Annotated in this window: 48 protein-coding genes; 34 read left to right on the top strand and 14 right to left on the bottom strand. The window is 73.1% G+C overall.

The window, feature by feature from the left end:
• The 5 genes from IF30_RS0130750 to IF30_RS0130730 all read left to right on the top strand — a co-directional run.
• On the top strand, positions 1-870 hold an 870-nt coding region (locus tag IF30_RS0130750; RefSeq protein WP_324605671.1), incomplete at its 5' end, for a hypothetical protein.
• Between the two features lie 40 nt (positions 871-910).
• On the top strand, positions 911-2,146 hold the full coding sequence (locus tag IF30_RS0130745; RefSeq protein WP_030244552.1) for a hypothetical protein: 1,236 nt from the start codon (positions 911-913) through the stop codon (positions 2,144-2,146).
• A 7-nt stretch (positions 2,147-2,153) separates the two neighbouring features.
• Entirely contained in the window at positions 2,154-3,743 is a 1,590-nt protein-coding gene (locus IF30_RS0130740; RefSeq protein WP_051711592.1) for an SCO6880 family protein, read from the top strand.
• Between the two features lie 87 nt (positions 3,744-3,830).
• On the top strand, positions 3,831-5,180 hold the full coding sequence (locus IF30_RS0130735; protein ID WP_030244547.1) for an ATP-binding protein: 1,350 nt from the start codon (positions 3,831-3,833) through the stop codon (positions 5,178-5,180).
• Positions 5,181-5,361: 181 nt separating this feature from the next.
• A complete protein-coding gene (locus IF30_RS0130730; RefSeq protein WP_030244545.1) occupies positions 5,362-7,161 on the top strand; it encodes a bifunctional metallophosphatase/5'-nucleotidase in 1,800 nt (599 codons plus the stop codon).
• A 135-nt stretch (positions 7,162-7,296) separates the two neighbouring features.
• On the opposite strand, the gene IF30_RS0130725 is transcribed toward IF30_RS0130730, so the two are convergent.
• The 5 genes from IF30_RS0130725 to IF30_RS0130705 form a co-directional block, all read right to left on the bottom strand.
• Positions 7,297-8,745, bottom strand: coding sequence for a sensor histidine kinase (locus IF30_RS0130725; protein ID WP_030244543.1), 1,449 nt, complete (start codon positions 8,743-8,745; stop codon positions 7,297-7,299).
• 59 nt (positions 8,746-8,804) lie between these two features.
• Positions 8,805-9,575 (bottom strand): response regulator transcription factor, encoded by a 771-nt coding sequence (locus IF30_RS0130720; protein ID WP_030244541.1) that lies wholly within the window; start codon positions 9,573-9,575, stop codon positions 8,805-8,807.
• 67 nt (positions 9,576-9,642) lie between these two features.
• Positions 9,643-10,881 carry a S1C family serine protease gene (locus IF30_RS0130715; RefSeq protein ID WP_324605670.1) on the bottom strand — a complete coding sequence of 413 codons (1,239 nt, stop codon included), beginning with the start codon at positions 10,879-10,881 and terminating at the stop codon, positions 9,643-9,645.
• Between the two features lie 139 nt (positions 10,882-11,020).
• On the bottom strand, positions 11,021-12,079 hold the full coding sequence (locus tag IF30_RS0130710) for a LacI family DNA-binding transcriptional regulator (RefSeq protein ID WP_030244538.1): 1,059 nt from the start codon (positions 12,077-12,079) through the stop codon (positions 11,021-11,023).
• Between the two features lie 145 nt (positions 12,080-12,224).
• Entirely contained in the window at positions 12,225-12,956 is a 732-nt protein-coding gene (locus tag IF30_RS0130705; RefSeq protein ID WP_030244535.1) for a response regulator transcription factor, read from the bottom strand.
• A 685-nt stretch (positions 12,957-13,641) separates the two neighbouring features.
• Between IF30_RS0130705 and IF30_RS0130700 the strand changes: the two genes are divergently transcribed.
• From IF30_RS0130700 to IF30_RS0130675, 7 genes are all read left to right on the top strand, one after another.
• Positions 13,642-13,935: a MoaD/ThiS family protein gene (locus IF30_RS0130700; protein WP_051711590.1), complete on the top strand. Its 294-nt coding sequence runs from the start codon at positions 13,642-13,644 to the stop codon at positions 13,933-13,935.
• Between the two features lie 5 nt (positions 13,936-13,940).
• Positions 13,941-15,470: a hypothetical protein gene (locus IF30_RS0130695; RefSeq protein WP_051711588.1), complete on the top strand. Its 1,530-nt coding sequence runs from the start codon at positions 13,941-13,943 to the stop codon at positions 15,468-15,470.
• A 193-nt stretch (positions 15,471-15,663) separates the two neighbouring features.
• Positions 15,664-16,398, top strand: a complete 735-nt coding sequence (locus tag IF30_RS0130690) for a DUF2993 domain-containing protein (RefSeq protein ID WP_051711586.1) — start codon at positions 15,664-15,666, stop codon at positions 16,396-16,398.
• A 301-nt stretch (positions 16,399-16,699) separates the two neighbouring features.
• Positions 16,700-16,780, top strand: coding sequence for an Ms5788A family Cys-rich leader peptide (locus IF30_RS50850; protein WP_350517234.1), 81 nt, complete (start codon positions 16,700-16,702; stop codon positions 16,778-16,780).
• Between the two features lie 230 nt (positions 16,781-17,010).
• On the top strand, positions 17,011-17,847 hold the full coding sequence (locus tag IF30_RS0130685) for a sulfurtransferase (protein WP_030244527.1): 837 nt from the start codon (positions 17,011-17,013) through the stop codon (positions 17,845-17,847).
• A gap of 39 nt (positions 17,848-17,886) precedes the next feature.
• Positions 17,887-18,177: a DUF1416 domain-containing protein gene (locus IF30_RS0130680; protein ID WP_030244525.1), complete on the top strand. Its 291-nt coding sequence runs from the start codon at positions 17,887-17,889 to the stop codon at positions 18,175-18,177.
• A gap of 63 nt (positions 18,178-18,240) precedes the next feature.
• Positions 18,241-18,579: a DUF3099 domain-containing protein gene (locus tag IF30_RS0130675; RefSeq protein ID WP_078891844.1), complete on the top strand. Its 339-nt coding sequence runs from the start codon at positions 18,241-18,243 to the stop codon at positions 18,577-18,579.
• 40 nt (positions 18,580-18,619) lie between these two features.
• Here the strand turns inward: IF30_RS0130675 and IF30_RS0130670 are convergent, their stop codons facing one another.
• Positions 18,620-18,982: a DsrE family protein gene (locus IF30_RS0130670; protein WP_030244521.1), complete on the bottom strand. Its 363-nt coding sequence runs from the start codon at positions 18,980-18,982 to the stop codon at positions 18,620-18,622.
• A 348-nt stretch (positions 18,983-19,330) separates the two neighbouring features.
• On the opposite strand from IF30_RS0130670, the gene IF30_RS0130660 reads away from it, so the two are divergent.
• The 3 genes from IF30_RS0130660 (at position 19,331) to IF30_RS0130650 (ending at position 21,514) form a co-directional block, all read left to right on the top strand.
• Positions 19,331-19,933, top strand: coding sequence for an FABP family protein (locus IF30_RS0130660; RefSeq protein WP_030244518.1), 603 nt, complete (start codon positions 19,331-19,333; stop codon positions 19,931-19,933).
• 116 nt (positions 19,934-20,049) lie between these two features.
• Positions 20,050-20,532, top strand: coding sequence for a Fur family transcriptional regulator (locus IF30_RS0130655; RefSeq protein ID WP_051711584.1), 483 nt, complete (start codon positions 20,050-20,052; stop codon positions 20,530-20,532).
• A 19-nt stretch (positions 20,533-20,551) separates the two neighbouring features.
• Positions 20,552-21,514: a YgfZ/GcvT domain-containing protein gene (locus IF30_RS0130650; protein ID WP_030244514.1), complete on the top strand. Its 963-nt coding sequence runs from the start codon at positions 20,552-20,554 to the stop codon at positions 21,512-21,514.
• Positions 21,515-21,535: 21 nt separating this feature from the next.
• Here IF30_RS0130650 and dtd read toward each other — a convergent pair whose 3' ends face one another.
• Entirely contained in the window at positions 21,536-21,976 is a 441-nt protein-coding gene (gene dtd / locus IF30_RS0130645) for a D-aminoacyl-tRNA deacylase (protein WP_030244512.1), read from the bottom strand.
• A 704-nt stretch (positions 21,977-22,680) separates the two neighbouring features.
• Here dtd and IF30_RS0130640 point away from each other — a divergent pair.
• The 3 genes from IF30_RS0130640 to IF30_RS0130630 all read left to right on the top strand — a co-directional run bounded on the left by IF30_RS0130640 (position 22,681) and on the right by IF30_RS0130630 (position 24,712).
• On the top strand, positions 22,681-23,301 hold the full coding sequence (locus IF30_RS0130640) for an ABC transporter substrate-binding protein (RefSeq protein WP_234322905.1): 621 nt from the start codon (positions 22,681-22,683) through the stop codon (positions 23,299-23,301).
• A 74-nt stretch (positions 23,302-23,375) separates the two neighbouring features.
• The gene (locus tag IF30_RS0130635; protein ID WP_030244509.1) at positions 23,376-24,335 is read left to right on the top strand and encodes an asparaginase; all 960 of its coding nucleotides are present in this window, start codon (positions 23,376-23,378) and stop codon (positions 24,333-24,335) included.
• A gap of 167 nt (positions 24,336-24,502) precedes the next feature.
• Positions 24,503-24,712, top strand: a complete 210-nt coding sequence (locus IF30_RS0130630) for a dodecin (RefSeq protein WP_030244507.1) — start codon at positions 24,503-24,505, stop codon at positions 24,710-24,712.
• Between the two features lie 109 nt (positions 24,713-24,821).
• Here IF30_RS0130630 and IF30_RS0130625 read toward each other — a convergent pair whose 3' ends face one another.
• Positions 24,822-25,313 (bottom strand): inorganic diphosphatase, encoded by a 492-nt coding sequence (locus tag IF30_RS0130625; protein WP_030244505.1) that lies wholly within the window; start codon positions 25,311-25,313, stop codon positions 24,822-24,824.
• A 76-nt stretch (positions 25,314-25,389) separates the two neighbouring features.
• Between IF30_RS0130625 and dacB the strand changes: the two genes are divergently transcribed.
• From dacB to folE, 6 genes are all read left to right on the top strand, one after another.
• Entirely contained in the window at positions 25,390-27,018 is a 1,629-nt protein-coding gene (gene dacB / locus IF30_RS0130620) for a D-alanyl-D-alanine carboxypeptidase/D-alanyl-D-alanine-endopeptidase (protein WP_051711582.1), read from the top strand.
• A 140-nt stretch (positions 27,019-27,158) separates the two neighbouring features.
• Positions 27,159-28,331: a zinc-dependent metalloprotease gene (locus IF30_RS0130615; RefSeq protein WP_030244501.1), complete on the top strand. Its 1,173-nt coding sequence runs from the start codon at positions 27,159-27,161 to the stop codon at positions 28,329-28,331.
• A gap of 283 nt (positions 28,332-28,614) precedes the next feature.
• Entirely contained in the window at positions 28,615-29,742 is a 1,128-nt protein-coding gene (tilS, locus tag IF30_RS0130610; RefSeq protein WP_030244500.1) for a tRNA lysidine(34) synthetase TilS, read from the top strand.
• Positions 29,743-29,813: 71 nt separating this feature from the next.
• On the top strand, positions 29,814-30,368 hold the full coding sequence (hpt, locus tag IF30_RS0130605) for a hypoxanthine phosphoribosyltransferase (RefSeq protein ID WP_030059589.1): 555 nt from the start codon (positions 29,814-29,816) through the stop codon (positions 30,366-30,368).
• 222 nt (positions 30,369-30,590) lie between these two features.
• On the top strand, positions 30,591-32,648 hold the full coding sequence (gene ftsH, locus IF30_RS0130600; RefSeq protein ID WP_030244498.1) for an ATP-dependent zinc metalloprotease FtsH: 2,058 nt from the start codon (positions 30,591-30,593) through the stop codon (positions 32,646-32,648).
• Between the two features lie 111 nt (positions 32,649-32,759).
• Positions 32,760-33,365: a GTP cyclohydrolase I FolE gene (gene folE, locus IF30_RS0130595; RefSeq protein WP_030244496.1), complete on the top strand. Its 606-nt coding sequence runs from the start codon at positions 32,760-32,762 to the stop codon at positions 33,363-33,365.
• Between the two features lie 25 nt (positions 33,366-33,390).
• Here folE and IF30_RS0130590 read toward each other — a convergent pair whose 3' ends face one another.
• Together IF30_RS0130590 and IF30_RS0130585 are read right to left on the bottom strand one after the other, a co-directional pair.
• Positions 33,391-34,179 carry a ferritin-like domain-containing protein gene (locus IF30_RS0130590; protein ID WP_030244494.1) on the bottom strand — a complete coding sequence of 263 codons (789 nt, stop codon included), beginning with the start codon at positions 34,177-34,179 and terminating at the stop codon, positions 33,391-33,393.
• A gap of 115 nt (positions 34,180-34,294) precedes the next feature.
• A complete protein-coding gene (locus IF30_RS0130585; RefSeq protein WP_051711580.1) occupies positions 34,295-35,470 on the bottom strand; it encodes an alpha/beta hydrolase in 1,176 nt (391 codons plus the stop codon).
• A 355-nt stretch (positions 35,471-35,825) separates the two neighbouring features.
• Here IF30_RS0130585 and IF30_RS0130580 point away from each other — a divergent pair, with 355 nt between their 5' ends.
• From IF30_RS0130580 to IF30_RS50400, 7 genes are all read left to right on the top strand, one after another.
• Positions 35,826-37,667 (top strand): phosphatidylglycerol lysyltransferase domain-containing protein, encoded by a 1,842-nt coding sequence (locus IF30_RS0130580; RefSeq protein ID WP_030244490.1) that lies wholly within the window; start codon positions 35,826-35,828, stop codon positions 37,665-37,667.
• Between the two features lie 67 nt (positions 37,668-37,734).
• On the top strand, positions 37,735-38,661 hold the full coding sequence (folP, locus tag IF30_RS0130575; protein WP_030244489.1) for a dihydropteroate synthase: 927 nt from the start codon (positions 37,735-37,737) through the stop codon (positions 38,659-38,661).
• On the top strand, positions 38,651-39,148 hold the full coding sequence (locus tag IF30_RS0130570) for a nuclear transport factor 2 family protein (protein WP_078891842.1): 498 nt from the start codon (positions 38,651-38,653) through the stop codon (positions 39,146-39,148). Before folP ends, IF30_RS0130570 begins: the two co-directional genes overlap by 11 nt.
• A gap of 247 nt (positions 39,149-39,395) precedes the next feature.
• Positions 39,396-39,755, top strand: a complete 360-nt coding sequence (gene folB / locus IF30_RS0130565) for a dihydroneopterin aldolase (RefSeq protein ID WP_030059580.1) — start codon at positions 39,396-39,398, stop codon at positions 39,753-39,755.
• Between the two features lie 121 nt (positions 39,756-39,876).
• Complete coding sequence (folK, locus tag IF30_RS0130560; RefSeq protein ID WP_030244485.1) at positions 39,877-40,476, top strand: 2-amino-4-hydroxy-6-hydroxymethyldihydropteridine diphosphokinase; 600 nt, start codon at positions 39,877-39,879, stop codon at positions 40,474-40,476.
• Positions 40,477-40,648: 172 nt separating this feature from the next.
• Positions 40,649-41,137 carry a DUF3180 domain-containing protein gene (locus IF30_RS0130555; protein ID WP_030244483.1) on the top strand — a complete coding sequence of 163 codons (489 nt, stop codon included), beginning with the start codon at positions 40,649-40,651 and terminating at the stop codon, positions 41,135-41,137.
• Positions 41,138-41,259: 122 nt separating this feature from the next.
• On the top strand, positions 41,260-42,390 hold the full coding sequence (locus IF30_RS50400; RefSeq protein WP_030244482.1) for a hypothetical protein: 1,131 nt from the start codon (positions 41,260-41,262) through the stop codon (positions 42,388-42,390).
• 72 nt (positions 42,391-42,462) lie between these two features.
• Here IF30_RS50400 and IF30_RS0130545 read toward each other — a convergent pair whose 3' ends face one another.
• On the bottom strand, positions 42,463-43,038 hold the full coding sequence (locus tag IF30_RS0130545) for a TerD family protein (protein WP_030244480.1): 576 nt from the start codon (positions 43,036-43,038) through the stop codon (positions 42,463-42,465).
• A gap of 133 nt (positions 43,039-43,171) precedes the next feature.
• Positions 43,172-43,669: a hypothetical protein gene (locus IF30_RS0130540; RefSeq protein ID WP_420791168.1), complete on the bottom strand. Its 498-nt coding sequence runs from the start codon at positions 43,667-43,669 to the stop codon at positions 43,172-43,174.
• An 87-nt stretch (positions 43,670-43,756) separates the two neighbouring features.
• Here IF30_RS0130540 and arfB point away from each other — a divergent pair, with 87 nt between their 5' ends.
• Complete coding sequence (gene arfB / locus IF30_RS0130535) at positions 43,757-44,191, top strand: alternative ribosome rescue aminoacyl-tRNA hydrolase ArfB (RefSeq protein ID WP_030244476.1); 435 nt, start codon at positions 43,757-43,759, stop codon at positions 44,189-44,191.
• Position 44,192: 1 nt separating this feature from the next.
• Here the strand turns inward: arfB and IF30_RS0130530 are convergent, their stop codons facing one another.
• Complete coding sequence (locus IF30_RS0130530) at positions 44,193-44,720, bottom strand: flavin reductase family protein (protein WP_234322904.1); 528 nt, start codon at positions 44,718-44,720, stop codon at positions 44,193-44,195.
• Between the two features lie 381 nt (positions 44,721-45,101).
• On the opposite strand from IF30_RS0130530, the gene IF30_RS0130525 reads away from it, so the two are divergent.
• Both IF30_RS0130525 and IF30_RS0130520 read left to right on the top strand, forming a co-directional pair.
• The gene (locus tag IF30_RS0130525; RefSeq protein WP_030244473.1) at positions 45,102-46,895 is read left to right on the top strand and encodes a sensor domain-containing diguanylate cyclase; all 1,794 of its coding nucleotides are present in this window, start codon (positions 45,102-45,104) and stop codon (positions 46,893-46,895) included.
• A gap of 198 nt (positions 46,896-47,093) precedes the next feature.
• Complete coding sequence (locus IF30_RS0130520) at positions 47,094-48,092, top strand: hypothetical protein (protein ID WP_158835604.1); 999 nt, start codon at positions 47,094-47,096, stop codon at positions 48,090-48,092.
• A gap of 97 nt (positions 48,093-48,189) precedes the next feature.
• Here the strand turns inward: IF30_RS0130520 and IF30_RS44070 are convergent.
• The coding region (locus IF30_RS44070; RefSeq protein WP_158835601.1) for an amidohydrolase family protein at positions 48,190-48,574 on the bottom strand (385 nt) is incomplete at its 5' end.

Genomic DNA, 48,574 nt, shown 5'->3' with positions numbered 1-48,574 from the left:
CCCCCGGACGGAGGGCCCCCGGAGCCGCCCCCGGCTCCCCGCACCAGGAGGGCCGCCGTGCCGTTGTCCGACGACCAGCCGCACACCCGTACGCGGCTACCGGTCGCCGAACAGCCCACGCCCCAGCCGAGCCTGCGCCAGTCACGGCCCCTGCGCACCCTCCTGACCATCCTCGTGGTCGTCACCCTGCTCGTCGTGGCCATCGCCATCGCCAACCGCGGCAAACCCGACCCCGGCAGCGGCACCTCCGCCGACCACGCCACCCCCGGCGCACCCACCGGCGCAGGCCCCGCCCCCAGCGGCGACCAACCCGTCACCACCACCGCCAACGGCATCCCCACCGGCTACCCGCACACCGACCAGGGCGCCCAGTCCGCCGCGGCCAACTACGCGGTCGCGATCGGCTCCGCCGACATGTTCCGCACCGACAGCCGACACACCATCGTCGCCACCATCGCCGACCCCGGCGCGGCCCCGGGACTCCAGACCCGACTCGACCAGGGCTTCTCGCCCGAGACCGCAGCCAGGTTCGGAGTCGACGCGCAGGGACGGCCGCCCAAGGGGCTGACGTTCGTCAGCCGGACGATTCCGGTCGGGACCAAGAGCAACGGTTACAACGAGGACGGCGTCAAGGTCGAGGTCTGGTGCACCGGGCTGTTCGGGCTCGCTGGTGAGAGCTCGGTCAAACCGGTGTCCCAGGAGTGGTTCACGCTGACCCTCAGCCTGCGGTGGACAGGTACGGACTGGAAGCTCACCGACTTCAGCCGGGTGTCTGGGCCGGCCCCCGTTCCGCCGGACCAGCAGGCCGCGACCGCCGAGGAGATCACTGGTGCCGTCCAGCAGTTCGGAGGCTTCCGCTATGCCCGCTGACGGTAGCTCGGGCCTTGTTCGGCGTTCTGTCGGCCGCGTCATGGGACTGGCGCTGTTCGGCGCCGTTTCGGTCGTGGCGACGGCACATCGTGCGCTGGCGGAGCCCTCACCAACGCCTACTACCGGTGCGACCAACACGAGCTGTCCCGGTGTGCCGCTTCCTGGTAACGACGTCTACTGCGCACCGCCGGGTAGTGGTTCGCTCCCCGGGAGCGGCACCGTCGGGACGGTGACCGATCCGCTCGGGTCGTTGGCCAAGAGTTGTGCGCAGGCTGCGGCGTGGGTGGTGCGGAACCTGTCGGGGGCGATCGACGGGACGACGCAGGTGGACTTCACCAATGCGTCGTTCCTGCAGCAGTACGCCGTGGTGTTCGCGGTGTCGACGGTGATCACGCTGGTGCTGTGGTTGCTGGCGGTGACGAAGCGGGCGGTGCGGGGGGCGCCGTTGACGACGGCGTTCTCGGAGGCGATCGGCTTCCTGTGGCTGACGGTGGTGGCGTCCGCGTTCACGCCGCTGATCCTGTACACCGTGGTGAGCGTGACGGACGGGCTGACCAAGGCGGTCGCGGTCGGGACGAAGACGGACACCGGGTCGTACCTCGGCGGGTTCGCCGACACCTTGGAGAAGGGGAACGTCGGCGGCGGCCCGCTGATCCTGGTCCTGGTGTCGCTGGTCGCGGTGCTGGCGGCGGCGGTGCTGTGGATCGAGCTGTTGATCCGGGCGGCGATGCTGTACGTGGGCGCGCTGCTGGGCACGGCGGTGTACGCGGGCCTGGTGGACAAGCAGTTGTGGAAGCACGTGCGCCGGTGGGCGGGGGTGATGCTGGCGGTGGACCTGGCGAAGCCGATCATCGTGATCATCCTGGGCCTGGCGGGTGCGGTGGCGACCGGGGCGGGGGCGAGCGACGACTTCGCCCGTGTCCTGTCGGGGCTGGCGATCCTGTTCCTGTCGATCTTCGCGAGTGCCGCGATCTACCGCTTCGTGCCGGGCTTCGGCGACGAGATCCTGAACATGCGCCAGGCCCGGGCCAGCGCGGTGCAGGCGGGTTCGGCGATGATCAACGGCACCGCGAACCTGATGAAGCAGGGCATCAGCACGCACGGCGACCGCGGGTCGGCCGGTGCGGGCGGTGGCGGCGGGGGCGCGGGCGGCGGTTCGGTCGCGCCGGGCATCGCCGCGCACGCCGGCCGGACGCCGGCTCCGCCGCCGCAGGCCGGGCCGCCGCAGGCCACTCCGGTTCCGATCCGCGACAGCAATCCAGCGAAGGGGGGGTGACGGGTAAGTGAGCAGCGAACCGCTCGGCCAGTACGGCGCCCAGTACGCCCAGCCGTACGTGCACCAGCGCCGCACCTACCTGATCGGCAAGGCCCGCCCGAACGCGCCGATCGGCCGGAACCGGGAGTCCGGCGAGATCCTGCTGATCATCTTCGGGGCGTTCCTCGGCATGCTCTGGGGCCTGCTGATGCCGATCCTGCCGCTGCGGATCGGCGGTCTGCTCGGGCTGCCGCTGCTCGCCATCGCGGCGGTGTACGTGCCGTACCGCAAGCGGACGTTCTACAAGTGGGTGGAGATCAACCGGACCTACCGCCGGACGGTCCGCAGCGGGCGGGCGGTGTGGCGGTCGGACGTGATGGACGCCGGCACCCGGCTGGACGGGCGGGAGGTGGAGGTCGGGCCGCCGCCGGGGGTGGGGCGGCTGCGCTGGCTGACGGCGCCGTTCGGGCCGGACGAGGTCGGGGTGCTGATGCACCTGGAGCGGCGGACGGTGACGGCCGCGATCGAGATCGAGGGCCCGGGCGTCGGGCTGCGCGACTCGGAGGACCAGGAGGCGCTGGTCGACCGCTTCGGGACGCTGTTGAAGCACGTCGCGAACGGGGACGGCTTCGTGACCCGGCTGCAGATCCTGGCCCGCACCCTGCCGGCCGACCCGGACGCGCACGCCAAGGACGTGGAGCGCCGGGGCAACCACGATGCGCCGCGCTGGTTGCAGGACTCGTACGACCAGTTGCAGTCGATGGTGTCGACGTCCTCGGAGCAGCACCGGGCGTACCTGGTGGCCTGCATGCACTACACCCGTGACCTGGCCGCCGAGGCTCACGCGATGGGCCGCAGTGCCGACGGGAAGCGTGCCGGCGACCGGGGGGCGCGGGACGACGAGGGGCTGGCGGCCGTGATGGCGCGCGAGCTGACCGACATCTGTGCCCGGCTGGCGGAGGCGGACATCCGGGTGCGCCAGCCGCTGGGCCAGGCCCGGCTCTCCTCGCTGCTGCACTCGATGTACGACCCGGACCACCCGATCGACCACATCCAGGCGATGTCCCGGCGCAACGCGTGGCCGGCCGAGCTGGACGCGACCCACCCGCAGTACCTGCGGGCGAAGACGCGCGAGTCGGCTACCCGGGAGCCGTGGTGCCACGCCACCGCGTGGATCAAGGAGTGGCCGCTCACCCCGGTGGGCGTCAACTTCCTGGCGCCGCTGCTGGTGCACACCCCGGACGTGATCCGGACGGTCGCGGTGACGATGGACCTGGAGCCCACCGACGTCGCGATCGAGCGGATGCTGACGGAGAAGACCAACGACGAGGCCGAGGCGAGCCGCGCGGCCAAGATGAACCGCACGGTCGACCCGCGCGACCTGGCCCACACCGGCCGGGTGGACCAGCGCGGTGACGACCTGGCCTCCGGCGCGGCGGGAGTGAACCTGGTCGGGTACATCACGGTCTCCGCGCGCAATCCCGACGCACTGGCCCGGGACAAGCGGACCATCCGGGCCTCGGCCGGCAAGAGCTACCTCAAGCTGGAGTGGTGCGACCGCGAGCACCACCGGGCCTTCGTCAACACCCTTCCGTTCGCCACCGGCATCCGCCGCTGAGCGGGTCCGTCCCCGGACCACCCGCTCGTTCCCCGGACCACCCGATCGTCCCGCCAGACCACCCGCTGACCCGTCAGGAGGCCGCCCATGGCGCTCGGCAACCTCACCGAGGCCTTCACCAGCCTGATGTTCGGCAAGGTGGAGACCACCCGCCTGCCGGTGCGCACCTCCACCGGCCAGGCGCAGGCGGTCTACCTGCCGACCGCGGCGCCGGGGCTGGGCGACTCGGGCGTGATCATCGGCCGCGAGGTGTACAGCGGCAAGGGGTACGTCTACGACCCCTTCCAGCTGTACGGGCAGCAGCTGCCGGCCCCGCACTGGCTGGTGCTCGGTGAGTCCGGCAACGGCAAGTCGGCGCTGGAGAAGACGTACGTGCTGCGGCAGTTGAGGTTCCGGGACCGTCAGGTCGTGGTGCTCGACGCGCAGGGCGAGGACGGCGTCGGGGAGTGGAACCTGATCGCCAACGCGCTGGGCATAAAGTCGATCCGGCTGGATCCGATGGCGGCCCGGGACGGCGGGGTGAAGCTCAACCCGCTGGACCCGGCGATCACCCAGACCGGCCAGCTGTCGCTGCTGCGCACCATCGTCGAGGTGGCGATGGGGCGCGGGCTGGAGGAGCGGGCGGGCTTCGCGCTGAAGGCGGCGCACGCCCACGTGGTGGCGACGGTGAAGGACCGCCAGCCGGTGCTGGACGACATCATCGACACGCTGCGCAGCCCCGAGCTGTCCTCGGTGGAGTCCCTGGGCGTCGCGGTGGACGAGGTGCAGTCCTGGGGTCTGGACGTGGCCCTGGTGTTGGACCGGCTGGTCGACGGTGACCTGCGGGGCATGTTCGACGGGTCGACGACCGACGGCATCGACCTGGACGCACCGCTGATCGTCTTCGACCTCTCGCACATCGACCGCAACTCGATCGCGATGCCGATCCTGATGGCGATCGTCGGGGTGTGGCTGGAGCACACCTGGATCCGGCCGGACCGGAAGAAGCGCATCTTCCTGGTCGAGGAGGCCTGGCACATCATCAACAGCCCGTTCGTCGCGCAGTTGTTCCAGCGGTTGCTGAAGTTCGGCCGCCGACTGGGCCTGTCCTTCGTCGCGGTGGTGCACCACCTGTCGGACGTGGTGGACGGTGCGGCGGCCAAGGAGGCGTCGGCGATCCTGAAGATGGCCTCCACCCGGACGATCTACATGCAGAAGGCGGAGGAGGCGCGGGCCACCGGCCGGGTGCTGGGCCTGCCGCGCTGGGCGGTGGAGATCATTCCCACGCTGTCGCCGGGCATCGCGGTGTGGGACGTCAACGGCAACGTGCAGGTGGTCAAGCACATCATCACCGAGGCCGAGCGGCCGCTGGTGTACACCGACCGTGCGATGACCGAGGACGCGGTGGCCGAACGGGTGCGGGCGGAGAGGCAGTTGGCCGCCGAGCCGGGGGTCTGAGGGCCGGTCCGCGCAGCTTGCGGACCCCGCGGGCGGCGATGGTTCGTCAGGCGGTAATCCTCTCGTTACGTTGGACGTCCTGACAGCTACGCGCGTTGACCCTAGGCTGCACAGGCGCAACACATGCCCGAACGCCGATGCTGTCCGCAGCCGGTGCCCTCCGAGGTGCAGGGGACCCCTCATGCTCACCGTCAGATCACGACGGACGGCGCTCGCCGTCGTCGCCGCCGCAGGTCTGCTCGGCACGGTGGCCGTGCCGACGGCCGCCCAGGCCGCCGACGCCAACGCCAAGCGTCACAAGACCGTCAACCTCCAGCTGCTGGCGATCAACGACTTCCACGGCAACCTGGAGCCCCCGGCCGGCTCGTCCGGCACGATCAAGGAGATCGACCCGGCCACCGGCAAGGAGGTGGCCACCCCGGCCGGCGGCATCGAGTACCTGGCCACCGAGCTGCGCAAGGCCCGGATCCCGGCCGACGACTCGATCACCGTCGCGGCCGGCGACATCATCGGCGCCAGCCCGCTGACCTCGGCGCTGTTCCACGATGAGCCGACCATCGAGGCGATGGACAAGCTCGGCCTGGACGTCACCTCCGTGGGCAACCACGAGTTCGACGAGGGCGCGCAGGAGCTGCTGCGGATGCAGGAGGGCGGCTGCCACCCGACGGACGGCTGCTACGAGCCGGGCCGGACCTTCAAGGGCGCCAACTTCAACTACCTGTCGGCGAACGTCACCGACGAGAAGTCCGGCAAGCCGCTGCTGCCGCCGTACTGGGTGACCAAGTCCCAGGGCGTGAAGATCGGCTTCATCGGCGTCACCCTGGAGGGCACGCCGAACATCGTGACCGCCGAGGGCGTCAAGGGCCTGAAGTTCGCCAACGAGGTCACCACGATCAACAAGTACGCGGCCGAGCTCAAGGCCAAGGGTGTCAACTCGATCGTCGCGCTGGTCCACGAGGGCGGGTACCCGGCCAGCAGCGTCTACAACTACGACTGCGGTGCGGCCGGCCAGGGCATCTCCGGCCCGATCGTCGACATCGCGAAGAAGATCGACCCGGCGGTCGGCGCCATCGTCACCGGTCACACCCACAACGCGTACGCGTGCAGCATCCCCGACCCCAACGGCGTGCCCCGCTCGGTGACCAGCGCCGCCTCCTTCGGCCGGCTCTTCACCGAGATCGACATGAAGCTGGACAAGACCACCGGCGAGATCGTCCGACCCTCGGTCAAGGCCGAGAACCACGTGGTGCGGCGCACGGTCGAGAAGGCGCCCGACATGACGGCGCTGGTCGACCACTACTCCAAGCTGGCCGCCCCGATCGCCAACGGCGCGATCGGCTACATCGGTTCGGACATCAACGGCCGCGGCAGCAGCGACCTCGAGAAGCCGCTCGGCGACGTGATCGCCGACGCACAGCTGGCGGGGCTCTCCCCGGCCGACAAGGGCGGGGCGCAGGTCGCCTTCATGAACCCGGGCGGCATCCGCTCCGACCTGGTCTACAAGGCCTCGGGCGGCGAGGGCGACGGCGTGGTGACCTACGGCGAGGCGTTCACCGTCCAGCCGTTCACCAACATGATGCAGGTCAAGACGCTGACCGGCGCCCAGCTGGTCCAACTGCTCCAGCAGCAGGTCAGCGGATCCAACGACGCCGCGCCGAAGATCCTCCAGGCGTCGGCGAACCTGCACTACACCCTCGACATGCGCAAGACCGGCGCGGACCGGGTGCTGGTCGACTCGATCCGGCTGAACGGTGCGCCGGTCGACCCGGCCGCCACCTACCGCGTCGCGGCCAACGAGTTCCTGGCCGGCGGCGGCGACGGCTTCCCGGCCTTCGCGGCGGGCACCGACAAGCTCGTCGGCGCCTCCGACCTGGACGTCTTCACCGCCTACCTGGGTGCCCACAGCTCGGCGAGCGCGCCGCTGCAGGCCCCGGCGCAGGACCGCATCAAGGTCATCGGCCCGGGCAGCGACATCGACTGACCGTGAGCCGGTCGGGGCCGTGAGGCCCCGGGGACGGGCGGGGCGCTGTCGGGGCGCCCCGCCCGTCCGCTTTTCCGCCCCGCCGCTCCCGCACGCCGGCCGGGGCCGCTGGTCGGGGCCGCCGGCCGGGGGCCGCTACTCGGGGGCGGGGCCGCCGGGCAGCCGGACCGCGGCCAGCGCGCCGGGACCGCCGTCCGCGGCCGGGCCGAGCGTGACCTCGCCGCCGGCCTCCCGCACGCTCTGCGCGACGATCGAGAGTCCGAGGCCCGAGCCGGGCAGCTGCCGCGAGGACGGCGAGCGCCAGAACCGGTCGAAGACGTACGGGAGTTCCTCGGGCGGGATGCCCGGGCCGTGGTCGCGGACCGTCAGCACGCCCTGCCGGAGCCGGATGTCGATGGTGCCGCCGGGCGGGCTGTACTTGACCGCGTTGTCCAGCAGGTTGATCACCGCCCGCTCCAGCCCGGCCGCGTCGCCGTGCACGTACCACGGCTCGACGGCCGTCTCGAAGACCAGCCCGGGGCCGCGCAGCTTCGCCCGTTCGACGGCCCGCCCGGCGATCTCGTGCAGGGCGACGACGGTGAGGGCCGGGCCGCTCTTCGGGGTGTCGGGGCGGGAGAGCTGGAGCAGGTCGCCGATCAGGACGGTGAGCTCCTGCATCTGCGCCTTCATGTTGCCGAGCAGCTTGGTCTTGGTGGCCGGGGGCAGCGGGCGTCCGGTGTCGTTGCTGCGGATGAGCAGGTCGACGTTGGTGCGCAGGGACGTGAGGGGCGTCCGGAGCTCGTGGCCGGCGTCGGCGATCAGCCGGGTCTGCCGCTCGCGGGAGTTGGCGAGGGCGGTGCTCATGGAGTTGAAGGAGGTGGAGAGGCGGGCGATCTCGTCGTGACCGTGGACGGGGATCGTGGTGCCGACCTCCTCCGTCCGGGCGATGTGCTCGACGGCGTCGGTGAGTCGGTCGACCGGCTTGAGGGCGGAACGGGCGACCAGGCGGCCGGCGGCGGCGGCGAGCAGGATGCCGCCGACGGAGACGGAGCCGAGGAGGATGGCGAGGCCCTGGAGGGAGTCCTCGACGGGCTGGGTCGGCGCGGCGACCATGACCAGGACCGGCGGGTAGCCGATGGTCGCGTTCGGGTACCAGGCCAGGCGGACCATGGCGGGCGAGCCGTCCGTGTACTGCCCCTCGCGGACGACGGACTGGCCCTTCTTGAGGCCGAGGACCTTGGCGTCGCTCTGCTGGATGACGATCGCCCGCTTCGAGCCGAGCGGCAGGCAGACGTGGGACAGGTCGGAGGAGACGTTCTGGGTGTCCCGCAGCGGCGGGTTGCCCAGGTCCGCCGGGGGGCGGCTGCTCCGGGGGGTGGCCAGCGAGATGGCGAGCGCCTCCTGCGGGGTGTCGCCGCAGGGCGGGTTCCCGCCTCGCAGCGGCTCCGGCTCGGCGCTGAGCAGGTCGGTCCGGACCTGGTTGTAGAGCTGCTTCTCCACGATGAACCAGCACGCCAGTGCCGACAGCGCGATGGCCACCGCCACCGCCGCCGCGCTCAGGAAGGTGAGGCGGCTGCGCAGGGAGCGGGAGCGGAGCCAGTGCACGAGGCGGTGCCGCCGGCCGGGTGTGCGGGGCGGGGCCAGGGGCGGGGGCGGAACGGTCGTCACGCGCCGGCGCCGGCTGCCGGGCGCAGGGCGTAGCCGACGCCGCGCACGGTCTGGATCAGTCGGGGCATGCCGCCCTGCTCGGTCTTGCGGCGCAGGTACATCACGTACACGTCCAGGGAGTTGGAGGAGGGCTCGAAGTCGAAGCCCCAGACCGCCTTGAGGATCTGTTCGCGGGTGAGGACCTGGCGGGGGTGGGAGAGGAACATCTCCAGCAGCATGAACTCGGTGCGGGTGAGCTCGATCGGCTTGCCGGCCCGGGTGACCTCGCGGGTGGCGGTGTTCATCCGCAGGTCGCCGAAGGCGAGCACCTCGCTCTCGTCCTCGGCGGCGGCGCGGGCGGCGGCTTCGGCGGCGAGGGCGTTGCGGCGCAGCAGGGCGCGGACGCGGGCGAGCAGTTCGTCGAGTTCGAAGGGCTTGGCGAGGTAGTCGTCGGCGCCGACGTCGAGGCCGGTGACGCGGTCGCCGACGGCGTCGCGGGCGGTGAGCATCAGGACCGGGACGGTGTCGCCGCGCGAGCGCATCCGGCGGACGGCGGTGAGGCCGTCCATCCGGGGCATCATGATGTCCAGCAGGACGAGGTCGGGCTTGTCGCGTTCGACGGACTCCAGGGCCTCGTAGCCGTCGGTGGCGGTGGCGACCTCGTAGCCCTCGAAGGCGAGGCTGCTCTCCAGGGCGTCCCGGAGGGCGGGTTCGTCGTCGACCACGAGGAGCCGGGCGGAGGGGTGGCCCGGCTCGGCGGGGGTGCGGTCGTCGGCGGACGGGGTCATGGGCGGCTGCCCTTTCTCGTCGGTGGAGGGCCTGCTGGGAGCAATTGTCCGTCGTGGGGACCGGGGACTACACGTTCTGGCCGGCTTCGAGCTTCGGCAGGACCTGCTTGATGTCGTCGATCGGGATGGCGAAGCCGAGGCCGACGCTGCCGGCCGTGCCGCCGCCGGCGGTGGAGCTGGTGCCGCTCGGGGCGTACATCGCCGAGTTGATGCCGATGACCTGGCCGTTGGCGTTGATCAGCGGCCCGCCGGAGTTGCCGGGGTTGAGGGCGGCGTCCGTCTGGAAGGCCTTGTAGGTCGTGGTGCTGCCGCTGTTCGACTGGGGCGTGTTCCCGCGCAGGCCGGGCAGGCCGGGCAGGCTGGGGAAGCCGAAGCCGCCGTTGCCGCGGGTGGTGCCCTCGTCCAGTTGGACGGTGACGTCGCGGTTCTGTGCGCTGATGATGCCGGAGGTGACGGTGCCGGTGAGGCCGTCGGGGTTGCCGATGGCGACGACCGGATCGCCGACGGCGACGGCGGAGGAGTCGCCGAGGACGGCGGGGGCGAGGTTCTTGGCGCCGGTCGCGGTGATCACGGCGACGTCGAGGGACTTGTCGGTGCCGGTGACGGTGGCCTGCGCGGTGGAGCCGTCCTTGAAGGTGACGGTGATCCGGCCGCCCTGGGCCGCGGTGTCGATCACGTGGTAGTTGGTGAGGATCCGGCCGTCCTTGTCCAGGACGACGCCGGTGCCGGTGGCGGTGCCGTCGGCGTTCTTGACGGTGATCTGGACGACGCTGGGCGATACGGCGGCGGCGATGGCCGGCACGTTGGCGCTGCCGTCGCTGCGGGCGGAGACGGGGCTGGCGACGGTGCCGACCCGGGTGTCGGCGGCCTGCCGGTCCGCGGCGATCACTCCGCCGGTGACCCCGCCGAGGACGGCGGCGACCGCGGCGACGGCGGTCACCAGGGCGAGCCGGCCGCGCAGCAGGCCGCGCCGGGCCCGGCCGCCGTGGCCGCCGTGGCCCTCGGGGGAGCCGGGGCCCTGGAGGGTGGGAGGCTCGGGCGGCATGGGCGGGGGAGGGGGCGGTCCGTCGAAGTTGCCGCCGGAGCGGTCCTCGTGGTGGCCGTGGCCGACCGGGGCGCCGGCGGCGTCGCTGCCGGTGCCGAGCACGGTGCCCTCGATCACCCGGGGCTCGGCCGGGCCGTACCGCCCGTCGGAGTGCTGGTCGCCCGAGTGCTGACCGCCGGAGTACTGACCGCCCGAGTACTGACCGCCCGAGTACTGACCGTCGGAGTACTGCTCGTGGGGGTGCCGCTGCTGTTCGCTCATGCCGACCAAGCTCCGCCTGGTGGATGAGGAGTGGATGAGAACCGGCTCAGAAGGGGGAGAGAAGCCCGTTGGGTTCTCATAAAGCCTGGTCAGGCGGCCTGCGGAGCGGAGTCGGAGATTCCGGATCCGCTCCGGCCGCTCACTCCGCTCCGGTGCGGCCGGGCGCGGCTCCGTCGCAGCCGCAGGAACGGCGGATGACCAGGCGCGACGGGAACTTGCGGACCCGCTCGGTGTCCGAACCGGGCACCATCAGCGAGTCGTCCAGCACCAGGTCCACCGCGGCCCGGGCCATCGCGTCGCGGTCGGAGGCGACGGTGGTCAGCGGCGGGTCGGCGAGCGCGGCCTCCGGCACGTCGTCGAAGCCGGCCACGGCGAGGTCGTGGGGGACGCGCAGGCCGACCTCGCGCGCGGCCCGCAGCACGCCGATGGCCTGGTCGTCGGTGGAGCAGAAGATCGCCCGCGGCCGGTCCGGCGAGCGCAGCACGCCGAGCGCGACCTCGTACGCGCCGTAGCGGTGGAAGGGGGCGTCGATCAGGTGCGGTTCGGTGGGGACGCCGTGCGCGTCCATGGCGCGCTGCCAGCCCTCGACGTGGTCGATGACCGGGTCGCCGGGGGCGGGGGAGTCGACCGGGCCGCCGAAGCAGGCCACGTACGGGTGCCCGTGGAACTCCAGCAGGTGGCGTACGACGGCTTCCGCGCCGCCCACGTCGTCGGTGACCACCGCGACGTCGTCGATCGCCTCGGGACGCCGGTGCAGCAGCACGACCTTGGCGCCCTCCATCGCGGCGAACTCCTCGGCGGCGCGCTGCGAGGGGCCCTGGCTGACCAGGATCAGGCCGGAGACGCGCATCCCGAGGAAGGCGCGGACGTAGTGGACCTCGCGGTCGTCCACGTAGTCGGAGTTGCCGATCAGCACGAGCTTGCCGCGCTCGGAGGCGGCCCGTTCGACGGCGTGCGCCATCTCGGCGAAGAAGGGCTGGCGGGCGTCCGGGACGACCATGCCGATCAGGTTGGTCCGGCGGGAGGCCATCGCCTGGGCGACGCTGTTCGGCCGGTAGCCGAGCTGCTCGATCGCCGCGAGCACCTTCTCCTTGGTCGCGGGCGCGACCGGGCGCGGCCCGTTGTTGATGACGTAGCTGACGACCGCGGTCGAGGTACCAGCCAGCCGGGCTACATCGTCGCGCGTCACTTTGGCCACGGGGGGAGTCTACGCGTGTGGCCTTCGGGGCGGCAGTGGGACCTGGGCCGTCGGCGGGCGAGCGGCGGGCGGCCGACGGGCAGCCGACGGGCGGCTCCGGGAGGAACCGGACAAGCCGGGCGGGGGACGAAGCCCGCCCGGCGTCTCAGGCCTCCAGCGGGCTGGCGGGGCGGTGGGCGTGCTCGGGGCGCTCGCCCTTCTCGGGCTTCTCCGGGACGACGAAGCGGTAGCCGACGTTGCGCACGGTGCCGATCAGCTGCTCGTGTTCGACGCCGAGCTTGGCGCGCAGCCGCCGGACGTGCACGTCCACCGTCCGGGTGCCGCCGAAGTAGTCGTAGCCCCAGACCTCCTGCAGCAGCTGCGCCCGGGTGAAGACCCGGCCGGGGTGCTGGGCGAGGTACTTGAGCAGCTCGAACTCCTTGAAGGTGAGGTCGAGCGCCCGGCCCTTGAGCTTCGCGGAGTAGGTGGCCTCGTCGACCGAGAGGTCGCCGTTGCGGATCTCCATGGGGCTGTCGTCGGTGACGATCTGGAGGCGGCCCAGCGCGAGCCGCAGCCGGGCCTCGACCTCGGCCGGCCCCGCGGTGTCCAGCAGGACGTCGTCGATGCCCCACTCGGCGGTCACGGCGGCCAGGCCGCCCTCGGTGACCACCAGGATCAGCGGACAGCCGATGCCGGTGGAGCGCAGGAGCTGGCAGAGGCTGCGGATCTGCGGCAGGTCGCGCCGGCCGTCGACCAGGATGACGTCCGCGCTCGGGGTGTCCACCAGGGCCGACCCCTCGGCGGGGGCCACCCGGACGTTGTGGAGCAGCAGGCCGAGGGCGGGCAGTACCTCGGCGGAGGGTTGCAGTGCGTTGGTGAGGAGGAGGAGAGAACTCATACCCGGTGGTCCCCTTTCCGGGTCGTCGCGGTCGCGTGACGGCTGCCGCCACAGCCGGATGGCGTACGTGCTGAGGGGGAGGAGAGGACGACGGGCGCATGGGGTGCACCGGGGGAGCGCGCGGCGCGCAGGGCGCGACGGCGGCTCTGCCGGGGGTCCCGCAACCCCTGGCGCACCGTTTCTGCCCTGTTCATCACCGTGAACCCTCCGGTGTCTGGTCCGGTGCCGGGCGGCGGCCCGGCGCCGGTGGCGACGTCCCGGCCGGCCGGGGCACGTCATCGTGCCGCGTCGGACGGGGCGGTTCCTGCGGCGCGCCGGGGGTGGTCCGACGAATCGCACGAACGTCCGTACTGGCGTCCTGAAAGCACAAAAGGACCCGGGGGCGACTCTGCCCGGATCCCTCTTGGTGATCGAGGATAGCCGACCTCCTCCCGCCTCGGGAGTGCCCCGGGGCGGCGCTTCCCCCATTTCGGGCGTGCGCCGGGTGAGCCTGGACACAGCTTCGAGCGCCGTCCGGCACCCGTGGGGCCAGGGCGATTGCCGGTCACGGCGGTGGACCCGCCATCATGGGACGCACATCGGCGGCGTTGCGCGGGTCCACCGTTCGGGTGGCGGGCGGACGCCCCGGTGGCGAGCCGGACCGGGGTACCGGGGCCGGGCGAGGACGACGAAGAGGGGTGGCCCGATGGGCGCGACCACCGAGCCCGCGAGCGGCGCCCGGGTGCGCGGGACGATCCGCTACTGGGCGGCGGCGAAGTCCGAGGCCGGCCTGGCCGAGGAGCCGTACGAGGCGGCGACCCTGGCGGAGGCGCTGGCGGCGGCCAGGCAGCGGCACGCCGACCGGCCGAAGTTCGTCCGGCTGCTCGGGCACTCCTCCTACCTGGTCGACGGCGCCCAGGTGGGCGGCCGCGACCATGCGACGGTCGCCCTGACCGAGGGCGGGACGGTCGAGGTCCTCCCGCCGTTCGCGGGAGGCTGAGCGGCGTGACGGACATGAACAACCCGAACCACGGCGGCTACGGCGAGTGGCCGCAGCAGCAGCCGCACCAGCCGCAGGCACAGCAGCCGCACCAGCAGCAGGCGCAGCAGCAGCACCCCTACGGGCAGCACCCGCAGTACCCGCCGCAGCAGGCCGGCCGCCAGCCCGGGCACCAGCGGCCGTACGACCACCCGGTGGACGACCCGGAGACGACCGCGGTGCTGCCGCCGGTGCCGGCGTTCGACGACCCGGCCGCCACCACCGTGCTGCCGCCGGTGCCCGCGACGGACGACGCCGCGGCCACCACGCTGCTGCCGCCGGTGGTGGTCTCCGGCGCGATGCCGGTCGCGCCCCCCACCGCGCGGCGGGCCGCGCCGCCGCAGCACCCCGGGCAGGCTCCGGGGCGCCACCAGGCTCCGGCTCAGCGCCGGCCGCAGCCGCAGTCTCAGCCCAAGCAGCAGCAGCCGCAGTACCCGAACCAGCCGCAGTACACCAACCAGCCGCAGCAGCAGCCGGCCCAGCAGCACCAGCAGCAGCCGCTGGCCCAGCAGCACCAGCAGCAGGCGCCGGCCCAGCCTCAGCCGCCGCACCAGCACCAGCAGCCGTCCCGAGCCCGGCACGCGGCCCCGGTGCCCGCCCCGGCGCCGCAGCCCGCTGCCGCGCAGCAGACGGCGGAGGCCTTCGACCCGCCGACCATGACGCTCAAGCGCCCGGGCGCCCCCGGCCCGGCGGGTGCGGCAGGTCCGGGGAGTCCGACGGGCGTTCCCGGCACGCCGCCGTTCGCGGCCGCCCCGGCGCAGCCCGTGGCGGCGGCCGGCCCGCGTGGTCGGACCGGTTCGCCGATCGTCGACCCCGGTCTGCAGCCGGCCCTGATCACGGCGGGCACGGCCGCGCTGCTGGCCGCCGGCGCCGCGCTCGGGCAGGTGGGGCTGGCCCTGGTGGTCGCGCTGCTGCAGTTGCTGACCGCGGCCGGCTGGTTCCGGCTGAACGGCATGTGGCCGGCCCGGCAGGGCATCCTGCTCGCCGCGCTGGCCGGGTTCACCGCGGACGCGGCGGTGCTGCTGGCGGACTCCGACGGCGGCGTGGCGGCGGTGGTGGGCAGCTTGGGCGGGTTCTTCCTGCTGGTCCTGGTGCTGCAGACGTTCCGTCCGTCGGACCCGAAGGAGCGGTTCTACGCGCTGACGGTGCTGGGCTCGGCCACCGTGGTGACGGTGCTGTGCACCACGCTGCTGCTGGCCGACTGGGTGCCGGCCGGGGTTGGCGCGGTCGCGCTGGCCACCGTGCTGGCCGCGGCGCCGCTGCCCGGGCCGAAGCAGCTGGGCCCGGTCCTGGGCCTGGTCGCGGCCGTGGCGCTGGGCCTGCTGGTCGGCGCGCCGGTCGTGCTCGGTGCGCTCGCCGGGCTGGGGGCGCTGATCGGCCGCCGGGTGGCGGCGTACGACTTCCCGTCGCGCTTCGTGCACATGACGGCGGGCGTGGCGCTGCCGCTCGCGGTGGCCGCGCCGCTGATCTGGATGGCCACCGACCTGCTGGCCTGACCCCCGTCGGGCCGGCGGCCCTTCCCGACGGCGTCCCGCCCCGGAACCATGCTCCGGGGCGGGACGTCGTACGGTCGTGCGGAGCGGCCGTGTCCGGCGGCCGCCGCAGGACGGCGGACGAGCACGGCGAACGACGACCACAGCGACCGACCACAGCGACCGACTACGGCGACCGGCGACGACGGGGGACACGATGCGCGGATGGCTGAAGGCCACGATCGGCCTGGCGGTGCTCTGCGGCCTCCTGGTGGGCGCCGACCGGATCGCGGTCGGCGTGGCCGAGGACGAGGCCGCGGACCGGATCGTGAAGAGCGGCCGGATGAGCCAGCGGCCGGACGTCTCGATCGAGGGCTTCCCGTTCCTCACCCAGGTGCTGTCGATGAAGCTGGACGACGTCCGGATCTCCGCCGACGGCCTGACCGTCGGCGACGGCACCCACCAGGTGGCGCTGCACTCGTTCAAGGCCAAGCTCGCCGGGGTCAAGGTGAGCGACAGCATGAGCAGCGCCACGGTGGACAGCGGCACCGGCAGCGGGGTGATCTCCTACCCGGACCTCGCCCAGTTGCTGCCGCCGGCCTCCCAGCTGCTGCGCGGGGCGAAGCTGCCGGTGGGCAGCGGCACCCGGCTGAACCTGTCGTACGGCGGGCCGGGCAAGGTCAAGGCCTCGCTGGGGCCGATCGCGGTCGGTGAGGGCAGCGTGCACAACGACGGGAACACCGTCACCGTGGACGGCTTCCGGCTGACCTCCCTGGCCGGGATGCTCGCCGGGGTCACCAACCAGCAGATCGAGCCGATGAGCTTCACCCTCGACGCCCTGCCGGCCGGGCTGAAGCTGGCCCCGAAGGACGGCGACCAGGACGGTGTGACGCCGCTGCCCGAGGGCCTGCAGCTGACCTTCGACGGCAAGGGTGTCAAGCTCCTGGGCTGAGCCGGTGCCGCGGCGGTCCGCCCTGCCGCCCGCTCCCTGCCCGCCGCCTTGCCGCCTTGCCGCGTTGCCGCGTTGCCGCGCTGGCCACCGAATCGTTCCGCTCCGCGAGACGCGCTGTTCCAGCGCCGACCGCGGAGCGGTGCCGTTTTCGCCCGTTGTGCGCCCCAGGTCGGCCCCTGGAGCCCGGCCGGCTCGGGCCCGCCGGGTCGGATCCACGTCGAATCCCGCCATGCGGTCGATTTGATCTCATTATTCGATACGCTGATGACAGCGGGCCGTCGGTGTCCCTAGCATCGTCGGCATGAAGCGACAGACGGACCTCACGAAGCGGCGGGCGGTAGACCTGTGCCGCGTGGCCGCCTGTCTGTGTCGAATGCGCTGACTCGGCGTTCCGGCTGGGTAGTTGACGCCCACCGTCGATCTCTCCGGTGACCGTGCCCGGCCGTGCCCGCGGGTCGGCGCCGATGTACTCCGCAGTTCCCTGCCCGGGCGTGCCGGTGCCCCACCCCGTCCCAGTATTCGGACGGTGGTTCGGACCGTAGCCGCCGGGCGCCCTGCAGCACCTCCTGAGCAGCACCTTCCGCCAACCGCCCACGGATGGAGAACACCACCATGAGCCGCAGCGACGTCCTGGTCGACGCCGACTGGGTCCAGGCCCACCTGGACGACCCGAAGGTCGTCATCGTCGAGGTGGACGAGGACACCTCCGCGTATGAGAAGAACCACATCCGCAACGCCGTCCGGATCGACTGGAAGCAGGACCTGCAGGACCCGGTCCGCCGCGACTTCATCGACCAGGCCGGTTTCGAGGCCCTGCTCAGCGCCAAGGGCATCGCCAACGACGACACCGTCGTCCTGTACGGCGGCAACAACAACTGGTTCGCCTCGTACGCCTACTGGTACTTCAAGCTGTACGGCCACGGTGACGTCCGCCTGCTGGACGGCGGCCGCAAGAAGTGGGAGCTGGACTCCCGCGACCTGGTCACCGAGGTGCCGGCCCGCCCTGCCACCCAGTACAAGGCGCAGGCCGCCGACTCCTCGATCCGGGCCTTCCGCGACGACGTGATCGCCGCGATCGGCAACCTCAACCTGGTCGACGTCCGCTCGCCCGACGAGTTCTCGGGCAAGCTGCTCGCCCCGGCGCACCTCCCGCAGGAGCAGTCGCAGCGTCCCGGCCACGTGCCGAGCGCCCGCAACATCCCGTGGGCCAAGAACGCCAACGACGACGGCACCTTCAAGAGCGACGACGAGCTCAAGGCGCTCTACGAGGCCGAGGGCATCGACCTGGCGAAGGACACCATCGCCTACTGCCGCATCGGCGAGCGCTCCGCGCTCACCTGGTTCGTGCTGCACGAGCTGCTCGGCCAGGAGAACGTCAAGAACTACGACGGTTCGTGGACCGAGTACGGCAGCCTGGTCGGCGTGCCGATCGAGCTCGGCAGCAACTGAGCCCCGGCTCGACCCGTAAGTCAGAAGGGAAGGACAGACATGTGCGGTGCGAAGGCCGGCGGCCCGGACCTGGCAGGAGTTGACGTGGCGAACGAGACGATCATCCAGGGTTCGGTGACCCGAGACGGCGAGCCGGTCAACGGCTACGTCCGGCTGCTGGACGAGGGCGGGGAGTTCACGGCCGAGGTGCCGACCTCGGCGACCGGCCAGTTCCGGTTCTTCGCCCGCCCGGGCAAGTGGACCCTGCGCGCGCTGGTGCCGGGCCAGACCGTGGACCGCCAGGTGGTGGCCTCCCAGGGCGCCGCCGTCGAGGTCGCGATCGCGGTCTGAGCGGTCTGAGCGGATCGACCGGTCGGAGCTGATCGAGCGGATCGACCGGTCCGGTCAGTACGGATGCCACGCCGAGGGCCCCTGCCGAGCAGGGGCCCTCGGCCGTACCGTGGAGGGGTGCAGGCAAGGCGGCGGCGTCGCTACTACTTCGCCATGATGGGCGTGTGCCTCGGCCTCTTCGTCATGGCCTGGGGCGTGGTGCGCTTCTACTCGGTGGGTGCGGCGATCGGCATGTGCGTGGTCGCGATGGTGATCCCGCCGGTCGCCGCGGTGTTCGCCAACAAGCGGGATCCGGACGACGACTGGTGGAACGACCCGCGCTGGGAGGACCCGAAGTGGGACGAGCCCGGCCACGACCGGGACCGCCCCGACCACGAGCGGCGCGACTCCCGGGACACGTAGCCCGCGGCCGACGGCCGGACCGCGGGCTCCGGTGCGCGGCCTAGTAGACGAGCGCCTGGATGCCGTCCGCCATGATCTCGCTGACGAAGACCTGGGCGCCCGCGATCCGGACGCCCTCGACGGTGTCCTTCTGCTCGATCCCGCGCCGGGCCGCGCACTGGGTGCACAGCGTCACCGAGCCGGCCGCCAGGATGGCGTCCAGCAGGTCCGGCAGCGGCGCCGCGTGCGGCAGCTCGAACTCCGCCGCCCGGTCCGGCAGCGCGAACCACGAGGACTCCCCGGTCAGCCAGAGCGACACCTCGATCCCGCTGGCGACGGCCACCGCCGCCACCGTGAACGCCTGTGAGCACCGCTCCGGCGCGTCCGCCCCTGCGGTGACCTTGATGACCAGTTTCTTCGACATGGCGCCACCCTAGAGGGCCCGTCACCCCCGCCGTCCGTCATCCCCGGAACCCTTGGGGAAACCTTGGGCGGCGTGGTAGCGGCGGCGCGAACGGCGACGTGGTGGGGCTCACCGCGACCGGCCGGAGCCCGGCCGATACAGTGAGCGCAGCAAAATCCACCACACTGTCGCCGCCTGGGAGCCCCCCGTGTCCGGTCTGGAAATCTTCTTCGACGGTCTGCTGGCGTTCGTCGCCGTGCTGATCACCTGGTTCGCCATCTTCTCCGTGATGAAGCTCTACCAGGGCCAGCGCTGAGCCTGCCGTACGGTTGAGGCAGCCCCACCCCGACGACGACAGCGACCAGGAACATGATCGAGATCCCCTCTGACCTCCACAAGGACGTCGTGCCGCTCGCCTTCCTCCTCGGCACCTGGGAGGGCGCGGGCGTGTACGCCCCGCTGCCCGGTGAAGGGGGCCCGGGCGAGGAGAAGTGCAACTTCGGCCAGGAGATCGTGATCCGGCACGACGGCCGCCCCTTCCTGGAGTTCCGCTCCCGCACCTGGGTGCTGGACAACGAGGGCGAGAAGGTCCGTCCGCTGGAGAACGAGCACGCGTTCTGGCGCATCACGAGCAACCACGACGGCACCAGCGGCGTCCGGGGGATCGAGATCTCCTCCGTCCGTGACGACGGCACGGTCGAGATCTGGTACGGCGAGCTGGCCGACGGCAAGCCCCAGGTCGACGTCTCCACCGACGCGGTGGCCCGGATCGAGGGCTCGCCGGAGTACTCGGGCGGCAAGCGGCTGTACGGCTTCGTCAACGGCGAACTGCTCTGGGTCGGCGAGAAGGCCGCCCCGAACGTGCCGCTGCGCCCGTACATGTCCGCGCAGTTGAAGAAGGTGCTCAGCCCGGCCCAGCTGATCAAGGACATCAACGACCTGCCGGACGACGGCATCGCCTTCTTCAAGTAGGCACGGCTCAGCCGACAGCTACAGCCGACAGCTACAGTCCGCGCAAGCGTAGGGACCGGCCCGCCGCCGGTCCCTACACTTGCATCAGGAACCCCGACCTTGGCAGGGACAGCACCGTGGCGGACACCGGCACCACCGACTGGCAGCCCTCCGGCGACTGGCACCTCTCCGACGACTGGAAGGCGGACCTGCGCGAGCGCGGCTACCGGCTCACCCCGCAGCGGCAGCTCGTGCTGGAGGCCGTCGACGTCCTCGACCACGCGACCCCCGACGAGATCCTCGGCCACGTCCGGCAGACCGCCAGCGGCGTCAACATCTCCACCGTCTACCGGACCCTGGAGCTGCTGGAGGAGCTGGGCCTGGTCTCGCACGCCCACCTCGGCCACGGCGCCCCGACGTACCACCTGGCCGGCCGCCACCACCACCTGCACCTGGTCTGCCGGGACTGCGAGAAGGTCACCGAGACCGGCACCGAGATCGCCCAGCCGCTGATCGACAGCCTGCGCGCGCAGCACGGCTTCGACACCGACCTCAAGCATTTCGCCATCTTCGGCCGCTGCGCCGACTGCACCGCCAAGCTCGCCGGCGGCCGGCCGTAAGCTGGCCGGTATGACCGGTGTGAAGAGCCCGCTGCTTGCCCTGCCCGGAGCCGTCCCCGCCGAGGGGGCCGACGAAGGCGTCGCCGCCCACTACGGCGACATCTTCCGGGAGCAACGCAGCCTCTCGCAGGGCGCCGGCTTCGTCGACCTCTCGCACCGCGGGGTCGTCACCGTCACCGGCTCGGACCGGCTCACCTGGCTGCACCTGCTGCTCACCCAGCACGTCAGCGACCTCCCGCCGCAGCAGGCCGCCGAGGCGCTGGTGCTCTCCCCGAACGGGCACGTCGAGCACGCGCTCTACCTGGTCGACGACGGCACCACCACCTGGGCGCACGTCGAGCCGGGCACCCAGGGCGCGCTGGTGGCCTACCTGGAGAGCATGAAGTTCTTCTACCGGGTGGAGGTCGCCGACGCGACCGCCGACTACGCCGTGGTGCACCTGCCGGCCGGCTCCACCGCCTCCGTCGAGGGCGCCGCCGCCGTCCGCGAACTCCCGTACGGGCGGGACCTGTTCGTGCCGCGCGGCGAACTGGCGGAGCTCACCGCCGGGTACGGCCCGGCGGCCGGGGTCTGGGCGTACGAGGCCCTGCGGATCGAGGACCACCGGCCCCGGCTCGGCTTCGAGACCGACCACCGGACCATCCCGCACGAGGTGGACTGGCTGCGCACCGCCGTCCACCTGCAGAAGGGCTGCTACCGCGGTCAGGAGACCGTCGCCCGGGTGCACAACCTGGGGCGGCCGCCGCGCCGACTGGTCTTCCTGCACCTGGACGGCACCGAGGAGACCCTGCCCCCGCACGGCACCGAGGTGCGGCTGTCCACCGACCCGGACGGACGGGCGCTGGGCTTCGTGACCTCCTCGGCCCGGCACCACGAGCTGGGGCCGATCGCGCTGGCCATCGTCAAGCGGAACGTCCCGGTGGACGCGGTGCTGCTGGCCGGGACGGTGCCGGGCACCCAGGACGTGATCGTCCCGCAGTAGGCGGGCCGGCCGGGGGCGGGCTCAGACCTCGACGAGGACGGTGAACGGGCCGTCGTTGACCAGCGCCACCTGCATGTCGGCGCCGAACCGGCCCGTCTCCACCTTGGCGCCCAGCGCCCGCAGCCGGGCGACCACCTCGTCCACCAGCGGCTCGGCGACCGGGCCGGGGGCGGCGGCGTTCCAGGTGGGGCGGCGGCCCTTGCGCGCGTCGCCGTACAGGGTGAACTGGCTGATCACCAGCAGCGGGGCGCCGAGGTCCGAGCAGCTCTGCTCGACGCCCTCGTCGTCGGCCGGCAGCAGCCGCAGCGTCCAGAGCTTGCGGGCCAGCCGGGCGGCCTCGGCGGGGGTGTCGTCGTGGGTGACGCCGACCAGGACGCAGAGCCCGGGCCCCTCGATCGCGCCGACGGTCTCACCGGCCACGGTCACCCGGGCCTCGGTCACTCGCTGCACCACTGCTCGCATGCCGCCATTGTGCCGGAGGGCCGTACGGACGCCGGAGGCCCCCGGGGGCCGTGCGGGCCGGGGGGCCCGGGGGCCGTGCGGGCCGGGGGCCCGGGGGCCCTGGCGGACGTGGCGGGTGGCCGCGGCAGGGGCGGGCCCGCCTCCCTCCCGTCCTCGGCCCGGCGGCCGCGCGCCTCTTCCCGCGCATGCCGGGGGCCGGTGCGCCCCGCCCGCTCCACGCGCCCTCCGCCCGCCCCGTCGTGTCCCCCACGTGCGTCACAGGGGTCTCCCGGAGCGCACGCGAGGGGCGCTCGTAAGGATGGCGAGCGCCGTGAGGTGCACGCCTGCGCTGGTTCGGGCGCCACTCTTCCTGCGGAAAGCACTGGTCGTATCAGCCACCCCTGTTCGCCAGGGGGCCGTTCGGGTGCACGGGCGGTGCGCGCGCGCCGCACGGGGTGGCACGCTGGTGGACGGCAGGAAGGGTCCGGGGCGCCATGAGGTCCGCCGCGCCGGGCCCGGGGTTCGGCCGGGCGGTCGATCCGCTCGGTCAGGCGTTCGGACGGTGTCGCCCCGGCGGGTGGTCGCGGCCCGGAGTCGGAACCTCCGGGGGATTCCCGGACGTGCCGACGGACGGGACACCGGGCCCGTCGGGGGACGGGCCGGACCGGCGGCAGGGACGGAGTGCCGCGAGCGGGCGGGATCGGACGACGGCAGGTGGTTGGGTGATGGACGCGAGCAGCGCGGCGCGGGACCGGTCCGGGCAGGTGGCGCAGGCCCCCGGGGGCCCGCGCGGCCCTGCGGGGCCCGCGGAGGACGAGCCCGATCTGGAGCGGCTGGGCCTGGACCAGCTGAGGGTGCTGCGCCGGGAGACCCTGGAGCAGGAGGCCGACCTGTCGTACCTACGGCGCCTGCTGCACGGGCGGATGGACATCCTGCGCGCCGAACTGGACCGGCGGCCCGGCGCGGACACGGCCCGTACGGCCGGTGCGCCCGGCCCCGACCCGGCGGCCGGCGACCTGCTGGACCGGCTGCCGGCCATCCTGACCGACGCGCCCTCCACGGTCCGGCGTTCGGCCCGGCACGTCACCCTCGGCCCGCCGCGCACCCAGGAGTCCCAGGTGGAGGCGGACGCCCTGATGGGCGACGTCCAGCTCGCCGACCTGGCCGCCCATCCGGCCGAGGAGCTGCTGGCCGCCCTGGAGCGGCTGCGGGCGCACGAGCGGGAGGTGTCCGGACGGCGCCGGCTGCTGCTGCGCACGGCCGACGGTTGCAACGCCGAGATCACCCGCAGGTACCGTGATGGGGAAGCACGGGTCGACGACCTGCTCGCAGGGGGGCCGCTCTGACCGGGTGAGTCGCTGCGGGCGGGTGGGGCCCGGCTCGCTCCAGGCCCACCCTCGCCCCGGAAGGCTCAACCGCCATGCCCCAGCTCCCCGTCGCGCCCGTCCTCGCCGAGGTCATACGCTCCGGTTTCGTCGAGGGCCGTCACCACGGGTCCTTGGCGCTGCTCGCCGCCGACGGCTCGGTCGAGTTCGCGCTGGGCGATCCGGACGCGCCGGTCTTCCCGCGGTCGACCGCCAAGCCGTTCCAGGCGGTGGCCACGCTGTGGGCCGGGCTGGCGATCGAGGGCGAGCTGCTGGCGCTGGCGGCCTCCAGCCACTCTGCAGAATCGTTCCACCTCACCGGCGTGCGGGCCATCCTCGGCTCGGCCGGGCTCGACGAGTCGGCCCTCCGCACCCCCGCCGACCTCCCGCTGGACGAGACCGAGGCGGAGCTGCTGCTCGCCTCCGGCGGCCGCCGCGCCCCGATCCTGATGGACTGCTCCGGCAAGCACGCCGGCTGGCTGGCCGCCTGCGCGGCCAACGGCTGGGACACCGCGACCTACCTCGACCCGGCCCACCCGATCCAGCGGCTGGCCCGCGAGGCCCTGGAGCAGGCCACCGGGGAGACCCCCTCCCACGCCGGGGTCGACGGCTGCGGCGCACCGCTGCTGGCCGTCTCGCTGACCGGCCTGGCCCGCGGGTACCGCGGCCTGCTGCTGGCCGCCGAGGACACCGCGCCGCGTCGGGTCGCCGACGCGATGCGCGCCCACCCGGAGTACGTGGCCGGCACCCGCCGGGCCGACACCTGGCTGATGCGCGCCGTCCCGGGCGCGCTGTCCAAGATGGGCGCCGAGGCCGTCCAGGTGGTGGCGCTGCCGGACGGACGGGCCCTGGCCTTCAAGATCGACGACGGCGGCGAGCGGGCCCGCGGCCCGGTGCTGGCGGCGGCGCTGCGCCGGCTCGGGGTGACGGGGGCGGACGAGGCCGTCGAGCGGATCGGCGCGGCCCCGCTGCTCGGCGGCGGCGCGCCGGTGGGGCAGGTGCGGGCGGCGTTCTAGGTCCGTCCGGTCTTCCGGACCCGTCCGGCGGTCGGGGCGGGTCCGGGGACCGTCCGGCCTCCGCGTCGGCATCCGGCCGGCGGCCCGGCGGCCGTCGTCGGGGTGCGGGCGGCGCGGGGCCGGTGCACGGTGGACCGGGGGCCGTCGCACAGCTGAGGGAGTCCGCCATGACCGACCATGTGTACCGGGTGACCGAGATCGTCGGGTCCTCGACCGAGAGCGTCGACGCCGCGATCCGCAACGGGGTGGAGCGGGCCGCCCGGACGCTGCGCAACCTCGACTGGTTCGAGGTGGGGCAGGTCCGCGGCCATCTGGAGGACGGCCGGATCAAGCACTACCAGGTCTGCATCAAGGTCGGCTTCCGGCTGGAGGACTGACCCGGACGCGCCGGAGGCCGGGGCCCGCGGACGGATCCGCGTACCCCGGCCTCGGTGCTGTCCCGACCTGCCTCGAACCGTCCTGGTCGAACGAGATCGGAACGACGGCTCAGTGGCCGCCCTGCTCCGCCAGACGCTTGATCGAAGCGGTGACCTCGGCCTCGGCCTCGGCACGGCCGACCCAGTTGGCGCCCTCGACGGACTTGCCGGGCTCCAGGTCCTTGTAGACCTCGAAGAAGTGCTGGATCTCCAGGCGGTCGAACTCCGACACGTGGTGGATGTCGCGCAGGTGCTCCCAGCGCGGGTCGGTCGCCGGGACGCACAGCAGCTTGTCGTCGCCGCCGGCCTCGTCGGTCATCTGGAACATGCCGATGGCGCGGCACTTGATGAGGCAGCCCGGGAAGGTCGGCTCGTCCAGGATCACCAGCGCGTCCAGCGGGTCGCCGTCCTCGCCGAGCGTGCCCTCCACGTAGCCGTAGTCGGCCGGGTAGCGGGTCGAGGTGAAGAGCATCCGGTCGAGCCGCAGACGACCGGTCTCGTGGTCGACCTCGTACTTGTTACGAGAGCCCTTCGGGATTTCGATAAGGACGTCGAACTCCAACGGTTCCTCCAAGGTAGGGACTGACAGAATCCAAGTGTCTCCTACGGGAGTACGTGCTCGGGAAAGGGGCCGGTCGGTGGGAGCAGGGGGAGGGGCGGCGCGCCGCCGCAGGGGGACGGCCGCGGGGCTGTTCGGAGCGGCGCTGCTCGTCGCGAGTACGGTCCTGGCCGCGGGCGGAGCGTACGCGCAGCCGTCCCCGTCCCCGTCCCCGGGCGGACACAGCACCGGGCAGGGCGAGGGCGACGGCCAGGGCGACCACGACGGCCAGGGCGACCACGACGGCGGGAAGAAGGGCGGCGACCAGGGGAAGGGCGGCGCCAGGCCGCGGACCGGCGACAGCCCGGGCGGCACCGCGACCCGCCGGGCCGTGCCGCCCGGCTCCCCCGCGGCCGGTGGCAGCGGCCCGTCCGCCGCGCTCCCGGCCCCCGCGCCGGGCGCCGTGCTGGCCGCGGCCGCTCCGGGGGCCACGGTCCCCACCGCGCAGGGCCTCCAGCAGGCGCTCGCCGCCGCCCTCGCCGACCACGGCCTCGGCGACGTCACGTTCGCCGTCGCGGACGCCGCCGACGGCCGGCTCCTGTACGGCTCCGGGGAGAACAACCCGGCCATCCCCGCCTCCACCACCAAGCTGGCCACCTCGATCGCGGCGCTGTCCCTGATCCCCGGTGACACCCGGCTGAGCACGAAGGTGGTCCGCGGTGCCGAGCCGGGCACGATCACCCTGGTCGGCGGCGGTGACCCGACGCTCACCGTCCTGCCCGCCGACCAGGTGCTGGTCGGCGGGCAGCCCGTCGACGCCGACACCGCCCCCGCGTCGCTGGACGAACTCGCCCGGCAGACCGCCGCGGTCCTCTCCGCGGCCGGCACCACCTCGGTCAAGCTCGACTACGACCTGTCGATGTACGCGGGCAGCCCGCAGCACCCGAACCACGACGCGGAGAACATCGCCCTGGTCGTCCCCCTGATGGTGGACGAGGCCAAGGTGGATCCGAAGAGCCGCGAGGAGGCGCCGGCCCGCGTCGCCGACCCGGCCGGCGCGGCCGCCGGGGCCTTCGCCGCCATGCTGAAGGCCCGGGGCATCACCGTGGAGGGCAGGGCGAAGCCCGCCGCCGCCCCGGCAGCCGCGGCCGCGGCCGTCCTCGGGCGGGTCGAATCGCCCACGATCGACCGGTTGGTCGAGCGCCTGCTGACCACCTCCGACAACCAGATCGCCGAGGCGATCGCCCGTCAGGCGGCCCTCGCCGCCCACCAGCCGGCCGGCTTCGAGGGGGCGGCCACCGCCGTCACCCAGGAGCTCACCCGGCTGGGCGTGCCGATGGCCGGCGTCGCCCTCAACGACGGCAGCGGCCTGAACCCGGGCAACCAGATCCCGCCGGTGGTGCTGACCAGGCTCCTCTCCCTGGCCGCCTCCGACCAGCACCCGGCCCTGCGCCCGGTCCTCACCGGCCTCCCGGTCGCGGGCTTCACCGGCACCCTCGGCAAGCGGTACGGCTCGGGTTCCGGCGCCGCCGACGCCGCCGGGCTGATCCGCGCCAAGACCGGCACCCTGAAAGGCGTCAACACCCTCGCCGGCACCGTCGTCGACGCCGACGGACGCCTCCTGGTCTTCGCCGTCATGACCCGCACCCCCATCACGGCCTCCGCCGACGTCGCCCGCGCCGCGATGGACCGCATCGCCGCCCAGCTCACCGCCTGCGGCTGCCACTGAGCCGCCCCCGCCGCGGGGCCCGGGGCGGACCCCGCCTGCCGCCGAGCCGGGTGCCGGTCGCCGTCGACCGGTCGGCCCGGGCGGGAGGTGTTGGCCCCGGGTGGCTCCCGTTGTCCGGGGGGAGCACGTACGGTGAGGGCATGACGAGCGCGAGTGGCGGTGCTGACATGGTCGACTGGAACCTCGCGGTCGCGACTGCGACCAGGCTGGTGCGGCCGGGGCCCGAGGTGAGCCGGGCGGAGGCGGCGGCGGTGGTCGCCGAGCTGCGCCGGCACGCCCTGGAGGCGGAGGAGCACGTGCGGGCGTTCACCGGCATGCGGTCGTCGAGCCTGGCCCAGGCCGTGGCGACGCCGGTGCTGGTGGTCGACCGCCCCGGGTGGGTGCGGGCGAACGTGGCGGGCTTCCGTACGGTCGTCCAGCCGCTGGTGGAGAAGCTGCAGGCGCGTCGGGCGAACAGCGCGACGGCCGGAGTGTTCGGCGCGGTGGGGGAGAAGGCCACCGGCATCGAGGTCGGGGCGCTGCTGGCGTTCCTGGCGACGAAGGTGCTGGGCCAGTACGAGACCTTCGCACCGGCCGAGCCCTCGCTGGAGGCCCCGGACAGCCCGGCGGCGCTGTTCGACAAGCCGCGGCTGGGGCCGGACGGCCCCGGGCCGGGCCGGCTGCTGCTGGTGGCGCCGAACATCGTGCACGTCGAGCGGGAGCTGGACGTCGACCCGTCCGACTTCCGGCTCTGGGTCTGCCTGCACGAGGAGACGCACCGGACGCAGTTCACCGCGGTGCCGTGGCTGCGCGACCACATCCAGTCCGAGGTGCAGTCCTTCCTCTCCGAGACGGACGTCGACCCGGGTGCCCTGCTGGACCGCCTGCGTGAGGCGGCCGGCTCGCTCGGCGGCCTGCCGGGAGTGGGCGGCCGGGAGGGCGCCTCCTCGTCGAGCCTCCTGGAGATCGTCCAGTCGCCCGCGCAGCGCGAGATCCTCGGCCGGCTGACGGCCGTGATGTCGCTGCTGGAGGGCCACGCGGACGTGGTGATGGACGGCGTGGGCCCGGCCGTGGTGCCGACGGTCGCGGAGATCCGGGAGAAGTTCCAGCAGCGCCGGGACCGCGGCGCGAACCGGCTCGACCTGCTGCTGCGCCGACTGCTGGGCATGGACGCGAAGCTGCGGCAGTACCAGGACGGCGCGGTGTTCGTGCGCGGGGTGGTGGAGCAGGTCGGCATGGAGGGGTTCAACCGGGTGTGGACCTCCCCGAACACCCTGCCGACCAAGGAGGAGATCCACGATCCGGCCGCCTGGGTGGCCCGGGTGGCCCGCTGAGCGCCCGACCCTGACGCGGTACGGGCGCGAGCCGGGCGGCAAGCGGCGCGGGGCGGTCAAACCCGCTCGTACGAGTGGTCCAATCGGGCAGATGACGAGTGAAGAAGCGTTTCTTCATTCACCCGAACGTGGGACGGTGGTCGTACCGGTGGCGCGGGTGGCGTAGCGGGTCGCTCCTTTCTGCCACCATCTGTGAGCGCCCGGTAACAGGGTGCGCACGCAGGTGCGCGGTTCCCGCCGCCCGCCGCAGTCCTGTCCCCCCTCCGTCGAGGAGTCGTCCGCCGTGGGCCCTCACCCCGCCGTCGCCGCGATACGCCTGGCCGTTCGCCGCACGCTCACCGACCTCGCCGCCGAGGCCGGTTCCACCTTCACCGCGCCCGTCCGCGAGCCCCGCGAGCGCCCGGCCGGAGCGCCGCTGGTGGGTGCCGCCGTCGGCACCACCCTGATCGGCAACGCCGCGCGCCACCCGTCCGGGCTGCCCCGCACCCCCGCCGCGCCGGGCTCGCCGCTGGTCCTGGTCGCCGTCAGCGGCGGCGCCGACTCGATGGCGCTGGCCATCGCCGCCGCCTTCGAAGCCCCCAAGATCGGCCTGCGGGTCGGCGCCGTCACCGTCGACCACGGCCTGCAGGCCGGCTCCGCCGAGCGCGCCGCGCAGGTGGCCGAGCGGCTGCGCTCGCTCGGCCTCGACCCGGTCGAGGCCGTCCCGGTGCGCGTCGGCCGCGCCGGCGGCCCGGAGGCCGCCGCCCGGGACGCCCGCTACGCGGCCCTGGACGAGGCCGCCGACCGCCACGGCGCGGTCGCCGTGCTGCTCGGCCACACCCGGGACGACCAGGCCGAGACGGTGCTGCTCGGGCTGGCCCGGGGCTCGGGCTCCCGCTCGCTGGCCGGGATGCCGGCCCACAAGGGCCGCTACCGCCGCCCGCTGCTGGAGCTGGACCGGGCGGCCACCCGGCAGGCCTGCTCCGCCCAGTCGATCCCGGTCTGGGACGACCCGCACAACTGTGATCCCGCCTACACCCGCTCCCGGGTCCGCCACGAGGTGCTGCCGGTCCTGGAGAAGCACCTGGGCGGCGGCGTGGTCGAGGCGCTGGCCCGTACCGCCCGGCTGTTCCGTGACGACGCCGACGCCCTCGACCAGTGGGCCTCCCTGGCCGAACGCGACCTCCGTACGGGCGAAGGCACCCTGGACGCCGTGAAACTGGCCGAACTGCCGTCGGCCGTGCGCCGGCGGGTCCTGCGCCGGGCCGCGCTGCGCGCGGGCTGTCCGGCCGGGGACCTGTTCGCCCGGCACCTGGAGACGATCGACCTGCTGGTCACCGGATGGCGCGGCCAGGGACCGCTGCACCTACCCGGGGGCGTCGAGGCCACCCGCAGGTGTGGCACGCTGGTCTTTCGGCGGCAGGGCGACTGACGGGCGAGGCATGCCCCGGGGGAGCCGGCCGCCGGCCACACAGACCCCGAACGTTTGAGGACGTATCCCCGGTGGACCAGAACGACATGGGCGCTGACCTCGCGAAGGTGCTCATCAGCAAGGACGAGATCGACGCCAAGCTCCTGGAGCTGGCCGAGCGCATCGACCGGGACTACGCAGGCAAGGACCTGCTGATCGTCGGCGTCCTCAAGGGGGCCGTGATGGTCATGGCCGACCTGGCCCGGGCCCTGCACTCGCAGGTCACCATGGACTGGATGGCCGTCTCCTCGTACGGGATGGGCACCAAGTCCTCCGGTGTGGTGCGGATCCTCAAGGACCTGGACACCGACATCGCCGGCCGTGACGTCCTGATCGTCGAGGACATCATCGACTCCGGTCTGACGCTGTCCTGGCTGCTGGGCAACCTGGGCTCGCGCGGCCCGGCCTCGCTGGAGGTCTGCACCCTGCTGCGCAAGCCGGACGCGGCCAAGGTCGAGATCGACGTGAAGTACGTCGGCTTCGACATTCCGAACGAGTTCGTGGTGGGCTACGGCCTGGACTACGCGGAGAAGCTGCGTAACCTCCCCTTCATCGGTACTCTCGCCCCGCACGTCTACGGCGGCTGAGGGTCCGTTCGGGCTAGGGGCGGGAACAGTACGCCGTTCCCGCCCGTTGGACCGTGGGACAAGAACCAAACCGTGTCGCCGTGCTCCCGCCATGGGCGGGTCCGACTGCGGTACGGTCCAATAAACCGCTCTTCACATGAGCACCGACCGGATGCGCTGCGGCTCACAGCCCCGCGGCGCCGCTGAGTGGCAGGAGGGACGGGGCGGCAACGCCCCGCATGGATGGACGTCAAGCGATACTTCCGTGCGCCGATCATGTGGATCGTGTTGGCCGTCCTCGCCGTCATCGTTTTGATGCAGGTCGTTTCGGATTCGAACGGCTACAAGACGGTGGACACCGGTCAGGTGGTCGCGGCGATCGACGCGCACAATGTCAAGTCGGCGCAGATCACCACTGGTGACTCGAACACGATCAAGATCCAGCTGAAGGACGGCGCAACGCTGCCCAGTGCCGGTACGGGCAAGGCCCCGTCCGGCAGCAAGTTCCAGGCCTCGTACATCGGCGACCAGGGCGTCGCGATCGCCGACAAGCTGCAGGCCCAGATCAACGACAAGGACGCGAGCACGCTCGCCGAGGGCTACACCGTCAGCCCGGAGAAGCAGAGCACCTTCGTCAGCCTGCTGCTGTCGATGCTCCCGATCGTGATCATCGTCCTGGTCTTCCTCTTCCTGATGAACCAGATGCAGGGCGGCGGCTCCCGCGTCATGCAGTTCGGCAAGTCGAAGGCCAAGCTGCTCACCAAGGACACCCCGAAGACCACCTTCGCCGACGTGGCGGGTGCGGACGAGGCGGTCGAGGAGCTCCACGAGATCAAGGAGTTCCTGCAGGAGCCGGCCAAGTTCCAGGCCGTCGGCGCCAAGATCCCCAAGGGCGTGCTGCTCTACGGTCCGCCCGGCACCGGCAAGACCCTGCTGGCGCGCGCCGTCGCGGGCGAGGCCGGGGTGCCGTTCTACTCCATCTCCGGCTCGGACTTCGTCGAGATGTTCGTCGGTGTCGGCGCCAGCCGCGTCCGCGACCTCTTCGAGCAGGCCAAGGCGAACGCCCCGGCGATCGTCTTCGTCGACGAGATCGACGCCGTCGGCCGGCACCGCGGTGCGGGCCTGGGCGGCGGCCACGACGAGCGCGAGCAGACCCTCAACCAGCTGCTGGTCGAGATGGACGGCTTCGACGTCAAGGGCGGCGTGATCCTGATCGCCGCGACCAACCGCCCCGACATCCTGGACCCGGCGCTGCTGCGCCCGGGCCGCTTCGACCGCCAGATCGCGGTCGAGCGCCCCGACCTCCAGGGCCGGCTGGACATCCTCAAGGTCCACCAGAAGGGCAAGCCGGTCGCGCCCGACGTCGACCTGTCGGCCGTCGCCAAGCGCACCCCCGGCTTCACCGGTGCGGACCTGGCGAACGTCCTCAACGAGGCCGCCCTGCTGACCGCCCGCTCGGACAAGAAGCTGGTCGACAACGTCACGCTGGACGAGGCGATCGACCGCGTCGTGGCCGGTCCGCAGAAGCGGACCCGGATCATGTCCGAGAAGGAGAAGAAGATCACCGCGTACCACGAGGGCGGCCACGCCCTGGTGGCGGCGGCGTGCCCCAACAGCGACCCGGTGCACAAGATCACGATCCTGTCGCGCGGCCGCGCCCTCGGGTACACCATGGTCCTGCCGGACGAGGACAAGTACTCCACCACCCGCAACGAGATGCTCGACCAGCTGGCCTACATGCTGGGCGGGCGCGCGGCCGAGGAACTGGTCTTCCACGACCCGACCACCGGCGCCTCGAACGACATCGAGAAGGCCACCGCCACGGCGCGGGCCATGGTCACCCAGTACGGCATGACCGAGCGCCTCGGTGCGATCAAGTTCGGCTCGGACAACTCGGAGCCGTTCCTGGGCCGCGAGATGGGCCACCAGCGCGACTACTCGGAAGAGGTCGCCGGGCTGGTCGACGAAGAGGTCAAGAAGCTCATCGAGAACGCGCACAACGAGGCCTGGGAGATCCTGGTCGAGAACCGCGACGTGCTCGACAACCTGGTTCTGGAACTCCTGGAGAAGGAGACCCTGAACAAGGAGCAGATCGCCGAGATCTTCGCGCCGATCGTCAAGCGCCCGGCCCGGCCGGCCTGGACGGGCTCGTCCCGCCGCACGCCGTCCACCCGGCCGCCGGTGCAGTCCCCGAAGGAGCTGGCGCTCACCAACGGCGCCGCCACCGCGGGGGACACCGCTCCGGTGGACGTCGTGAAGCTCCCGCCGATGCCGGCCTCCGAGCCGCCGGTCGAGGGCTGATCCGGCCCAGGCACCCAGGGAATGGATGCCGCGCCACCAGGGTTTGTACCCTGGAGGCGCGGCATCCGTGCTGTTCAGCCCGAGTCTTCTCCACACGTAAGCGAGGCCCGCATGATCGACCCGTTGACGCTCGACGGTCCGCCCGCCGTCGGTGCCTTCGACCAGAAGCGGGCCGAGAACGCCATCCGCGAGCTGTTGCTCGCCGTGGGAGAGGACCCGGACCGCGAGGGGCTGCTGGAGACCCCGGCCCGGGTGGCGCGCGCCTACAAGGAGATATTCGCGGGCCTGTGGCAGGTGCCCGAGGACGTCCTCACCACCACGTTCGACCTCGGCCACGACGAGATGGTGCTGGTCAAGGACATCGAGCTGACGTCGGTCTGCGAGCACCACCTGGTGCCGTTCCGGGGTGTGGCGCACGTCGGCTACATCCCGTCCACCAGCGGCAAGATCACCGGCCTGTCCAAGCTGGCCCGGCTGGTCGACGTCTACGCCCGCCGACCGCAGGTGCAGGAACGGCTGACCAGCCAGGTGGCCGACGCGCTGATGCGGATCCTGGAGCCGCGCGGAGCGATCGTCGTGATCGAGTGCGAGCACATGTGCATGTCGATGCGCGGCATCCGCAAGCCCGGCGCCAAGACCATCACCTCGTGCGTGCGCGGCCAGCTGCGCGACCCGGCCACCCGCGCCGAGGCGATGAGCCTCATCATCGGCCGGTAGGGCCGCCGGGCTCCGACGGGACGGCTCAGGGCACCTCGTGCTCCGCGTGCTGCGGAGCCGGGGTGCCCAGCGCGTTGCGCCGCTCCGGCATCCGCAGCGTGACCATCCGGCGCCAGCCGAGGACGCGGTCGTACAGGTAGAGCGCGTGCACCCCGAGGGTGACCACGGCGAGCTGCCGGCGCGGCCAGCGCAGGATCCGCGCCATCCGGGCGGTGACGGCGAGTCCGACGTCCCGGTGGGTGCGGATCTCGCCGCGGGCACTGGTCTCCAGGGCGTGCCGGACGTACGGGCCGTGGCCCTCGGCGACCAGCCGGAGCAGCTCCTCGTGGCAGTACGCGAGGTGGTTGTCCTCGTCGGCGGAGATCATCCGCATCGCCCGGCCGAGCTCGGGGTTGTCCCCGTACGCCTTGACCAGCTGGCGCATCTGCTCGGCGGCGCGCTGCTCGGTGACCCGGCTGTGCGCGAGGTAGGTGATGATCTCGCGGTCGGTCAGCGGGACGTCGCTGTTCAGCCGTTCGTGGGAGAGCCCGACGCCCTGGCGCTCCAGCAGCATGCAGTAGTCGGCCTCGTCCGGGACCGGCACCTTGGGCAGACCGCGCTTGTTCAGGAGCTGGGTGAAGATCCGGCCGTGCTTGCGCTCGTCGGCGCCGTGCCGGGCGATCTTCGGGGCGAGGACCGGATCCGAGGTCAGCGCGGCGATCCGCTCGTTCTCCCAGCCGCCCTGGTCCTCGCCGCCGGCCGCGATGCTGCAGAACAGCTGGTACGCCTGGTCGTTCCGGTAGATCTCGTTGAAGAGCGATCGGGTGCTCAGCACGGCGCCTCCTGCGCGGATCCGGGCGGCGCCCGCCGGGCGGCGGGCGGACGGCCGCGATACGTTCCCCCGCGCCGTCGGCCGGCCGGGCCGACCGGCGGGAAATCACTCACACGAGCTAGCCCAGGTGCGAGCCGAGCCACTCCAGCGAGGCCGGCAGCTCCCTGGTCCAGCTGTCGAAGTTGTGGCCGCCGTCGTCCAGGTAGAGCGACTCGGTCCTGAACTGCGGATTGGCCGCCATCACCTGGGTGGCCAGGTCGACGAACTGGACGGTCTGCGGGTAGTCGCTCTCCTTGCGGGTGGAGACCACGAGCAGGTTGAGCGTCGGCACCGGCAGGTTCTGCAGCCGCCAGCCGAGGTCGTGCTGCTGGGCCAGCGCCTTGTCGCCGTTGAAGAGGTCGCCGTTGGTGTAGTTGTCCTGGCGGACGGTGAAGTCGCCGTGCAGGCTCGCCGCGTTGCCGAAGACGTCCGGGAAGCGCATCGCCAGGCGCAGTGCGCAGCTGCCCCCGGTGGAGTAGCCGAAGGTCGCCCAGGAGCCGGCGGTGCGGCCCACCCGGTAGGCGCTGCGGACGGCCTCGGGGACGTCCTTGACGAACCAGGTCTCGCTCCGGGGGCCGCCGGGGACGTCCACGCACTCGGTGTCCCGGGAGGGGGCGATCGCCGGGCGGGCCATCACCAGGACGGTCGGCGGCATCTTGCCGGAGCGCTGCAGCTCGATCGCGGTCTGCGCGAAGGGGAGCTCGTGGAGCAGGTTCAGGGTGGTGCCCGGGTAGCCGGCGATGGCCAGCAGGACGGGGAAGCGCACCAGGGCGAACTTCGGGTCGAAGTACTCGGGCGGCAGGTAGACGAACATCTGGTCGGAGAAGCCCGTCTCCTTGCCGCTGACCCGGACCGACTCGACCTTGCCGACCTCCTCGGGCGGGCCCTTCGGCAGGTTGGTGATGGTCTCCAGGCCGCCCTCGTTGGTGGGCTGGAGCAGCGTGTCGCCGACCGGGGTGCCCTGGTGGTTCTCGTTGCTGGTCAGCGCGAGCTTGGCGCCACCGGAGCTGAGCAGGTCGTCCCAGGAGGTGTAGAAGCCGAAGGAGTTGTTCACCGACAGCGCGAGCACGGCCAGGACCGAGACCTGAACCACGGTCAGCAGTCCGATCCGGCCGAGCACCGGCAGCGGGCGCTGCCTCGCCAGCCGGGGCCAGATCCACAGGGTGGTGGCCAGGGCCGCGACGCCGAGCGCGAGCAGCGAGTCCACCAGCGCGTCGCTGGTCAGTTCCATGCCGTCGGCCTTCCGGTGGGACATTGTCGATGCAGGCTTCATCGTCTGGCGGACCGTCAGGGGGAGCCACCGCAGCTAGGCTGTCCGGGCGCCTCGGAAGGGGGCCGGAAGGGCGGGGGCGCCGCAGGCAACCGGCGCCCTAGAATGCGGCGTCCACCGTACGTAACGCGTCCCGGAGGGCCCTGCCGCGCCACGCTGCGGCAGCCCCCCGGCTCCCACCGCCGGCTCAACCCGCAGCGCGTCCACCGCCCCGGTTTACCGACCGTTTCCGGGTCCTTGGTATGCGCATTGCCTGATGAAGGAATAGGCATGAAGGTCCATCACGCGTCCTCCCCCGGAGTGACCGGACACCGCCCCGCAGCCTCTACGCTGAGCTTCCATGAGCGTTCCCGTGTCCGTTGAGCCGAGCCCCGAGCAGCCGCCGCGCCGTCGTCGCGGCCTGCAGACGCTGCGCAACCAGGTGGCCGCCGTTCCGAGGGCCTGGCTCCCGGGAGCGGTCGGCTACGCCTGTCTGCTGATCGGGCTGGTGGACATCGTCAGCGCGGTGTTCCCCAAGCTCCGGCACACGAAGATGCACACCTTCGCCGGGCAGCTGCCGGGCGGCACCACCAGCCTGGCCGCGGTCGGCACGCTGATGGTCGGCATCCTGCTGGTGCCGCTCGCGCACGCGCTGCGCCGGCGCAAGCGGCGGGCCTGGCGGGCGGTCTGCGTGCTGCTGCCGGTCGGCGCGGCGCTGCACATCGTGCGCTGGCACCAGGTCGGCCCGGCGGTGGTCTCGCTGGTCGTGTTCGCGGTGATGCTGGTGCACCAGCGCGAGTTCTACGCCAAGGCCGACCCGCGCACCCGCTGGCGCGCGGCCGTCAACCTGGTCGTCATGGGCGTCCTCAGCGTCCTGCTCGGCCTGCTGATCGTGAGCACCCGCACCAAGTACGAGATCGGCCACCCGGGCCTGACCGAACGGCTGCAGCACGTCGGGTACGGACTGTTCGGCTTCGAGGGCCCGATCCGCTACAGCAACGTGCGGATGTCCGACCTGGTCGCCTACCTGCTCGGCGGGCTCGGCCTGCTGACCGCCTTCACCACCGCCTACCTGGCACTGCGCCCCGGCAAGCCGAAGCCCGAGCTGACCGCGGAGGACGAGGAGAAGGTCCGCGCGCTGCTGGCGCGGCACGGCGAGCGCGACTCGCTCGGCTACTTCGCGCTGCGCCGCGACAAGAGCGTGCTGTTCTCGCCCACCGGCAAGGCCGCGATCTCCTACCGGGTGGTCTCCGGCGTGATGCTCGCCTCCGGCGACCCGGTCGGCGACGTCGAGGCCTGGCCGGGCGCGATCAAGGTGTTCATGGCCGAGGCCCGCGAGCACGCCTGGGTGCCGGCCGTGATGGGCTGCAGCGAGGTCGGCGGCGAGGTCTGGACCCGGGAGGCGGGCCTGGACGCGCTGGAGCTGGGCGACGAGGCCATCGTCGACACCTCCGCCTTCTCGCTCTCCGGCCGGGCCATGCGCAACGTCCGCCAGATGGTCAAGCGGATCGAGCGCAACGGCTACTCCTGCAAGGTGCGCCGGGTCTCCGAGCTCACCGCCGAGGAGAAGTACCGGATCGCCGACGCCGCCGCCCGCTGGCGCGGCACGGACACCGAGCGCGGCTTCTCGATGGCGCTGGGCCGCTTCGGCGACCCGCTGGACGACGACTGCGTGGTGGTCACCGCCCACAAGGACCCGGAGGAGGGCGAGGGCGGCGACGACCTCAAGGCCGTGCTGCACTTCGTGCCCTGGGGGCCGGACGGCATCTCGCTGGAGCTGATGCGCCGCGACCGCGCCGCCGACCCGGGCCTGAACGAGCTGCTGATCGTCGCCGCCCTGCAGGAGGTGTCCGCGATGGGCATCCGCCGGGTGTCGCTCAACTTCGCGATGTTCCGCTCGGCGCTGGCCCGCGGCGAGCGGATCGGCGCCGGGCCCGTGCTGCGCGCCTGGCGCGGGCTGCTGGTGTTCCTGTCGCGCTGGTTCCAGATCGAGTCGCTGTACAAGTTCAACGCCAAGTTCCAGCCCGAGTGGGAGCCGCGCTTCCTGGTCTTCCCGAGCACCCGGGACCTGCCGCGGATCGGGTTCGCCGCCATGCAGGCGGAGGCGTTCATCACCCTCGGCATGCCGCGCTTCGGCCGCAAGCGCCAGCGCGAGGGCCTGATGCCGGTCCCGTCGACCCGCGAGGTCACCGAGGCCGCCTGAGGCACGGGGACGACGGACAGGCCCCCGCCGGGAATCCCCGGCGGGGGCCGCGTTCGATAATGGGGGCATGAGCACTTCGCCGTCCTTCTCCCTGCCGGCCGGTCTGCCTCGGCTCGAACGCTGCGCCGTGATGGGCGTGGTCAACGTGACGCCCGACTCGTTCTCGGACGGCGGCCTCTGGCACGACCCCGCCAAGGCGATCGCGCACGGGCTCGCCCTGCGGGCCCGCGGCGCGGACCTGGTGGACGTGGGCGGCGAGTCCACCCGGCCCGGCTCGCAGCGGGTGCCGGAGGACGAGGAGCTGCGCCGGGTGATCCCGGTGGTGCGCGAGCTCGCCGACGCCGGCGTGGCGGTCTCCGTGGACACGATGCGCGCATCGGTCGCCGAGCGGGCCGTGGCGGCCGGTGCCGTGATCGTCAACGACGTCTCCGGCGGGCTCGCCGACCCGGCGATGGCCCGGGTGGTCGCGGAGACCGGCGCGCCCTTCGTGGTGATGCACTGGCGGGGGCAGTCCGCCGACATGGAGAAGCTGGCCGTCTACGGCGACGTGGTGCGCGACGTGGTCGCCGAGCTGACCGCCCGGGTGGAGGCGCTGCTGGCGGCCGGGGTCAAGGAGGACCAGCTGATCCTCGACCCCGGCCTCGGCTTCGCGAAGACCGCCGAGCACAACTGGGCGCTGCTCGGCCGGCTGGACGCGCTCACCGCGCTCGGCCGTCCCGTCCTCGTGGCGGCTTCGCGCAAGCGGTTCCTGGGTACGCTGCTCGCCGACCCGGCAACCGGGGAACTGCGCCCGGCCCGGGAGCGCGACGACGCGACGGCCGCGGTGTCGGTGCTGTCGGCCCAGGCGGGTGCCTGGGCGGTGCGGGTGCACGACGTGTCCGGCACGGCTGACGCCGTCCGGGTGGTCGCCGCCTGGCAGCACGCGGCACGGTTGGGCCCCTCCGGCCCGAAGGCGGGCGCGGAGGGCGGGCGAGGGAGGGTCTGTGACAGGTGACGGCAGGTTGAGCGGCGGTACGGCCGGACGGGCCCGCGAGGCGGACCTGGAAGCGGTGCTGGCGGCGAACCGAGGACTCTACGAGGCGTTGGAGCGGGGGGACCTGGAAGCGGTCGAGGACGCCTGGCTGGGCGCCGGGGAGGCCGACGACAAGGGCGGCGTGGTGTGCGTGCACCCCGGCTGGCCGGTGCTGCGCGGGCGAGCCCAGGTGACCCGCTCGTACATGCTGATCATGGCGAACACGGAGTACATCCAGTTCTTCCTGACCGATGTCGAGGCCGAGGTCCACGGCGATGTGGCCCTTGTCACGTGCACCGAGAACATCCTGTCCGGCGGCGAGGCGGAGGAGGAGGGCGAACTCGGACCGCTGGTCGGCGGAAAGGTCGTCTCGACGAACCTGTTCCGCCGTACCCCGGCCGGGTGGAAGCTCTGGTCGCACCACGGTTCACCCGTTCTGACCAGCGGCGACGAGGACGACGACGACTGATTCCGGCCGCCGCGCGGATATCGCGCCGGGAGGCCGCCCGGGAATTCCCGAGTGGTCACCGAACGTTCACGTCAATCGCCATTGCGGCGCGCGTGGCGTCGTTTCCCGCCGGGTAGGACGGTCAGGCGTTGTCCGTGCTCACGGGTAGATTCGAAACGGAGTGGCGGGCGTGCTGCCCGCCTTCGCCCTGCCCGTCCATGCCTTCGTCCGGGCGGGGCCCGTCCGACTGGGAGCAGTGATTCGTTTGCTGGACCGCGTCACCCTGCGGGGGCTGCGAGCCCGGGGCCACCACGGCGTCTTCGAACGCGAGCGCGTCGAGGGCCAGACCTTCGTGGTCGACCTCGTGCTGTACCTGGACACCCGCCCCGCCGCGTCCGGAGACGACCTCACCCGCACGGCGCACTACGGCATCGTGGCCGAGGAGGTCACCGCGATCATCGCCGGTGAACCCGTCGACCTGATCGAGACCCTGGCCCAGCGCATCGCCGACCAGTGCCTCAAGCACGAAGCGGTCGAGGAGGTCGAGGTCACGGTGCACAAGCCGGACGCCCCGATCACCGTGCCGTTCGACGACGTGACCGTGACCATCCACCGGGGCCGCGCATGACCCCCACCGCGCGCCCGGTACCCGATGCAGAGGGAATCTTTCGAGTGAGCCAGCGAAGCAAGCGACCAGTCGAGCGGCGCGCAGGGGCGACCGCCCCCACCCGGCGAAGCGAGGCGGCGGCATGAGCACCAGCGACCCGATCGCCGCGCCGAACGCGTTCGACCTGGAGAGCCGGGTGGACTCCGCCGACACCACGCTGCACAGCCAGCGCTGCGCGGTGATCGCGCTCGGCAGCAACCTGGGCAACCGGCTGGACACCCTCCAGGGCGCGGTGGACGCGCTCGCCGACACCCCCGGGCTGAAGATCAAGGCCGTCTCCGCGGTCTACGAGACCGCCGCCCTCGGCGGCCCCGAGGAGCAGCCGAACTACTACAACGCCGTCGTGGTGCTGCGCACCTCGCTGCCCCCGCAGGACCTGCTGGAGCGCGGCAACGCGATCGAGGACGCCTTCGGGCGGGTGCGGACCGTCCACTGGGGCCCGCGCACCCTGGACGTCGACATCCTGGCCTACGAGGGCGTCCTCAGCGACGACCCGCGGCTGCTGCTACCGCACCCGCGCTCGCACGAGCGGGCCTTCGTGCTCGCCCCGTGGCTGGACGCCCAGCCGGAGGCCGAGGTGCCGGGGCACGGCCGCGTCGACGCGCTGCTGGAGGCGCTCGGCGGGCCGGACGCGCAGGGCGTCAAGCGCCGCGACGACATCCGGCTGACGCTGCCGGAATAGGTCCTCGCGGCCGCCCGCCGGGGAACTCGACCGGGGGCCCGGCCGTACGAGTAGGTGTCCGCCGTTCGTGCGGGTGTCCGCCCGGCCGGGCCCGGTACGGTGGCCTGGCGCCGCCGCGTCGGGCCACCGGGCGGCCGGCCGGTTCTGGTACCCCGGGAAGGACCTCCTCCGAGTGAAGCTGCTTCGCCTCCGTCTGCTGATCGGCATCACCGCGGCCACGACGGCGCTGTCCTGGGCCGGCTCCAAGCTGTGGGCCTCCCTGGACACGCTGCCGGCCGTGCCGGGCGCGGCGCCGGTGGTGCTGGCGGCGGTGGCGGTGATCCTGCTGGCGACCGCGCTGTCCCTGCGGTCCCGGCTGAAGGCGGCGCGCGAGCGCCAGCCCGGTGCCAAGGGGGTCGATCCGCTGCTCGCGGCCCGGGCGGTGGTGCTGGCGCAGGCCAGCGCGCTGGTCTCGGCCGTGGTCACCGGCATCTACGCGGGTGCGGGGATCTACCTGCTGGGCGAACTGGACGTGTCGGCCCGCAAGGACCAGGCCGTCACGGCGGGGTTCGCGGTGCTGGCGGGGGCCGCGGTGATCGCGGCGGCGCTCTGGGTGCAGCACGTGTGCAGGTTGCCCGAGAACCACGACGGCCCGGCCGGTCCGGCGGCATCACACCGCTGAACAGGCCTTTCTTCGTGATCTTGAGTGAAAATGCGGGCACGTGCGGTAAAAACCGCACCCTGTCAAGGGCGGAAGGGGACCCTGGGCTGACAGGGGGCCAATTCGCACGCTAGTTTCTTGGCATGTCTCGCGGACGCCACCGTCATTCCTCCGTCCTCGGCCGGGTCTTTCCCCCCACCGCCGCCGGCGTACTGCTGGTCGCCGCACTGGCCGCTCTGCTTTTCAGTCAGGACGCCATCCTGGTGCGCTCGGTGGGCGTCGCGGCGGTGATCGCCACGCTCGGCTTCGCGCTGCTGCTGCGTCAGCGGGACAAGACGGCCCGGGCGGCCGCCGAGATGTCCGCGGCGCAGCGGTTGCGGGCCGAGGAGCGCTTCGAGGAGCAGCTGGCCGAGGCCGAGTACGCGGCGGAGGTCGCCGAGGAGCGGGCCACCCGGTTCGGGCGGCGGCTGACGGCGGAGAAGTCGCGGCTGGCGAAGGCCGAGACGGAGATCGCCCGGCTGCTGCGGGAGCGGGCCGTGTCGGTGGCCGAGCAGGCGCTCAAGGAGGCCGAGGCGGCCCAGCGGGCCCTCGCGGCGAGCCGCCCCAAGTACCCGGCCAGTCCGGCGGCCTACGTGCGCGCGGCGGCCGTGCTGCGGCTGCTGGAGCGCCGCGCGGCCGAGCAGGAGGCGCGGCGGGAGCGTACGGCGGGTGCGGAGGTCGCGCTGCGGGCGCGTACCGCCCCGGGCGCACAGGCCGCGCCGACGCCCGCGCCGGTGGCCGTGGCCGCGCCGGTGGCGCCCGCGGTGCCCGCGCCGGGCCAGGCGCCGGTGGCCGAGCCGTCGGTGGTCAAGCCGTCGGTGCAGGCGGCGCCGGTGCGTCCGGCGCTGACCGCGACGGTCGGTCCGCTCGGCGGGACGTCGGTCGTTCCGGCCGCGGCGCCGGCGGTGGAGCGGCAGCGGCCCCGGGTGGCGCAGCCGGGGCAGGCGCGCGGGCAGGGCTTCAGCTTCTTCGGCCGCGGTTCGGGTGCGGGGGTGCGGCCGGTGGCCCCGGCGCCGGCGGTGGGCAGCGTCGCCGAGCTGGGCGAGCGGGCCGACCTGGCGGACGTGGTGGGCGACGAGGCGGTGGCGGCCGAGGCCGAGGCCCGGGCGGCGGAGGCCGTCACGGCGGAGGACGGGGCACGGACGGCGCAGCCGGCCGAGCCGACCGTGGTGGACCTGACGCCGGAGGACGAGACCGAGCTGATCCAGCTGCCGGAGCTGCGCGCCTCGCGCTGAGGCCGGGAGGCGCGGCGCGGCGCGGGAGGCCGGACGGGCCGGCCTCCCGCGCCGCGGCGTTGCCGGGGTGCGTCAGAGCTGGACGCCGAAGTCCTGGGCGATGCCCGCGAGGCCGGAGGCGTAGCCCTGGCCGACGGCGCGGAACTTCCACTCGCTGCCGTTGCGGTACAGCTCGCCGAAGATCATCGCGGTCTCGGTGGCGGCGTCCTCGGAGAGGTCGTAGCGGGCGATCTCGGCGCCGCCGGCCGCGTTCACCACGCGGATGTGGGCGTTGCGGACCTGGCCGAAGCTCTGGCCGCGGGCGACGCCGTCGTAGATGGTGACCGGGAAGGTGATCTTGGCAGCCTCGGCCGGGAGGCCGGACAGGTTGATGTTGATCGACTCGTCGTCCCCCGCGCCCTCGCCGGTGCGGTTGTCACCGGTGTGCACGACGGTGCCGTCCGGCGTGCTGGTGTTGTTGAAGAAGACGAAGTGGGCGTTGGACAGCACCTTGCCGTCCGCGTTCAGCACGATCGCGCTGGCGTCGAGGTCGAACTCGGCACCGGTCGTGGTGCGGACGTCCCAGCCCAGGCCGACGGTGACCGCGGACAGGCCGGGGGCCTCCTTGGTCAGCGAGACGTTGCCACCCTTGGAGAGGCTCACTGGCATGCGATTGCAGTCCCTTCGTTCGTTTCGTGCGCTTTTCCCCGGGACAACGCAATTCCCCGGCGGCTTGGTTCCGCAGGAGTGGTGAATTCTTCGCGGGGCGCCAATCCGGGGCAAAGGCCGTGCAATGCGGCCGTCAGATCCGGCGGAACCGGCCCTGCAGCGACCAGATGTTCGGGTTGTCGGCCAGATCGGGGTGCATGTCGCAGAGGTCGGCGAGGGTGTCCTGGAGGAAGTCCCGGGCCTCGCGGCGCAGGTCGCTGTGCCGGATCACGGCCGGGGGCTCGTCGGGCAGCCAGGTCGCGGTGACCTCGACCCAGTTGAAACGGCGGGCGAAGCGCAGCAGCTCGGTGTTCTGGGTGAAGTCCAGGTCGGCGGTCTGCACCCGGGCGGCCCGGCTGCCGTCCGGGTCGCGGTCCAGGTGCTCGGCGATGTCGCACAGTGCCCAGGCGAAGTCGAGCACCGGCACCCAGCCCCAGGCGGTGGACAGTTCCGCGTCGTCGGCGTCGAGGTAGACGTCGCCGCAGAACAGGTCGTACCGCAGGGCGTGCACGGACGCGGTGCGGTAGTCCGTCTGCGGGGGGTCGGGGAAGCGGTTGGAGAGGGAGTAGCCGAGCTCGATCACGTACGCCATTGTCGGGGTTCGGGGCGGGCGGGGGTAACCGGGTGGGCGCTCGGATAACCGGGTGACCGGGCGGCCCGGGCGCGGGATGATGGGCGCATGCCCGAGCCCATCCGCGTACGGGGGTCGGTGGTCGTCCCCGACGCCGAGCTCGTCTGGCGCTTCTCGCGTTCCTCCGGCCCCGGTGGCCAGCACGTCAACACCTCCGACTCCAAGGTCGAGCTGCGCTTCGACCTGGCGTCCACCCGGGCGCTGCCCGAGGTGTGGCGCGAGCGTGCCCTGGAGCGGCTGGCCGGGCGGTTGGCGGACGGCCGGGTGCTGGTGGTCCACGCCTCGGAGTTCCGCTCGCAGTGGCGCAACCGGGAGGCTGCGGCGGCCCGGCTGTCGGCGCTGCTGACCGAGGCGTGCGCGCCGCCGCCGAAGGCCCGGCGGGCGACCAGGCCGAGCCGGGGGATGGTCGAGCGGCGGCTGTCGAACAAGCGGCACCGCTCCGAGCTGAAGCAGGGCCGCAGGCCGCAGCGCGGCGGGGAGTAGCTCAGCCGAGGGTGCGGTAGCCGCCGCGGAAGTAGAGCAGCGGACGGCCGCCGGGATCGGGCACCGCGGCGTCCAGGACGCGGCCGAGCAGCAGGGTGTGGTCGCCCGCGGGTATCCGCTGTTCGGTGCGGCACTCGACGGTGGCCAGCGCGCCCTCGATCAGCGGGGCTCCGGTGCGCGGGCCGCGGTGGTGCGGGGTGTCCGCGAACAGCAGCCGGTCGCTGAGCCGGCCCTTCATGGCGAACCGCGAGCCGAGCGTCTTCTGCCCCTCGGCCAGCACCGAGACCGCCCACGTGTCGACCCGGGAGAGCACCTCGTCCATCCGGGAGTCCTCACGGACCGAGATCAGCACCAGCGGTGGCTCCAGCGACACCGAGAGGAAGGACGTGGCGGTCATGCCGACGTCCTCGCCGTCCTCCGGGTCGTGGAGGGTCACCAGGCTGATGCCGGCGGCGAGCTGGGAGAGAGCTGCCCGGAACTCGTCGGGCGTGGCGTGGGGGGCAGCTTCGGGCTGCGGGGACGGGTGCACGTACCGCACGGTAGTCGTCACGCGCGGGGAACGGCATCGGGCCTTGGTCGTAGGACCGCCGCGGCGCCCGCGGGGTCGCGGCCGGGGGCCCGGCTCACCCTCAGGAGTGAAGCGGGGCCGACCGGGGGGCGGAGCCGGCTTCAGCTCGTGGTCGAAGCGGTCGACGATGCGGTCGACCGCGGAATTATCCCGATGGCACTTTCTGCCCGTTATGGGCGGATGAACTGATTAAGGGCGCATTGGTCACGTGTGATTTAAGTCACAAGTGGTGGCCTATTGCTGACCGAGCGTGCCGAACGCTGTGCTCCCTGTGATTCAGTTCTTCTGGCAATCGGACGATAACCAATCAAGAACTATCCGAAGCAGCCGGGGAGCCCCCGCATGGAAGCCGAGTCGGAGCCGTACGTCCGTCTCGCGACCCTCCGCACCTTGCACCGGGTCGTGGCGGACCTCAACGCTGCCCGCAGCCTCGCGGGCACGCTGCAGGCCGTCGTCGAGGGTGCGGTGCACGGGCTCGGCTTCGACGCCGCCGCGGTCAGCCTCGTCCGCCCGGACGGCGACCTCGTGGTGGCGGCCGTCTGGGAGCTGGAGGAGAGCCCGATGGGCGGCCCCTCCGTGCTGCTCGGTCAGGTCGGCTCCCGGGAGTCCTGGGACCGGCTGCTCGGCGTCAGCGACCACTGGGGCACCCTGCGCTTCCTGCCGTACGACCGCGGCTGGGCCGTCGCCAGCGACATCCCGCGCTGGATCGGGGACAGCCCGCTGCCCGTGTACGCCAACGACTGGCACCCCGCCGACGGCCTGCTCGCCCCGATGTACAGCGCCGGCGGCGACCTGCTCGGCGTGCTCTCGGTGGACCGCCCGCGCAGCGGCAAGCGGCCCGGGGCCTGGACCCGCGAGGCACTGGAGATGTTCTCCCTCCAGGCCTCCATCGCGATCGGCAACGCCCGGCTGCGGGCCGAGATGCAACGCGCGCTGGCCCGCCTGGAGAAGGAGCAGCAGGCGCTGCGGGCCAGCGAGGAGAGCTTCCGCCAGGCCTTCGAGTACGCGCCCAGCGGCATGGCCATCACCGAACTCCACGGCGCCGGACGCGGCCAGCTGACCAGGGTCAACGACGCGCTGTGCCGACTGCTCGGCCGCCCCCGCGCGGTGCTGCGCCAGCAGAGCTTCGCCGACCTCGTCCACCCCGAGGACCGCGCGCTGCTGGAGCGCACCAGCGCCGAGAGCGGCCGGGCGGAGCTGCGGCTGTCCCGTCGGGACGGCGGCTACCAGTGGGTCTGCCTGCGCAACTCGATCGTGGCGGACGCCGCCGAGGGGCCGAGCTTCCTGCTCACCCACGTCGAGGACATCGAGGACCGCAAGCGGCACGAGTTCCAGCTCGCCCACCGGGCCAGCCATGACGCGCTCACCGGCCTGCCCAACGGCGCCGAGCTCAAGGCCCGGCTGGCCCGCCGGCTCTGCGCCCTGCCGCAGCGGGTCGGCGCCGCCGCCGGCCCGGCCGAGGCGGCCTACCCGCCGCCGCCCTACGGCTACCCGGCCGACTCCTACAGCGCCCACGCCGCCCACGACGGGCTGGAGGGCGCGGACCCGTACGCGGCGCAGGTGCACGGCTACGGCCTGCCCGACGGCGGACCGCCGCCCGGCCTCGGACCCGGCTACGGGGAGCACGTGCACGCGGTCGTCCCCGCGGACCACGGCCCGGGCGGCGAGGTCTGGTCCGCGCCGTTCCGCTCCGGGGGCGCGGCCGCGGCGGACAAGGGGCTCGCGGTGCTCTTCTGCGACCTGGACGGCTTCAAGTCGATCAACGACCGGTTCGGCCACAACGCGGGCGACGCGGTGCTGGTCGAGGTCGCCCGGCGGCTGAGCCAGGCCGTCCGGGACGGCGACACGGTGGCCCGGCTCGGCGGCGACGAGTTCGTGGTGCTGGCCGACGGCATCGGCCGCGAGGAGGCCAAGGACCTCGCCCACCGGCTGCGCAACGCGATCATCCCGCCGATGCGGATCGACGGGCGGGCGATGCGGGTGGGGGTGAGCCTCGGGATCGGCTGGGCCGGCTGCGGCATGAGCATCGAGGAGGTGCTGCACACCGCGGACGAGCGGATGTACGACGAGAAGCGGGCCCGGGGCGGTGCGGTGCGCGGGGCGCGCGGCGAGCGCTCCCACCGGCGGGCCGGCTGAGGCCCGCCGGGGCCGTACGGGTGCGGACGGTGCGGTCCGCGGGCGCCGCGATCGCGGGCCGGGCCCGGCTACCCGCGAGTTGTCAAGGGGTCTTTTCCAGCTGTCGGGTGCGACAGGTAGGGTTCCCGGGACGACAGCGTCCATGATCTGCGCCGCCCGCAGCCCGGCGGCGCGCACCGGATGGGGGAGCAGACCACCGTGACGACCGCCGGCAGCAACGGAGTGCCCGAGGGCCAGGGGGGCGGTGCCCCGGAGGACGACGACCCGTTCGGCTACCTCTACCGTCCGGCCGCCGGCTCCACCGGGCAGCCGGCCGAGCCGCAGCAGGGAGTCCCCCGGACGCCGTACAGCCGTCCGATGGAGGTCGGCCGGGCGCAGTACGGCCAGCACTACCAGCAGGCGGGGCCGCGCGCGCAGCAGCCGTACGGGCAGCCGGGGGCGCCGCAGGGGCACCCGGGCGGCCAGCCGCAGGCCCCGTACGGCCCGTCGGGCGCGCCGCAGCAGGCCGACTACGGCACCGCGCCCGTCCCGCCCAGCCGCTACGCCGAGCACTCCCGGCCGCAGCCGGGGGAGGAGCCCCGCAGCAGCGGCCGGAGCAAGGGCGCGGTGATCGGTGCCGTCGCCGTGGTCGCGGCCATCGCGATCGGCGCCGGGATAGCGCTCTCCACGGGCGACCCGGACGGCGACAAGAGCGCCAAGGGCGGCACCACGACCACCGCGCCGCCCGCGCCCACCGGCAGCGGGTCGGCCGGCCCGACCGCGACCGCCTCCCCGTCGGCCAGCGCCACCGTCGCGGCCGGGCCGTCCACCGTGGACGCCGGGCAGCTGCAGGCCCAGAACGCGCCGTCCGCCAACACCGTCAAGGGCGCCAAGTCCGCCGACGGCAGCTACCTGACGCTCCAGCCGGGCGGCTCGGTGACCTGGAACGGTGAGATCGCCACGGCCGGGACGTACAAGCTGACCGTGCGGTACAACAACACCGGCGCGCTCGTGCAGGGCGCGGCCTCGGTGAACGGCAAGGACTGGCCGAGCGGGCTGTCGTACAAGAACTTCTCGCCCGGCAGCAAGGACCCGTCGTCCGCCTGGTACAACACCTGGATCCTGCCGCAGCTCCAGGCCGGGGCGAACTCGGTGACGCTGACGGTGCAGTCCGGGCCGATCCTGATCGACCAGGTCACCGTCGAGCCGTACGGCTGAGCGACCTCGCCCGGAACGCGGGGCGGCCGCCCGTCCCCGAGGGGGAGGGGCGGCCGTCGCCGTTGCCGTGGGCGCCGTTCGGGCGGGTTCGACGGGCTCAGGCGGGCTTGACGGTGGAGAAGGTGTCGCCGCCGACGACCCAGCGGCCGCGGCGCATGACGGCGACCAGGTCGAAGGTCTCGGAGTCGACCACGACGAGGTCGGCGAGCTTGCCGGTCTCCAGCGAGCCGATGGAGTCGCTGAGGCCGAGCAGTCGGGCGGGCGTGGCGGACAGCGACTCGACGGTCTGTCGGAGGGTCAGGCCGTTGACGGTCACCGAGCGCTTGAACGCCACGTCCAGGGTGAGGGTGGAGCCCGCGATCGCGCCGCCCTCGACCAGCCGCGCGACGCCGTCCTTGACGTCGACCTGGAGGGGGCCGAGGGGGTAGAGGCCGTCGCCCATGCCGGCGGCGCCCATGGCGTCGGTGATCAGGGCGACGCGG

Origin of the sequence: Streptomyces sp. NRRL S-350, assembly GCF_000719705.1 — a bacterium.
Lineage (GTDB): Bacteria > Actinomycetota > Actinomycetes > Streptomycetales > Streptomycetaceae > Kitasatospora.
The sequence above is the reverse complement of the archived record's forward strand: the minus strand, read 5'-3'. Positions and strand labels throughout refer to the sequence as shown.

What these genes read in the sequence shown, in the direction of transcription:
- arfB (WP_030244476.1), top strand. Translation starts at nt 43,757, where the DNA reads ATGCCCGAGCCCATCCGCGTACGGGGGTCGGTGGTCGTCCCCGACGCC.
- IF30_RS0130680 (WP_030244525.1), top strand. Translation starts at nt 17,887, where the DNA reads ATGTGCGGTGCGAAGGCCGGCGGCCCGGACCTGGCAGGAGTTGACGTG.
- IF30_RS0130730 (WP_030244545.1), top strand. Translation starts at nt 5,362, where the DNA reads ATGCTCACCGTCAGATCACGACGGACGGCGCTCGCCGTCGTCGCCGCC.
- IF30_RS0130715 (WP_324605670.1), bottom strand. Translation starts at nt 10,881, where the DNA reads ATGAGCGAACAGCAGCGGCACCCCCACGAGCAGTACTCCGACGGTCAG.
- IF30_RS0130585 (WP_051711580.1), bottom strand. Translation starts at nt 35,470, where the DNA reads ATGTCCCACCGGAAGGCCGACGGCATGGAACTGACCAGCGACGCGCTG.
- IF30_RS0130630 (WP_030244507.1), top strand. Translation starts at nt 24,503, where the DNA reads ATGACCGACCATGTGTACCGGGTGACCGAGATCGTCGGGTCCTCGACC.
- folP (WP_030244489.1), top strand. Translation starts at nt 37,735, where the DNA reads ATGAGCACTTCGCCGTCCTTCTCCCTGCCGGCCGGTCTGCCTCGGCTC.
- IF30_RS0130690 (WP_051711586.1), top strand. Translation starts at nt 15,664, where the DNA reads ATGCGCGGATGGCTGAAGGCCACGATCGGCCTGGCGGTGCTCTGCGGC.
- IF30_RS0130640 (WP_234322905.1), top strand. Translation starts at nt 22,681, where the DNA reads ATGGACGCGAGCAGCGCGGCGCGGGACCGGTCCGGGCAGGTGGCGCAG.
- dtd (WP_030244512.1), bottom strand. Translation starts at nt 21,976, where the DNA reads ATGCGAGCAGTGGTGCAGCGAGTGACCGAGGCCCGGGTGACCGTGGCC.
- IF30_RS0130675 (WP_078891844.1), top strand. Translation starts at nt 18,241, where the DNA reads ATGCCACGCCGAGGGCCCCTGCCGAGCAGGGGCCCTCGGCCGTACCGT.
- folK (WP_030244485.1), top strand. Translation starts at nt 39,877, where the DNA reads ATGAGCACCAGCGACCCGATCGCCGCGCCGAACGCGTTCGACCTGGAG.
- IF30_RS0130660 (WP_030244518.1), top strand. Translation starts at nt 19,331, where the DNA reads ATGATCGAGATCCCCTCTGACCTCCACAAGGACGTCGTGCCGCTCGCC.
- IF30_RS0130700 (WP_051711590.1), top strand. Translation starts at nt 13,642, where the DNA reads ATGGGCGCGACCACCGAGCCCGCGAGCGGCGCCCGGGTGCGCGGGACG.
- IF30_RS0130525 (WP_030244473.1), top strand. Translation starts at nt 45,102, where the DNA reads ATGGAAGCCGAGTCGGAGCCGTACGTCCGTCTCGCGACCCTCCGCACC.
- IF30_RS0130720 (WP_030244541.1), bottom strand. Translation starts at nt 9,575, where the DNA reads ATGACCCCGTCCGCCGACGACCGCACCCCCGCCGAGCCGGGCCACCCC.
- IF30_RS0130540 (WP_420791168.1), bottom strand. Translation starts at nt 43,669, where the DNA reads ATGGCGTACGTGATCGAGCTCGGCTACTCCCTCTCCAACCGCTTCCCC.
- IF30_RS50400 (WP_030244482.1), top strand. Translation starts at nt 41,260, where the DNA reads ATGTCTCGCGGACGCCACCGTCATTCCTCCGTCCTCGGCCGGGTCTTT.
- IF30_RS0130580 (WP_030244490.1), top strand. Translation starts at nt 35,826, where the DNA reads ATGAGCGTTCCCGTGTCCGTTGAGCCGAGCCCCGAGCAGCCGCCGCGC.
- IF30_RS0130635 (WP_030244509.1), top strand. Translation starts at nt 23,376, where the DNA reads ATGCCCCAGCTCCCCGTCGCGCCCGTCCTCGCCGAGGTCATACGCTCC.
- IF30_RS0130705 (WP_030244535.1), bottom strand. Translation starts at nt 12,956, where the DNA reads ATGAGTTCTCTCCTCCTCCTCACCAACGCACTGCAACCCTCCGCCGAG.
- ftsH (WP_030244498.1), top strand. Translation starts at nt 30,591, where the DNA reads ATGGACGTCAAGCGATACTTCCGTGCGCCGATCATGTGGATCGTGTTG.
- IF30_RS50850 (WP_350517234.1), top strand. Translation starts at nt 16,700, where the DNA reads ATGAAGCGACAGACGGACCTCACGAAGCGGCGGGCGGTAGACCTGTGC.
- IF30_RS0130685 (WP_030244527.1), top strand. Translation starts at nt 17,011, where the DNA reads ATGAGCCGCAGCGACGTCCTGGTCGACGCCGACTGGGTCCAGGCCCAC.
- IF30_RS0130735 (WP_030244547.1), top strand. Translation starts at nt 3,831, where the DNA reads ATGGCGCTCGGCAACCTCACCGAGGCCTTCACCAGCCTGATGTTCGGC.
- folE (WP_030244496.1), top strand. Translation starts at nt 32,760, where the DNA reads ATGATCGACCCGTTGACGCTCGACGGTCCGCCCGCCGTCGGTGCCTTC.
- IF30_RS0130745 (WP_030244552.1), top strand. Translation starts at nt 911, where the DNA reads ATGGGACTGGCGCTGTTCGGCGCCGTTTCGGTCGTGGCGACGGCACAT.
- IF30_RS0130670 (WP_030244521.1), bottom strand. Translation starts at nt 18,982, where the DNA reads ATGTCGAAGAAACTGGTCATCAAGGTCACCGCAGGGGCGGACGCGCCG.
- IF30_RS0130615 (WP_030244501.1), top strand. Translation starts at nt 27,159, where the DNA reads ATGACGAGCGCGAGTGGCGGTGCTGACATGGTCGACTGGAACCTCGCG.
- IF30_RS0130545 (WP_030244480.1), bottom strand. Translation starts at nt 43,038, where the DNA reads ATGCCAGTGAGCCTCTCCAAGGGTGGCAACGTCTCGCTGACCAAGGAG.